The following is a 57671-nucleotide window of genomic DNA, read 5'->3' as shown; positions in this document are numbered from 1 at the left end:
TGGTTGTTCCTGCTGCCCGGACTGGCCGTCGTCATCACGTTCAGCCTCGTGCCGTTCGTGAACATGCTCGTGCTGGCGTTCACCAACGCCACCGCGCTCGGCGGCGGCCGGTTCACCGGGTTCGCGAACTTCCAGCGGATGCTGGACGACCCGAAGTTCTGGGTGGCCCTGCGCAACAGCTCGCTGTACCTCGTGTGCATCGTGCCGCCGCTGGTCGTGCTGCCGCTGCTGATCGCGTTGCTGGTGCAGAAGAAGCTGCCCGGCATCACGTTCTTCCGCACCGCGTTCTTCACGCCGGTGATCGCGTCGGCGGTCGTGGTGGGGCTGATCTGGACGTGGCTGTTGGACAGCCAGGGCCTGGTCAACACCGTGCTGCGGGCGCTGGGGTGGGTCAGCAGGCCGGTGCCGTTCCTGACCGACGAGTGGCTGCTGCTGTTCAGCGCGATGCTCGTGACGGTGTGGAAGGGCCTCGGCTACTACATGATCATCTACCTGGCCGCGCTGGGGAACGTGCCTGCCGACCTGCACGAGGCCGCCCAGGTCGACGGCGCGGGGCCGATCCGGCGGTTCTTCGCCGTCACCGTGCCCGCGCTGCGGCCGACGATGGTGCTGGTCGCGGCGCTGTCGGCGGTCAACGGGTTCCGGGTGTTCTCCGAGATCTACCTGCTGTCCGGTGGATCGGGCGGGCCCGGTGGCGCGGACACGTCGCTGGTGATGCTGATCCAGCAGACGGGCACCGGCCTGACCGGCAACGTCGGCTACGCGTCCGCGCTGAGCCTCGTGCTGTTCGTGATCACGCTGGGGCTGCTGCTGATCACGTTGCGGCTCAACCGGCGGGAGGAGGCGCTGTGAAGCGGGTCGCGCGGTACGCGTTGCTGCTGCTCGTGCTGGCGATCACCATCGGGCCGTTCCTGTGGCAGCTCTCCACGTCGTTGAAGGGCGCGGGCGAGGACGTGTACGCGCCGGTGTTCGTGCCGTCGGACCCGACGCTCGCGAACTACGCGGGCGTGGCCGACGCCGTTCCGGTGTGGACGTTCGCGCTGAACTCCTTGCTGGTGGCCGTGGTGAACGTGGTCACCAACTGCGTCGGCGCGTCGATGGCCGGGTACGCGTTGGCGCGCCTGAGGTTCCGCGGCCGTCGGCTGGCCGCGCTGGTGTTCGCGTCGGGCATCCTGGTGCCGTTCGAGGTCATCCTGATCTCGCTGTTCCTGGTCATGCGGTCGTTCGACCTGACGAACACGCTCACCGCCGTGGTGCTGCCGGGAGCGATCGGCGCGTTGAACGTCCTGTTGATGCGCAACGCCTTCCTGGCGCTGCAACCGGAGGTCGAGGAGGCCGCGGTCATCGACGGGGCGAACGCGTGGCAGCGGTTCTGGCGCATCGCCGTGCCCTCCGCGCGCGGCACGATCCTGGTCGTCGCGCTGTTCTCGTTCATGTTCAGCTGGGACGACTTCCTGTGGCCGCTGGTGGTGCTCAGCGATCCCGACAAGTACACGCTGACCATCGGGCTCGCGTACCTCCAGGGCACGTTCTTCCAGAACCAGCGGCTCGTCGCGGCGGGGACGATCATCGCCGTCGCGCCGCTGATCGTGTTGTTCATCAGCCTCCAGAAGCACTTCTTCCGCGGGGTCGGAGAAGGTGCGATCAAGGGCTAGAAGGGAACGCCTTGCCGCGATTCGGTGTCAACTACACCCCGTCCTCAGGATGGTTCCACCACTGGCTGGACTTCGACCTGGACGCCGTCCGGGCCGACCTCTCCTCGATCGCCGAACTCGGGCTCGACCACGTGCGGGTGTTCCCGCTGTGGCCGGTGTTCCAGCCCAACCGGGGGCTCGTGCGGCCCCAGGCCGTGGACCAGCTCGTGTCGATGGTCGACGCCGCCGCGGAGTTCGGCCTCGACGTGCAGGTCGACGCGTTGCAGGGCCACCTGTCGAGCTTCGACTTCTACCCGTCGTGGGTGCAGACGTGGCACCGCCGCAACATCTTCACCGACCCGGACGTGGTGTCCGGCCAGGCGTTCTACCTCCGCACGCTGCTGGAGGCCTTGCGGGACCGGCCGAACTTCCTCGGCCTGACGCTGGGCAACGAGACCAACCTGCTCACCGAGTCGAACCCGCTGACGCCGCAGGAGGCTTCGCACTGGCTGGAGTCGCTGCTGGCCGTGTGCGACGAGACCGCGCCGGGCCTGCCGCACGTGCACTCGGAGTACGACGCCGTCTGGTACGAGGACGGGCACCCATTCCTACCGTCACACGCGGCGGGGCTCGGCGCCATGACGACCGTGCACTCGTGGGTGTTCAACGGGACCGCGCAGCGCTACGGCCCGTTGAGCGTGGAGAGCGTGCACCACGCCGAGTACCTGGTGGAACTGGCCAAGGCGTGGGGCGCACCGAACCGGCCCGTGTGGTTGCAGGAGATCGGGGCGGCGCAGCCGGAGATCAGCGCCGCGGAGGCGCCGGAGTTCGCCGAGCGGACGCTGGAGAACGTGCTGACCTGCTCGAACCTGTGGGGCGTCACGTGGTGGTGCTCGCACGACGTGGACCGGTCGCTGGTCGACTTCCCCGAGCGCGAGTACGAGCTGGGGCTGCTCACGACCGAGCGCAAGACGAAGCCGTTGGGCGAGACCGTGGCGCGGATCGTGGCCCTTGCCCGCTCCTCTCCCCCCGCCGCGGTGGCGCGGACGACGTCGCTGGAATTGACTGGGGAGCGGTCGGCGTGGGGGCCCGGTGGCGCCTTCTTCGACGAGTGGATGGGCCTCGCGCGCGACGGCGTGCGAGCGGCGATCGAAGTGGAGCGATAGGTGCACGACGAACGCGCGCTACTGGAAGAACGGCTGAAGCGGACCCTGCGCGAACGGATCCGGCCCGCGCTCTACAGCGGTTCCACGCCGGTCGAGCTGTCGGTGTGGCACGCGCCCGGCGAGCCGGTGCCCGTCGCCGAGGCGCTGGCCGCGCCGTACGAACCGGCCCGCGTCGGCAGCGCGTGGGGAGCGCCGTGGAGCACCAGTTGGTTCCGGATCTCCGCGCAGGTGCCGCCGGAGTGGGCCGCGCTGCGGGTCGAGGTCGTGGTCGACCTCGGGTTCACCCACCCCGGCCCCGGTTTCCAGGCGGAGGGCCTGGCGTACAGCGCTTCCGGTGAGCCGGTGAAGGGCATCGAGCCGCGCAACACGTACCTGCCGGTCACCGGGTCGGAGGTGCTGTACTACCTGGAGGCGGCGGGCAACCCGACGATCCTGGACTTCGAGCCGTTCGTGCCGACCCCGTTGGGGGACAAGGAGACCGCCGGGACCGAGCCGCTGTACCGGATCCAGCGAGCCGACCTGGCGGTGTTCAACCCCGAGGTGTGGCACCTGATCACGGACCTCCAGGCGTTGCAGGGGTTGATGGACGAGTTGCCCGCCCACGAGCCGCGGCGGCACCGGATCCTGCACGCCGTCGACCGGTCGTTGGACCTGTTGGACTTCCAGGACGTTCCGGGCAGCGCCGCTCGTTCCCGGTCGGCGTTGGAGGAGGTGCTGTCGAGGCCCGCCAACGCGAGCGCGCACCGGGTGTCGGCGGTCGGGCACGCGCACATCGACTCGGCGTGGCTGTGGCCGCTGCGGGAGACCGTGCGCAAGTGCGCCAGAACGTTCAGCAACGTCACCGCGCTGATGGAGGAGTACCCCGAGTTCGTGTTCGCCTGCTCGCAGGCGCAGCAGTACGCGTGGATGAAGGAGCACCACCCTGCGGTGTACCGGCGGATCACCGAGCGGGTGGCTTCCGGGCAGTTCGTCCCCGTCGGCGGCATGTGGGTGGAGTCGGACACGAACATGCCCGGCGGCGAGGCGATGGCCCGCCAACTGGTGCACGGCAAGCGGTTCTTCCTCGACGAGTTCGGCGTGGAGACGGAGGAGGTGTGGCTGCCCGACTCGTTCGGCTACAGCGCCGCGCTCCCCCAGTTGATCAAGCTGTCGGGATCCCGCTGGTTCCTGACGCAGAAGCTGTCGTGGAACCAGATCAACAAGTTCCCGCACTCCACGTTCTGGTGGGAGGGCATCGACGGCAGCCGGGTGTTCACCCACTTCCCGCCCGTAGACACGTACAACTCGTCGCTGTCCGGCGAGGAACTGGCCCGCGCCAGCAGGCAGTTCGCCGAGCACGCCGTGGCGACGCGGTCGCTGGTGCCGTTCGGCTACGGCGACGGCGGTGGCGGGCCGACGCGGGAGATGCTGGAGACGGCGAAGCGCGTGGCGAACCTCGAAGGCTCGCCGACCGTGACGATCGAGACGCCAGCGGCGTTCTTCCAGGGGGCGCAGGACGAGTACCCGAACGCGCCCGTGTGGACCGGTGAGCTGTACCTGGAGAAGCACCGCGCCACGTACACGACGCAGGCGCGGACCAAGCAGGGCAACCGGCGCAGCGAGCACCTGCTGCGCGAAGCCGAGCTGTGGGCGACGGCGGCCGCGCTGCGCGTCGGTTCGGCGTACCCGTACGACGAGCTGGACCGGCTGTGGAAGACCGTTCTGCTGCACCAGTTCCACGACATCCTGCCCGGCAGCTCGATCGCGTGGGTGCACCGCGAGGCCGAGGCGACCTACGCCCGCGTGGCGGCGGAACTGGGCGGGATCATCGACGGCTCGGTGGCCGCGCTGGCCGGTGAAGGGTCGACGCCGCTGGTGTTCGACGCCTTCTCCACCGGAGCGACCTCGGTGCCCGTGGCGCCTCCCGTCGCACCGGTCGACGGCGTGCTGGACAACGGCCTGCTGCGGATCACCGTGTCCCCCAACGGTTTGCTGACCTCGGTGTACGACCTGGTGGCGTCGCGCGAGGTCCTGCCGCCCGGCGCGGTCGGCAACCTGCCGCAGGTGCACGCGGACACGCCGAACCAGTGGGACGCCTGGGACATCGACCCGTTCTACCGCAACAGCCGCGTCGACCTGACCGACGGCGAGGTGACGCCGTTGGCCGACGGGCTGCTGGTGCGGCGGCAGTTCGGCAAGTCGACGATCACGCAGACGTTGCGGCTGCTGGAAGGCGCGCGGCAGGTGGACATCGACACCGAGGTGGAGTGGCAGGAGGTCGAGAAGCTGCTGAAACTGGCGTTCCCGCTGGACGTGCGAGCCGAGGTGTCGACGGCCGAGACCCAGTTCGGCCACCTGCACCGACCGATCCACGTCAACACCTCGTGGGAGGCCGCCAAGTTCGAGATCTGCGCGCACCGCTGGCTGCACGTCGGCGAACCCGGCTTCGGCGTCGCGCTGGCCAACGACTCGACCTACGGCCACGACGTCACCCGCACCACCCGTGACGACGGCGGCACGACGACAACGGTCCGCCTCTCCCTGCTCCGCGCGCCCCGTTTCCCCGACCCGTTGACCGACCAGGGCACGCACCGCTTCCGCCACGCGCTAGTCGTCGGCGCGGGCATTCTCGACGCCGTCGCGGCCGGGTACCGGATCAACCTGCCCCAACGCGTCGTCCGGGGTGCGCGGGAGGTGGCGCCACTCGTGTCCGTCGACAACCCGGCCGTCGTGATCGAGGCGGTCAAGCTGGCCGACGACCGCTCGGGCGACGTGGTCGTCCGACTCTACGAATCCCTGGGCGGCCGAGCCCGCACGACACTGCACACCTCGTTCCCGGTGCACCGCGTAGTGGAAACCGACCTGCTCGAACGCCCCCTGTCCGACACGACGGTCGACTTGGAGTTGCGCCCCTTCCAGGTACTCACCCTGCGACTCGCACACGAGGCCTGAGCCCCGCTGCGGATCCCTCACACCTCCGCGTAAGGGATCCGCAGCCGGTTCCACGTGATCTTCCGATGCCCGACTCACCCCCTCAGCACGACTCTTCGGTCAACACACGAACCGGAGGAGATGGGTCAGATGGAGTGGACGCCCGAAGCGCTCAAGGCGGAGGCCGAGTACCGGCAGTGCGCACGACGCACAGCCGCCCACCACACCCGGCTAGCCCGCAAGACCAGCCGCGGCTGGTGGCACCGCCTGACCAACCGCCACTAGGGGCAGAAAAACGCCCCTGACCACCATAATGGCTGGTCAGGGGCAACCGTCGGGGCGACAGGATTTGAACCTGCGACCCCCCGCTCCCAAAGCGGGTGCGCTACCAAGCTGCGCCACGCCCCGGTCCCCCGTAGCTTAGCGCGACACGCTAAGCTATTTCCGCGCCCTCCCCCAGAGGGCCACGCGGGTGTAGCTCAATGGTAGAGCCCCAGCCTTCCAAGCTGGTCATGCCGGTTCGATCCCGGTCACCCGCTCCACCACGTTCTTGCTGGTAGAACCCTTGAAGACCGTCCCCAGTGGACGGTCTTCTTGCGTTAGATGATCTTCCGTGCCCCCCGCGTGCCCCATCTCCTCAGAAACCACCTCCGAAACGCCCTCAACGACCACGGTCTTATCGCCGCCGTTTGTGATCTGAGACACCATCACCTCGATCCCCGCCGCGATGCTCTTACCGCGTTCCTCCCGAGCGTGGAGGTAGATCATCGCGGCGCGCGTCGAGCTGTGGCCCATCCGATCCATCAGCTCCCGCAGCGTCGCCCCCGTCTCAGCCGCGAGCGTGTTCCCCGTGTGCCGAAGATCGTGCAAGTGCACCTCCGGCATCCCCGCCGCCTTCCTAGCCACGTTCCAGATGTTCCAGAAGTTGTTCCGCTTCGGCCGCCCACCCTTCGGCCCGACAAACACCCACGCATCCGGCTCCGACCCCACGAACGCGTTCAAGTGCGCCTCGATCTCCGCGACCAGGAACGGCGGCAACGTCACCGGCCGCTTCCCCTTCGCCTTCGGGTCGTCATCGAACAACTCCCCCGAGTCGGGCTGGACGGTCTGCCGGTCGACGCGCACCACGCAGAACCGGTGTTCCCCGTCGTCGAGCATCGAGAAGTCCCGCCGCCGCAGCCCCACCATCTCCGCGAACCGCAGACTGCCGAACGTCGCCAGGAGCACCACCAGTCGGTAGCGATCCTGAATCTCCTCAGCCGCCTTGAACACCTGTTGCAGCGTCGCCGTAGGCCGCTCCGGGTTCTCCTCTTTGCCGCCGCCCTTGATCGTGCACGGGTTGAACTTGAGCAACCGCCCCTCTGGTGCCGACGCCGTGTTGAGCACCGCTCGCACGAACCGGTAGGCCTTCGTCACCGTCACCGTCATCCTGAAGTTCCTTGCGCCGCCTACCAATCCGCGCCGGAGTCAGGTCCGACAACACCACATGTCCCAGCTTCGGTCCCACGTGGTTCCGCAGCAGCCCGGTGTACAACTCGACCGAGCTTCGAGCATTTCCGGATGTCCGGACTACTTTTGCTGACTTGGTTACGAGTGTACGGAAAACTTAACCGGTACCGTTGCGCCGGAATTGAGGCATATTAATAACGTCACCGACGCTCGTAAGGCTTTAAGCCTGGGCGGGCTGGTCAGATGCTGGGAGTTCGGGAGTGCATTTGGCTTGATGTCAAAGAAGGGCCATACAGGCTTGACGACGCCTCTAGCGCCGCGGAACTCCTGAAAGATGTAGCCGCATTTGCCAATTCCGAAGACGGCCTGATTGCCGTTGGATACAAAACTCGGGCCAACGGTGAAGTTGAGGTAGTTGACAAAATTCGTGCCGCTCCAAAGAATTTGGTCGACATGGATCGCTATCGAAAAGTTCATTCGAAAGAATCTGGCTACACATGTTCGCGGGTTGAAGATATCGTGGCATAAAATCGGGGAGGATAGGGGGATTTTGGAAATTGACATCCCGATTCAGGCCGAGTACGACAAGCAATTCGTTGTTCCTGGGCCCGACGACCCGAAGGGCTTTCCTGCGGCGGGAGTGCCTATTCGAGACGCTGATGCCACACATTGGCTCGCGAGGTCTGAGCTGCAGAGACTTCTAAGCGGTGGCTGGAACTCCGGGCGCAGCTACGTGACTAGTGAGCTAGATGAACCTGAGTAGTTCAAGATCCGTCATCTGGCTCGACACCGAGCCATTAAGCTGTTGCTGAATTCGGCTTTATTGGATCAAGGCACGCCGCCTGCGGCGGCGCGCTCTGGGCCAGCCACCTTCCAGCGTGGGCACCCATCCATCCCGACCTAGCCGACCTCCGCTTCGCTACGTACTGGCCGGGAGGCGCGGCCCCAAAGCGTGCGGCGGCGCACCACCGCAGGCGACACACCGCTAGAAGCCTGTTTGCAGGTGAGCTCAAGTCGGACGATCGCGCACATGGTCGACCTGATCGAGCTGGGCACGGCGATCGGCTGCCGAGACGGCTTCGCCCTCTTGCCAACGAACGTCAATAAATTTCCCTATTAAGTACTTGCTCAATAGCTACGGAAGCGAGACCGTACGTTAGAGTCTTACCCGTGCCCGCCCATGTCTGGGCATTCCTACAGACGACCAGTATCCCTGAATTCAGGAGTTGCTCAACCTGATCTTCCCTTGGAGCAAATCCCAAAACCACAACAGGAGTGACGCCACTACGAGACATCTTACCTTCACGCTCGGCCAGATCGAAAAGGCTGAGAATACTCCCCATAAACTCAGCCATTCTAATGCTATCGTATTTCTCGAATACAAACCGAAATAGCCTACCGACAGGGGACGCCATATCAAATCCCCACCTCTGAGGATAACCATCAAAAAGATAGAATCCCCTGCCCTGCAGGAACGAAAAATAATCATCCCACAAAGAACCCTGCTCCAGAACGCCGATTGCAGAAAACTCCGGACCACTTTGTGAAACCTTGTCAACATTGTCGATCGAGAGAAGAGACTCTACTTCCACAGGCACATCCAGGAGCTGATTTGCATACTTAAGGAAATCTCCAGGCTGGAGAATAAAGACTCGCACGCCTGCAAATTCCAAAATTTCTTCACAAAGCTCGTTCCGTGGCGCTTTCGGATTCCCTCTACCATCGAAGCGCCACCAGTCCTCCTTGGTATCAGCTGTAATAATTAGGACATCCACACTTCTCTTCCTCGCCTCAAGAAGCGTCTGTCTCCAAACTAGATAATCTCCCCGAACTTTAGCGTCGCCCTTTTTTCTATCCATAAAACCCGGAGGCACTTTACTCGAGATTCTTCGTTCCGCCTCTTTTTCAGCATCGGTTCGCTCTTTCGAATCGAGCTTCTCTCCAACTCGGCCATCAAGGAGAGAAGCGATACTTGCAAGAATGGAATCCTTTTCAGTATCACGTTCCGGCGCAGACTCCTCGTGCGTGAGCTGATTTATATGCTCAATTACTGCATCAATTCCGGATCGCAAAGAAGCTTCAACTTCGCCCAACTGCTCTTCAGATATAGAAATTCTTTTGGCCCAGTGTCGAATATGACCCTGCAGTGTGCCATAGGATCCCTCCGCCTGCTCAATCAGATCTTTACCACTATCTTCCCTTCCCTTAAGAACCCCTTCCCTGTTGCGCCAAAATTCCACCATGACCTGGTGAGGTATCCACAATCGAGGACCGATAAGGGTTAACGCATCCATGAAATCGCGCCTAGCAGCGGTCGTATAACGATAGAGATTCAATAGGACATTGGTGTCTAGAACTACAAAACCATCGCTAAATATGGATCTATAGTCTTCTTCCTGAGGCGTTCGATAGCTATCAAACCGATCAAAAATGCCGAACTTGACAGTTTCATCGATACCATCCTCAGTAGCCACAGATTCAACAGCAGCTCCGCTAGGCTCAACCTCTGGACTCTCATCTTTACTCAATTAGCCTATCCACCTTTCACGCCCGAATAAGTCAGATATATTACCTGAAATTTCTCACATCGACAGTCCAGCAGACTGAATCCGCCCGGTGTACGTACCTCCGGGCCGCAGCACCGCATGCTCGACGTCTCGCCGCATGCCCTGCAATCCTTCCAGTTCGTGCGATTAGCACCGGCCAACAGGGGGCCAACTGCAGACAACCGAGACTGCCCCTGCACCAAATGGACAGTGCTAACCAGGGCTTGCCACCACTCTTCAAAGCTGGTTGAGCCCGGTTCGCACTCGTCCGCTCGGCCCAGGACGGGTACGCGGTCGTGCCCCCTCGCGTGCCCCATCTCAGGGTCAGAGGCGGTAAATCAGGGGTACTGGCGGTTAGTGCGGGTGGCTACGCCGCAGGTCAGAGAGTTGGCTGGTCAGGGGCATGATCGTTGCTTGACCTTCCGAGTTGGTCATGCCGGTTCGATCCCGGTCACCCGCTCCACACCGGAAGTCCAGGTCACGCAGCGTCTGCTGTGGACCTGGGCTTTTGTTTTGGGCGAGCCTGTGACCCGCGGTGCCAGATTCGTGCCGCATCAGTCCGCCGAGTCCTCGCCAGCAGCCTCATCGCCCACAAGATCGCGTCCGCGTGCATCGACCAGTTGCTAGGCTCGATGGGTGTCCGAGCGCCGCCCCCTTCCGCTGTGGGCGGGGCGTGTGGTGGCGCTGTTGGGGATCTTGCTCGTTGCGTTCACCCTGCGGCAGGCGGTTGCGGCGGTATCGCCGATCCTTGGTGACATCCGGGTGGACATCCCGATTTCAAACATCGGTGTCGGGCTGCTCGGCACGTTGCCGCCGATCCTGCTCGCGGTGTCCGGGTTCATCGCGCCGCGCGTTGCCCGCGGCATCGGGCTCGACGGCGGCATCGTGCTGGCGCTGCTGCTCATGACCATCGGGCATCTCGTGCGTGCGTTTGCGCCTGGCTTCGCGGTGTTGCTCGGGGGCAGTGTTGTCGCGCTTGCCGGTACGGGGATCGGCAACGTGTTGTTGCCTCCGATCGTTCGGCGCTACTTCCCCGATCGGGTGGCGTTGTTGACCGCCGTTTACGTTTGCGTCGTGGGGTTGAGCACGGCTCTTCCCGCCGCGCTCGCGGCTCCGGTCGCCGAGCGGATCGGTTGGCGGTTCTCGCTCGGCATCTGGGCGGTGACCTCGGCGGTCGCGCTGGTTCCGTGGCTCGTCATCATCGTGCGGGAGCGTCGTCGGCGGATCTCGGATGATGTCGAATCCTCGGCTCCCGCCCACGTCAAGCGGCTGTGGCGGTCGCGCGTGGCCCTGTCGATCACTGTCGCGTTCTCTACCAGCACGATCTGCACGTACGCGGCTTTCGCGTGGCTGCCCGAGATCCTCATCGACATCGCAGGCTCGACGCCGACCGAGGCCGGTGTGCTGCTCGCCGTCACCGGCCTCATCAGTGTGCCCGGCGCGCTCGTCGCGCCCCTGCTCGTCGCGCGGCTGCGCAACGTCGGCTGGCTGATCGCCGCCGGCATCGCGAGCTTCGTGCTCGGCTACCTCGGTCTGCTGCTCGCGCCCGCGACGCTCACGCTGCTCTGGGTTCTGCTCATCGGCTCGGGGTCGATCCTGTTTCCGATCAACCTCGTGCTCATCAACGATCGCACCCGGACCCAGGGCGGCACCGTCGCGTTGAGCGGTTTCGCCCAAGGGGTCGCGTACGGGCTCGGGGCGCTCGGGCCGCTGCTGGTCGGGCTACTGCACGACGTGAGCGGCGGGTGGACGCTGCCGCTGCTGTTCCTGCTCGCCGTCATCCTCGTGACGGTCATTCCGGCGATCACGCTTGCCAAGCCCGCGTTCGTGGAGGACGAGCTCGCACGGGCTGTTCCGGCCGGGGTGGCTTGACTCGTCGGGCCGCTTGAGGTTGACGCTTCCAGGAGAAGGGGGCGTTGGGCGGGATCAGGTGGTTTTGGGGTGGCGCCACAGTTCCACGGCCAGCCAGGCGCAGCCGGCGGCGATGAGGGCGCCGTGGGCGATGCGGAACGGGGCCGTGGTGAAGAACTGGGGGATGAAGAGGGTGAAGCCCGCGGCTAGTGGGATGGCGCTCCACCTGGGCTGGGCTGAGCGCCAGATATGCGCGGCGGTGGTGATGGTGCCTGCGGCGATCAGGAGTAGGCCGGTGGCGAACATCGTTGCGGCGTAAGGGTTGTAGCGGATGGTGTCGACCATGCTCAGCAGACTTGTGGTGCCGTCGGCCACCGAGCGGTCGCCGATGGCGTGCAGGCCGAAGATCTCGGCGCCGTAGTACGGGAGTGTGAGTCCTACGCCGAACCAGGTGAGCAGGAACGCGGTTCTGCTCGCCCGCAGGGCCTGCAAACCCAGTGGTAGCAGGATGAAGCCGAGCACTGCCGCCAGGTGGGCGGTGATCCACGCGGTCGTGGTGAACGAGCGCAGGCCGTCGAAGGTGGTCTCGTCCTCGTAGGGGCGGAACACCGGGTAGGCGAGGAAGAGCAGGCCGGTGGTGGCGAAGACGGCCGCGCCCTGGCGGGTGGAGATCACGGTGCAACTCCTGGAGTCGATGGTCACTTTAGTGAGCAGTGCTCTCAAGGCCAGTGTCACGGGAGCGGGGTGGGCAAGTCAAGAGCACCGCTCTCTTCAGTCTCATGCGCTCTAAGATGAGCCCCATGACTCCACGACAGCGCGCCCGCGAACAGGCGATGATCGACATCAAGCGGATCGCGCGGGAGCAGCTCGCGGTGCAAGGGGGTGCGGCGCTGTCGTTGCGGGCCATCGCGCGGGAGTTGGGGATCGTGTCGTCGGCGATGTACCGGTACGTGCCCAGTCGGGACGAACTGCTGACGATGCTGATCGAGGACGCCTACAACTCGCTCGGGGACGCGGCGGCGGCCGCTGATGAGACGTGCGAGCGGGCCGATCTGGTGGGGCGGTGGAAGGCGGTCGGGACGGCGGTTCGGGACTGGGCGGTGGCATCGCCGTCGGAGTACGCGCTCCTCTACGGCAGTCCGGTGCCCGGTTACGCCGCTCCCCCGGAGCGCACCGTGGCGCCCGGCAGTCGGGTCACGCTGCTGCTGGTCGGTCTGGTCGACGCCGCCGAATCCGCTTACGACGGACCGAACCCGCCGGTTCCGCCGACCGTGCGCGCTGACCTGGACGGGATTCGCGAAGGGCTCGGCGTGCGGGCGGACGACGACCTGCTGGCGCGCGCGATCCTGGCGTGGACGGCGTTGTTCGGGCTCGTCAGCTTCGAGCTCTTCGGGCAGTTCGCCGGCGGGGTGCACGACCACGCGGCGCACTTCGACCACCAACTGGACCGGCTGGCGCTGCTGATCGGGCTGTCCGGCCCGGCGAACATGTCGGTTTGACGTCCGGCGGCTGAACGGCGGCCTCGCACGGCGGCCGGTTGGCCGAGTGCTTTCGTTGCCGCACAACGGAGTTCCCGAACCACCTCGACCTGTGCAAGCCCCCTACCTGCGGTGGCCCGCCAGTTCTGCCGGTCGTTCTGCCTGGCATTCCTCCGTCACGTTGGGTGCAGTGGGGGTCACTGTCGATCGGAGGGCTCCAGGGTGCAGCAGGTTCTTGTCGATTTCCGCACCGAGGCACCCTCGGGTGGTGGGAACGCCGCACTGCTCACGGCGTCGTCCGGCGCGCTGTTCCGCGGCGACCACTGGGTGATCCGCGCGGGCGGTGAGGCGGTGATCGGCTTCTGCTGCTCGGCGGGCACCCAACTGGGTCGGGTCACGCTGGTCGGCTCGCCGCGGGCCAAGGCGCGGCGGCCGGTGGAGATCCGGATGGAGGCCAACGGCACCCTCGTGTGGACGCGGGAGGGGCTGCCGGGCACCAGGACGCGGGAGCTGGAGCGGTTCGACATCCCGGCGGCGGTGCTGCGTCCCGGCCAGAACGCGCTGACGGTGCGGAACTGCGGCTCCGAGGGTTCGGTCTACCGGCTGTACAAGGTGTTCTTCGAACCGCTGTCCTAGTGTTCCCGCATGCGCGCACGCCTCCAGCAGATCGTCGTGGACAGCCGGGACCCCGCACAGCTCGTCCGCTTCTGGGCCGCGCTGCTCGGCGGTGAGCCGGTCGACCGGGCGCTCGGCTGGTCGCACGTCGAGCCGCCCGAGTCGCCCCGCATGTCGTTCCAGCCCGTGCCGGAGCGCGAAGCGGGGAAGAACCGGCTGCACCTGGACGTCGACGTCGACGACATCGAGGCCGCCGCCGTCCGCTGCGAGGAACTGGGCGCGACCAGGGTCGGTGGTCTCGTGGTGGACGAGTCCGGCTCGTTCCAGGTGCTGACCGACCCGGAGGGCAACGAGTTCTGCCTCGTCCGCCCGGCGGGGTGACCGAGCGGGAAACCCCTGCGCGCCAACGGGATCCGCGGCCGTGGAGGCTCAGCGCTCCAGCACCCGCCACAGCTCCTCGCCGAGCCTGATCGCCAGCAGCACCAGCAGCAGGCCGAACGTGAACGTCACCAGGCACCGCAGGATCACTCGCCAAGCACGGCCCTTCATGGGGATCTCCTCTACCCGGTCGCGCGGCGCGGGGTCGGCGGCGTCGGCGCGGATCGCACCGGCCGGTACGTGGGGGTCCATCGGGGAAGTTTCGCCGAGCGATCTCCCGCTGACCAGACCCGGCGGCGGAAAATCCGTCGCGGAGGCGAGCGGACGGGCGTATGACTTCGGGCATGGGCCTGACGATCCGCACGCTCCGCGAAGCCGACTACCAGGCGTTCGGCGACATGATCGCGGCGGCGTTCCTGGCCGACCCCTCCCCTTCGGACGCCGCGCTGGAACGCCCGCTCTACGACCTCGACCGGGTGCACGGGGTCTTCGAGGGTGCTGAACTGATCGGCAGCGCGGGCGCGTTCGTCAGGACCATGGCCGTGCCGGGCGCCGCCCCCCAGCCGACCGCCGCGGTCACGTCGGTCGGCGTGAAACCCGGCCACCGCAGGCGGGGTGTGCTGACCAGCCTCATGCGCGCCCAGTTGCACGGCCTGCACGACGACGGCCTGGAGGCGGTGGCGGCGCTGTGGGCGTCGGAAGGGGCCATCTACGGCCGGTACGGCTACGGGCTCGGCGCGCAGTTCACCGACCTGCGCCTGCCGAGGGGCGCGGCGTTCCACCCCGGTGTCGACGTCGGCGCCGACCGGGTGCGCGAGGCGCCCCGCGAGGAGGCCCTGCCCTTGGCACGGGCGCTCTACGACCGGGTCGCGGCGAACCGGCCGGGCTACCTGAACCGCGGCGCGGCCGAGTGGGAGTACCACCTCGCCGATGACGAGTCGCACCGCGACGGCCTGAGCGCGTACCGGTTCGTCCTGCACCCCAGGGGTTACGCGGTGTACCGGGTCAAGAACGAGTGGGACGACCGAGGTCCGCGGCACGAGCTGAACGTCCGCGAGCTGACGGCCGAGGACGACCAGGCGTACGCGGCGCTGTACCGGTACCTGCTCGACGTGGACCTGACGGCGGAGCTGCGGTACTTCACCGGCTCGGACGACCCGGTGTTCCACCTGCTGCGCAACCCCAGGCTGGCCAGGCGTTCCAACCGGGACTCGCCGTGGGTCAGGCTGGTCGACCTCGACCGGGCGCTGACGGGCCGCGGCTACCTGTCCGATGTGGACGTCGTGCTCGACGTGACCGACGACTTCTGCCCGTGGAACGCGGACCGCTGGCGGCTCACGGTGAAGGAGGGCGAGGCGGCCGTGCGGCGGGTCACCGACGAGCCGGATGTGACGCTCGACATCAGCGCGCTCGGGGCGGCCTTCCTCGGCGGCACCCGGCTGACGACGCTCGCCAGGGCCCAGTTCGTGCGGGAGCGCAGGCCCGGCGCGGTGCGGGCCCTGTCGCACGCGTTCCTCGGTGAGACCGCCCCCCATTGCCCTGAGGTGTTCTGACGTCACCGCCAGTGATCTTGATCATCCCAGCGCACTGCCCCGAGCTGTTCTGAGGGAACCGACGGCGGCGGGTCCTCGTTGAGCGGATATCTACCTCAGGAGGCACCGGTGGGCACAGTCGTGTTGCTCGCGATCGTCCTCGTGATCCTCGGTGGTGTCCTCTACCTGGTGAAATCCAGTGCGGACACCAAACGCCGGGAGCTCGAGGACGCCAAGTCCGAAGCCCGCCGCTGGGTCGAACGGCTCGGCGGGCAGGTGATGAACCTGTCCGGCACCGACACCGCGTCCCAGCAGGCCATGGCGGACGCGTCCGAGCGCTTCACCGCCGCGGGCTCGCAGATGGAACAGGCGCAGACGAAGGAACAGGCGCGGCAGGTCACGCAGACCGCCATGGAGGGCCTGTACTACGTGCGGGCCGCGCGCGTCGCCATGGACATGGACCCCGGTCCGGAACTGCCGGACCTCACCGGTCAGAGCCGCGCGGGCCAGGTGTCGGAGGACCGCGACGTGACCGTCGAGGGCCACGAGTACGCGGCTTCGCCGAAGCCCGGTTCCCGCACGCCGCACTACTACCCCGGTGGTGTCGTCGCGGGTCGCCCGGTGCCGCAGGGCTGGTACAGCGAGCCGTGGTGGAAGCCCGCGCTCGTGGCGGGCGCGTGGGGCGTCGGCTCGTTCCTGCTGTTCGACGCGATGTTCTCCGGCATGGCCGGGTACTCGGGCGGCGACATGGAAGCCGCCTACGCGGACGGGTTCCAGGACGGCGCCGCCGACGGCGGTGACGTGGGAGGCGACTCCGGCGGGTTCGACGCGGGCAGCGACGGGTTCGACGCCGGCGGGTTCGACGGCGGCTTCGACTTCTAGTCCGTCCCGGTCACCTCGGCGGAGGGTTCCGCCGAGGTGACCGGCTCTCACCCGGGCTGGCAGGTGGGGCACCAGTAGTTGTTGCGCCCCGCCAGGTCGCCCATCGCGACCGGTGTCCCGCAGAGCAGGCAGGGCATCCCGGTGCGGCGGTACACGTACACCTCACCGCCGTGCCGGTCCTTGCGCGGCGCCCGCCCGGTCACCTCGGGCAGGTGCTCGGGCCGGACCGTGTCGATCCGGCCGACCTTCACGCCGTCGCGCATCAGCAGCACCAGGTCCGTCCACAGCACGTCCCACAGCGCCCGGTCGATCCCCCGACCGGGTGTCAACGGGTGCACGCCGTGGCGGAACAGGACTTCCGCCCGGTAGACGTTGCCGACGCCGGACAGGACCTTCTGGTCCAGCAGCAGCACCGCGATCGGCGTGCGGGACTTGGAGATCCTGGCGAAGCAGAGGTCCGGGTCGGCGTCGCGGCGCAGCGGGTCCGGGCCGAGGCGGGCGTGCACGGCCGCCACCTCGACGTCCGTCAGCACCTCGCACGCCGTCGGCCCGCGCAGGTCCGCCCAGTGCGTGCCCCCGACGACCCGCATCCGCACCTGCCCCACCGGGGTGGTCGCGGGCAGCGGGTGCTCGTCGAACGTCCCGTACAACCCCAGGTGCACGTGGACCGTGGCGTCGGGGCCGTAGACGTGGAACAGGTGCTTGCCGTGCGCCTCGGCGCGCTTGAGCACCCGACCGTCCACAAGGGACGCCGAGGACGCGAAGCGCCCTTGCGGACTGGACACCTCGACCGGCTTGCCCGCGAACCTGCGCTGGTGCAGCCTCGCGAGCCGGTGCAGGGTATGACCTTCCGGCATTACGGCAGCGGCGGGACGACGTGGGTGGCCTCGTACTCCGAGACGATCCCGATGCGGCGGGCGTGCCGCACCTCGCCGGAGAACTTGGTCGTGAGGAACGCCTCCACGATCGCGGTCGCCTCCTCGGTGGAGTGCATCCGCGCGCCGACGCCCGCCAACTGGGCGTTGTTGTGCTCGCGGGACAGCGTCGCGGTCTCGACGCTCCACGCCAGCGCGCAGCGGGCGCCGGGCACCTTGTTGGCGGCGATCTGCTCGCCGTTGCCGGAACCGCCGATCACGATGCCGAGGCTGCCCTCGTCGGCGACGACGCTGGTCGCCGCGGCGACGCAAAAAGCCGGGTAGTCGTCCTCGGCGTCGTAGACCGCCGGGCCGATGTCGACGACCTCGTAGCCGGTGGCCGTGAGGTGCTGGACGAGGTGGGACTTCAGCTCGAAGCCCGCGTGGTCGGATCCAAGGTAAACGCGCACGTCCGGGGAGTCTGCCATCCCGTGCCGGCATGCTTGCAGGATGTTCGGTCAAGAGGGGTTCGGGCTGCGGCTCGAATGGGGTGGGGAAGGCGTCGCGGCCCTGGGCGAACTGTGCGCGGTGCTGGTCGTGGTGGACGTGCTGTCCTTCACCACGTCGGTCGACGTGGCCGTCGGCCGGGGCGCCGCCGTGAAGCCCGTGCGCTGGACGGACCGGGCCTCCGCCGTCCCGACCGCCAACCCGGCGTGGACGCTGCGCCCCTCGTCCCTGGCCACCGTTCCCGCCGGTGAGCTGCTGGAACTCCCCTCCCCCAACGGCGCGACCCTGTGCGACCTGGCGAGCGGCACCGGCGCCGCCGTGCTCGCGGGCTGCCTCCGCAACGCCGACGCCGTGGCGCTCGCCGCGCTGGAGATCGCCGACGGCAGGCCCATCGGCGTGATCCCGGCGGGCGAGCGGTGGGGCATCGACATCAACACGACCAAGGCGGAGCAGGTCTTCGGCCCACTCCGGCCGTGCGTCGAGGACTTCCTCGGGGCGGGCGCGATCCTGTCCGCGCTGGTGGAGCGCACGTCCGCGCGGGCGTCGGTGGAGGCGCGGGTGGCGGCCGACGCGTACCGGGGCGCGGCCGAGCGGCTGGACGAGGTGGTCGCCGGGTGCGTGTCCGGACGTGAGCTGGTCGAGGCCGGTCACGCGGGGGACGTGGAGGTGGCGACGCGGGTGAACGTCAGCAAGGCGGCTCCCCGGCTCGTGGACGGGGTGCTGCGGGGCTGACCCGCGGCGCTCGCGCCGGTGCGAACGCCGCGGGCCGTGCGGTCAGCCGTTCGGCGTGGTGATCACCGCGAACGTCGAGCCCTGCCCGGCGACGCGTTCGTTGAGCTCGGTGATGATGGTCTCGATCGGCACGTAGTTGTTCAGCTCACCGAGCTGGCACGGGCCGGAGCGGGCCTGCTGGCTGCCCTCCAGGATGCCCAGCGCGGTGTGGTCGACCTGGCTGAACAGCGGTCCGCCGCTGTCGCCCGCGCGGGCGCAGATGTCGGTGTTGATGCCGACGTCGGTGGACAGCACCCGGCCGCACCGGGTGCCGACCAGGTAGTCCTGGCCCGCGCCGCTGTCGACGGAGTCCGGGTAGTTGATCGCGCTGGACCCCGACCCGGTCGCGCAGACGATCCAGCCCGCCTTGATCTCGGCCAGCGTGTGCGTGCCGGTGATGTACTCGTCCACCGAGGTCGCCTGCTGCCCGCAGGGGGTGTCGGGGTTGCTGTCCAGCCCGCCGTTGCGGCAGTACTTCAGCACCCGGTTGCGGCCGGTCTGGCCGTCCAGCCAGGTCGTGGCCGCGGCGGCGTTCACGTAGGGCAGGGCCGCGTAGTCGTACGGGTAGGCGTTCTTCTCGATGCCGTGCTGCTGCACGACGTCGTTGCCGTTGTGCTGGGTCGGCGTGCCGTTGGTCTTGGTGGCCATGCAGTGGCCCGCCGTCAGCACCCACGCCTTGCCGGGGAACCCGCCTCCGGTCGACCGGAGGTTGAAGGCGCTGGTGCAGCCGCCCCAGGTGCCGTTGTCCCGCTTCATGTCGAGGCGCAGACCACCGCGCATCGGGCCGTAACCCGTGCAGTACAGCGGGTGGCAGAAGCCCAGGTCCACGTTCGGCGTCGCCATCGGCTGCGGCTTCGCCAGCGGGCGGACCACCGCGAGGCCGGGCTCGGCGTCGACCGCGCGCTTCGCCGTGTCCGAGGCCGCCGACAGGCTCGCGGCCTGCGGCGCCCACGCGCGTTCCCACACCACCACGCGGTTCTCGACCTCGCTGACCGCGGGCAGGTACACGGCGTCCGGCCCCGCCCCGACCCTGGCGGCGATCCTCCCGCGCGCCTCGGTCAACTCGGCCAGCGAGTGCTCGACGGTCCGCGTCCGCACGTGCGAGCGGTCCGGCAGCTTCGCCAGGTGCAGTTCGGCCGCGGCGGTGTCGGTCATCGCGACGACCAGCTCACCGCCCGCCGCGTGGTCGATCCACATGCCGCCGTACTCGGCGCTCGCGTCCTTGCGCAACGCCCCGTCCAACTCGTCCGCCTGCTTCTGGAGGTCCAGCCTGCGCAACGCCTCGCGTTCCGGGACGCCGTACGCCTCCACCAGGTAGCGCACGGATTCCCCCACCGACGCCCGGTCGACCGACGGCGCCGCGGCCGCCCCTCCCGACGGGCTCAGTCCCATCGTCGTAGCGGCGACCACCGAGGCCACCACCACCCCCATACGCACGACCTTGACCACGAATCCCCCTGTCGTCAACGGAAACAGGAGTCACTCCAACAGTCCGGGGCCGATCGGGTGGGGCGAACCGTCGAGGTTGGATCAGTTGCCGCAGCGGGTTGGGACGTTCAGCGCTGGATGGACTTGACCTCGCAGAACTCGTCCAGCCCGAACCGGCCGAACTCGCGGCCGTTGCCGGACTGCCGGTAGCCGCCGAACGGCGCGCTGGTGTTGAACATCCCGCCGTTGACGTCGACCTGGCCCGCGCGCAGCCGCTTCGCGACGGCCAGGGCGCGGTCCGGGTCGGCGGAGAACACTGCACCCGCTAGGCCGTAAATGGTGGCATTCGCGATCCGCACGGCGTCGTCCTCGTCGGTGTACGGCATGACCGACAGCACCGGGCCGAAGATCTCCTCCCGCGCGATGGTCATGTCCGTCGTGACGCCGCCGAACACCGTGGGAGCGACGTAGCTGCCCTGGTCGAGAGGGGCGTCCGGGCCGCCGAGCGCCAGGGTCGCCCCCTCCTCCACGCCCGTGCGGATGTAGCCGACGACGCGGTCGCGCTGAGCGGCGGACACGGCGGGGCCGATGCGGGTCGTGGGGTCGGACGGGTCGGCGGGGCGGTACTTGGCCGCCGCCGCGACGGCCAGTCCCAGCGCCTCGTCGTGGCGGTCGGCGGGGACGAGGAGCCTGGTCCAGGCGCTGCACGCCTGGCCGTTGTTCATGAACGCGTTGGCCACGCCGATCTTCACGGCCCGGCCGAGGTCGGCGTCGTCGAGGACGACGCAGGCGGACTTGCCGCCCAGTTCCAGCGCCACGCGCTTCACGGTCTCGGCGGCCAGCGCGGACACCCGGCGGCCCGCCTTCGTGGAGCCGGTGAACGACACCATGTCCACGTCCGGGTGGCTGACGAGTGCTTCGCCGACGACCGGGCCGGTGCCGTGGACCAGGCTGAACACGCCTTCCGGAACGCCGGAGGCGGTGACGATCGAGGCCAGCAGGTCCGCGGTCAGCGGGGCCAGCTCGCTGGGCTTGAGGACGACGGTGTTGCCCGCCGCCAGCGCGGGGACGATCTTGGCCACCATCTGCTGGAGCGGGAAGTTCCACGGCGTGATGGCGGCCACGACGCCGATCGGCTCGCGCAGCACCAGCGAGTTGCCGATCTCCTCGCCGTCGAAGTAGCCCTGCTCCAGCACGTCGGCGACGCCGTTCGCGATGCCGACGGGGTTCGGGACCTGCACCTTCGTCGCGAACGTGAGGGGCGTGCCCATCTCGGCGGTCATGGTCGCGGCGAGTTCGGCGGTGCGCTCGACCAGGCCTTCGGCGATCCGCCGGACGACCCCCACCCGCTCGTCGACGGACGTGGCGGACCAGGCGGGGAACGCCGCGACGGCGGCGGCGACCGCGGTGTCGACGTCGGCGGGGGTACCCGCGACGACCGTGCCGATCACCGCTCCGGTGGCGGGGTTGACGACCTCGATGTCCATGCACCCACTCCTTGTGACACCTGAAACGCGGAACGCCCCCAGAGTGTCACATCCGGGGGCGTTCCGCGTCAGGGGGCTCAGGAGAAGTCGAGACCACCCGTCCGGGTGCGCTTCAGCTCGAAGAAGTACGGGAAGCTCGCCAGCGCGCGAGCGCCGTCGAAGATCTTGCCCGCGTCCTCGCCCCTCGGGATCTTGCTCAGCACGGGCCCGAAGAACGCGACGCCGTCGATGTGGATCGTCGGCGTGCCGACGTCCATGCCCACCGGGTCCATGCCGCGGTGGTGGCTCGCCTTGAGCTCCTCGTCGTACTCGGTCGACGTGGCCGCCTCGGCCAGCTCGACGGGCAGGCCTGCCTCCTCGAGAGCGGCCTTGATCGCGCCCTCGTAGTCCTTCTCGCCGTTGTTGTGGAACCGCGTGCCCAACGCGGTGTACAGCGGCAGCAGCACCTTGTTGCCGTGCGCCTTCTCGGCCGCGATGGCCACGCGCACCGGCCCCCAGGCCTTGTCCAGCAGCTCGCGGTACTCGGTGGGCAGGTCGCGGCCTTCGTTGAGGACGGCGAGGCTCATCACGTGGAAGCTCAGGTCGATCTCCCGGACCTTCTCCACCTCGAGGATCCAGCGGGACGAGATCCACGCGAACGGACACACGGGGTCGAAGTAGAAGTCGACCTTCGCCTTGGCCTCTGACGACATGCGGTGAGCCCCATTCCTGTTCACGTTGTGTGCGGGCGCCGGGTACGGGGCGCCCCGAACAGAGCAACAACGCCCGGTCGGCAGGTCTTCCCGATCCTGGAGTCCACTTCCGGCCGTGTCACGTGATTGGATGCGGATGTCTCGTGTCACGGACATGACGACTTCCCATTCCGACGACGTCGGTGTCGAGCACGGGGGCGCCGGCAGACGAGGTGACCAGTGGCGGCACCCAACCTCACTCGCGACCAGGCCCAGCAGCGCGCGGCGCTGCTGGAAGTCGACTCCTACCGGATCGAGCTGGACCTGACGGACGGCGGCGGCAAGCCGGGTTCGGACACCTTCCGCTCGACGTCCACGGTTGCGTTCCGCAGCCTGAACGCGGAGGCGTCCACCTGGATCGACATCGTGGCCGCCACCGTGCACCGGGCCGTGCTCAACGGCGTGGAGCTGGACGTCTCCGGCTACCGCGAGGAGGACGGCATCCCGCTGACGGGCCTCGCGGACGTCAACGAGCTGACCGTCGAGGCCGACTGCCGGTACATGAACACCGGCGAAGGCCTGCACCGGTTCGTCGACCCGGTCGACGGCGGCGTCTACCTCTACTCGCAGTTCGAGACGGCCGACGCCAAGCGGATGTTCGCCTGCTTCGACCAGCCCGACCTGAAGTCCGTCTACGACATCACCGTGACGGCGCCGACGGACTGGAAGGTCATCTCCAACTCGGCGATCGAGTCCACTGAGGACGCTCCCGGCGGTGCGGACAAGCACCACTTCGGGGTCACGAAGCCGATGTCGACGTACCTGGTCGCGCTGGTGGCGGGCCCGTACGCCGAGTGGCGCGACGAGTTCACCGACGGTGACTTCACCATCCCGCTCGGCCTGTACTGCCGCGCGTCGCTCGCGCCGCACATGGACCACGAGCGGCTGTTCACCGAGACCAAGCAGGGTTTCGGCTTCTACCACGAGGCCTTCGGCGTCAAGTACCCGTTCGGCAAGTACGACCAGTGCTTCGTGCCGGAGTTCAACGCGGGCGCGATGGAGAACGCGGGCTGCGTGACGTTCCTGGAGGACTACGTCTTCCGGAGCCGGGTCACGCGCTACCTGTACGAGCGCCGGTCCGAGACCGTGCTGCACGAGATGGCGCACATGTGGTTCGGCGACCTCGTCACCATGCGCTGGTGGGACGACCTGTGGCTGAACGAGTCCTTCGCGACCTGGGCGTCGGTGCTCGCGCAGGCCGAGGCCACCGAGTACAAGCACGCGTGGACCACGTTCGCGAAGATCGAGAAGTCCTGGGCGTACCGGCAGGACCAGCTCCCGTCGACGCACCCCGTCGCGGCGGACATCCCGGACCTCCAGGCCGTCGAGGTCAACTTCGACGGCATCACCTACGCCAAGGGCGCCTCGGTGCTCAAGCAGCTCGTGGCGTACGTGGGGCTGGAGAACTTCCTGGCGGGCCTGCGGGTGTACTTCGCCAAGCACGCGTGGGGCAACGCCACCCTGGCCGACCTGCTCGGCGCGCTGGAGGAGGCGTCGAGCCGCGACCTGTCGTGGTGGAGCGCGCAGTGGCTGGAGACGACGGGCCTGAACCCGTTGCGCCCCAAGTTCTCCGTCGACACCAACGGCAACTTCGCCGACTTCGCCGTGCTCCAGAGCGGCGCCCGGCCGGGTGCGGGCGAGCTGCGCACGCACCGGATCGCGGTCGGCGTGTACGACGACGACGGCAGCGGCAAGCTCGTCCGCACGCAGCGGGTCGAGCTGGACATCACCGGTGAGCGCACCGAGGTGCCCGAGCTGGTCGGCCTGTCGCGCGGCAAGCTCGTGCTGGTCAACGACGACGACCTCACCTACTGCACGATGCGCCTCGACCCCGACTCGCTCACCACGCTGGTCGACCGAATCGCCGACATCGCCGAACCGCTGGCCCGCACGCTGTGCTGGTCCGCGGTGTGGGAGATGACCCGCGAGGCCGAGCTGAAGGCCCGCGACTTCGTGAACCTGGTCCTCGGCGGCCTGCACGCCGAGACCGAGGTCGGCGTCGTCCAGCGCCTGCTCCTCCAGGCCCAGACCGCGCTGTCGTCCTACGCCGACGCCTCGTGGCGCGACGAGGGCTGGCGCCGCTTCACCACCAAGACGCTCGAACTGGTGCGCGCGGCCGAGCCGGGTTCCGACCACCAGCTCGCCTTCGCCAACGCACTGGCCGGTTCGGTGCTGGACGACGAGTCGCTGGCCGTGATCCGCGGCTGGTACGACGGCACCGACGTGCTCGACGGCCTGGAGGTCGACACCGACCTGCGCTGGCGCCTGCTCCAGGCGCTCGCCGCGCACGGCGCCGCGGACCTCCCGGAGATCCAGGCGGAGGAGGAGCGCGACCCCACCGCCACCGGCCACCGCCGCGCGGAGTCCACGCGGGCCCTCCGCCCCACCACCGAGGCCAAGGACGAGGCCTGGGACCGCGCGGTCAACGACGACGACATCCCCAACGCCGTCAGCGAGGCCATCATCGGCGGCATCCCGCACCCGTCGCAGAAGGCCCTGCTGGCCCCGTACGTCGAGCGGTACTTCGCCGACGTGAGCGGCGTCTGGGAGCGCCGCTCCAGCGAACGCGCCCAGTCGATGGTCGTCGGCCTGTTCCCGGCCTGGTCCATCACCCCGGAAACGGTGAAGGCGTCCGACGAGTGGCTGGCGTCGGCGGAACACCCGCCCGCACTGCGCCGCCTCGTGTCGGAGGGCCGGGCGGGCATCGTCCGAGCACTGGCGGCCCAGGAGTTCGACCGCTCCTGAGCCCGAATTTTCACCAGATTTCCGACTACCCGCAGTACCGAAACACCCGCACACACGACGAAGGCCGCGCCCACAGGACGCGGCCTTCGTCATGCACAGCGCTCCACAAGCACCACAAAACCGATGCCCAGACCAGCAACAGCAACCACCACGAAACCGGCACCCAGAAGCACCGCAAAACCGGCGCCCAGAACCACCCGACCACCTACAACCCGCCACGCCGCCTACGCAACCGTGGCCGATTTTACTTGGGGGATTTGCCCCTTAAACTCGCGTCGGACGGCAGCTTCACCTCTGCCCTTTATTGTCCGACGAAGGGGCAAATCTAGGGGCCCCAAGTCAAATCGGCCACCCCACCACCAAGATCCGGCCCCCAACACGACCCACACGAAAAAGACCGCACCCCCCAACGGAGCACGGCCTCAATCGCACGATCGAATCAAACCTTCGGCGCGGACCCCGCCTGGTCGGTGAGCATCCGCAGGCCGCCCACCAGGCCACCCGCGATGTCGCCTTCCTTGAACGAGGCCACCATGCTCATCACGGCCAGCTTCGCGCCGCGGTCGTTGACCCGCCGGTGGGACTCCTCACCGGTCACGATCTCCACCACCCGCTGCCCCGGCGACACCGCGACCAGCACCGCGTGCGAGGCGCGCGCGCCGATCGACGCGTGCATGGCCTCGGCCGCCGCGCGCGTGTCGCCCTCCAACGGTCCGAGGTAGACGCTGAAGTCCAGCCCGGTCTCCCGGCTGGACAGCGTCAGCGCCTCGTCCAGGCTGGCCAGTTGGTTCGGCGTGAACGGCAGGGCCGGGGCGTGCGGCGTGTACATCCGCGCGACGGACAACCGGCCGCTGTTGGTGATCACCTCGCCGACGGCGAGGTCGGACGGATCGACTAGCGGGCGCTGGGCGACTTCACCAGTTGCCACGGGCACCTCCCCTGGCGGTGCGCGCGGGCACGGCGCCGCCGGCCTCGACGGCGTCGGGCGTCTGGTGGGTCGAGCTGACCCCGGCCGGGTTCCCGCTCCACCACACCGGTGCGTAGCCCCACTCCTGCCCAGGGCGGTACCGGGTGATGCGGGTGGCCTTAGGCCTCAGCGTCAGTAGCGTGATCACGCCGTAGATGGCCAGCGGGATCAGCGCGAAGACGAGCACGGTCTCCACGATGGTCACGGCGGTTACGGTAACCGATCGCCCACGTGGGGGCGCTTTCAGGTGCGCATGAGCGGGCGCGCCAACACCAGCGCGGTCGTCGCGGTGACCGCGCCCGCCACCAGGTAGACCACGCCGAGCGACGTCGTGGCGGCCAGCGGGCCCGCGACGGCGGCCCCGACGGGGGACAGGCCCCAGGCCAGGACGCGGTAGGCGCTGGTGACGCGCCCCATCAGCGGAGTCGGGGTCAGGCGCTGCCTGCGGGTGGCCGACAGGACGTTCCAGCCCGCCGCGGCGGCCCCGAACAGGAGCACGGCGACCAGGGCCGCGCCCAGCAGCGGCACGGCGCCGTACAGGGCGAACGCGCCGCCCAGCAGCACCAGCGCGCCGACCATGACCCGGCCGACGCCGAGCCTGGCGGCCAGCAGGGGGCTGATCCGGGCTCCCGCCAGCGCGCCGAGCGAGATCACCACCACCAGCCACGGGACGGTCGACGGCGGCAGGTCCAGTTCGGTGATCGCGTACAGGGCGAACATCGCGTTCACGGCCGACGCGCAGACCGCCGTCACGGCCACCGCGATCACCAGCACGCGCAGCTCGGACGACCGGAACAGGAAGCCCACGCCTTCGGCGAGCTGGGTGCGCAGCCGGGCGCGCGGAGGCCGGTCGGGCCGCACGACGGGCAGCCGGAACACGAAGTACGCCGCGACGACGAACGTGAGCGCGTCCAGCGCGAAGCACGCGGCGGGCTGCCACCAGAACAGCGCGCTCGCGGCGAGCGGGCCGACCAGGTCCATGCCGACCGTCTCGACGGTCACGAACCGCCCGTTGGCCCGCTCCAGGTCCTCCGGGCCCGCCAGCTCCACCAGCAGCACCTGGGAGGCCGTGTCGGCGAACGTCTCGGCGCCGGTCAGCAGGAACGCGAACGCGCACAGCAGCGCCACGCCCGCCCGGTCGGCGAACACGGCCGCGGCGAGCAGCGCCGTCACGACCGCGCGGAACACGTGCGCGACGGCGACGACACGCCGGGGCGGCCAGCGGTCGACCAGCACCCCAGCGGGCAGCGCCACCAGCAACCACGGCAGGGCCGTCGCGACGGCCACGGCGGACGCCGCCAGCGGGCTGCGGGTGCTGATGGCGGTGTAGAGCGGCAGCGCGACGGTGCGGACGCCGTCGCCGACCAACGACGTCGCCCAGGCACCGGTCAGCCGCCGGAATCCGGGTGTCCGGACCCCCTGGGCGTGAGGCGCGTGAACCACCCGGCACGACCTCGCTTCAACCGTCGACGACGAGGGAACCCCGGTGACGTTACGCACCGTGTCCAGACGGTGACAATCGAACCAACGAAGGGTGTTCCCGCGGGTCAACGGCTACGTCCGGACGGTCTCGGACCGGACGGCGGCGGACGGCGGCCGGTTTGGCGTCTTGTCTCCGAGCCACTCGGCTTCTAGCTTTTCACCTATACGGGTCTTGCATTTCCTCTATCGAGGTCAATCCGAGCCTCAACGAGTCCAGGAGGACACAACATGTACATGATCCCCGCTGTCCAGACCGCTGCCGTCACCCTTTCGAAGTACGGCCAGGTAGCGCAGAGCGTTACCACTGTTCAGCGGCGCGATCTGCCGCTCACGTCCGTTCGGCCCACCATGGACGACTCCGTTCGGATCACCGCACTGGACTCCGTTCGGATCACGGCGACCGACGACTCGGTCCGGATCACCGCGGAGGCCGATTCCGTGCGCATCACGGCCCTCGACTCGGTCCGGATCACGGCCAAGACCGACTCCGTGCGCATCACCGCGCGCGACTCCGTTCGGATCACCGCCGCGGACTCGGTGCGCATCACCGCGCGTGACTCCGTGCGCATCACGGCACTGGACTCGGTCCGGATCACGGCTCACGACGACTCCGTCCGCATCACGGCGCACGACGACTCCGTCCGGATCACGGCGCACGACGACTCCGTCCGGATCACGGCGCACGACGACTCCGTCCGGATCACCGCGCACGACGACTCCGTCCGGATCACCGCGCACGAGGACTCCGTGCGCATCACCGCGCGCGACTCCGTGCGCATCACGGCACGCCAAGGCGAACTCGCGCTGGCGGCGTAGGGGAACCACCAGCAGCGAGCCCGTCGGCAGGTCAAGCGGCGGGTTCCCCGAGGTAAGGCAACCAGAGCGGGTCGGCCTCGGTGACGCCTGCCAGCAGCCGCCAGTGCGGCCCCCTCGGCGCGTTCGGCACCACGCGGAGCCGCCACCCCAGCTCGGACAGCAGCTTGTCCGCCTTGCGGTGGTTGCACTTCGCGCAGCACGCGACGCAGTTCTGCCAGGTGTGGGGTCCACCCCGGCTGCGCGGGACGACGTGGTCGATCGTCTCGGCCCGGCCACCGCAGTACGCGCACCGGAAGCGGTCCCGGTGCATCAACCCGGCTCGGGTCAACGGAACGCGCCCCCGGTAGGGGACGCGTACGTAGGTGCTGAGCCGGATCACGGATGGCACTATGACCTCGGCCGAAGAGGAGTGGACCATGGAACCCGCCGGGTCCCCGTGGACGACTTCGGCCTTGCCGCAGACGACGAGCACGACCGCGCGTCGCAGGGACAGCGCGGTCAGGGGCTCGAACGTGGCGTTGAGCAGGAGCACTTTTCTTCTACCCCAGGGGAACACGACCGGCGCGTGACCGGTACCCTCCCCATTGCGGTCCCCGTCCGTCACGGAGCGGACAATGGCCTGTTTTTGGCCAGCAGGGACCGTCGGCGCTACCCCGGCCGTGGCCAGGGCGCCGATCGGGGTCGGTTGTCGGTCTGGCACGCGACCACCTCCACCGGTACAGCCATAGCAGACCACAGATCACCCCCAAAAGGCACGTGTGCAAGCCCACCCGAGATCGAAATGTGGGTGAACACCGCCCTATCGGTGATGGTTGTCAAACCCACGCTACGCTCGTGCGGGTGACTGAGGTTCCCCCCGCAGCTCTGCCTGCGACGATGACCTATCCCTCGACCGAACGGCTGGACCTCGTCGAGGACCTGCACGGCCACCCGGTGGCGGATCCCTACCGCTGGCTGGAGGACTCCTCCGACCCCCGCACAGCAGAGTGGTCTGGATCACAGGACCTACTCGCGCGGGCGTGGCTCGACGGCCTGCCGGGCCGCGAGGCGCTCGCCGACCGGCTGCGGGACCTCATGCGGACCGGCTCGGTGTCGACCCCGGTGTGGCGCGCGGGACGATCCTTCTTCACCCGTCGCGACCCCGGTCAGGACCACCCCGTCGTGCACCTGCGGGAGGCCGACGGCACCGAGCGCGTGCTGCTCGACGTGAACGGGCTGGACCCGTCGGGCGCGACGACGTTGGACGCGTGGTCGCCGAGCGACGAGGGCACGCTGCTCGCCTACCAGGTCTCGGTCGGCGGCGACGAGCGGTCGGTGCTGTTCGTGGTCGACGTCGACTCCGGCGAGCGGGTCGAGGGCCCGATCGACCGCTGCCGCTACTCCCCCGTCGGCTGGCTGCCCGGCGGCGAGGAGTTCTACTACGTGCGGCAGCTCGACCCGGCGACCCTGCCGGAGGACGAGCGGCTGTTCCACCGGCGGGTGTGGCGGCACCGGGTCGGCGCCGACCCGGCGACGGACCTCCTCGTGCACGGCGACGGGCTGGACCACACCTACTTCTACGGGCTGAAGGTCTCCCCCGGCGGCCGCTGGCTGGTCGTCAACGGCGCTCCGGGCTCGGTCCGGCGCGATTCGCTGTGGATCGCGGACCTGCACGGCGACCAGGAGCTGCGGCAGGTCGTGGACGTCGAGGCGGGCGCGCAGTGCACCGCGTGGGTGGCCCGCGACGGCAGGCTGTACCTGCACACCTCGCTCGACGCGCCCCGGTTCCGGCTGTGCGCGACCGACCCCGCGACGCCGACGCCCGAGCACTGGGTGGACGTCGTGCCCGAGCAGGACGACTCCGTGCTCGACGGTGCGAAGTGGCTGGACGACGCGCTGGTCGTGCTGCGCACCCGGCACGCGGTGTCCGAGCTGCACCTGCACGACCCGGTGACCGGCGAGCACCGCGGCGAGATCCCGTTGCCGAGCACCGGCTCCGTGCACGGCATGTCCACTGTGGACGACGAGCGCGGCGACGACGTGTGGTTCGGGTACTCGGACTTCGTCACCCCGCTGTCGGTGTTCCGCTACTCGCTGTCGCGGGGCGTGACCGAACTGCACGCGGCGGCACCGGGAGCCGTCGACCTGCCGGAGGTGACGACGCAGCAACTGGAGTACGCGTCCGCCGACGGCACGACCGTTCGGATGTTCGTGGTGTCCGCCGAACGGACGCCGGACTACCCCCGTCCGACGCTGCTGTCCGGGTACGGCGGTTTCGCGGTCGGCCGCGGCCCCGGCTACGCCGCCACGACGCTGGCGTGGGTCGAGGCGGGCGGCGTGTGGGTGCACGCGTCGCTGCGCGGCGGCGACGAGGAGGGCGAGCAGTGGCACCGTGCCGGGATGCGCGAGCACAAGCAGAACGTGTTCGACGACTTCCACTCCGCGGCCGAGGCGCTGATCCGCGACGGGTGGACCACGCCGCAGCAGTTGGCGATCATGGGGGGCTCCAACGGCGGGCTGCTCGTCGGGGCCGCGCTGACCCAGCGACCGGAGCTGTACGCGGCCGTGGTGTGCTCGGCCCCACTGCTGGACATGCTGCGGTACGAGAACTTCCTGCTCGGGCGGCTGTGGGCGGAGGAGTACGGTACGGCCGCGGAGGCGGAAGAGTTCAAGTGGCTCTTGTCCTACTCCCCGTACCACCGGGTGCGCCCCGGTGTTGAGTACCCTTCGGTGCTGTTCACGGTGTTCGAGTCGGACAGTCGAGTAGACCCCAACCACGCCCGCAAGATGTGTGCCGCACTCCAGCACGCGACCGCGTCCGACCCGGCGAAGCACCCGGTGCTGATCCGCCGCGAGACCGAAGTCGGTCACGCGGGCCGCTCGGTGAGCCGCGCGGCGGGGCTGGCCGTGGACCAGTTGACCTTCCTCGCCCACGCGACGGGCCTGAACATGTAGGAGGAAAGCGTTCGTGCAGGGACTGGATGACGCCAAGCAGGCGCTCGCCATCGACTGGTGGGTGGAGAACGGACCGAAGCTCGCCCAGGCGGGACTGCGCATCGCGCTGATCGTGCTGATGGCGATCGTGGTCCGCTGGCTGCTGCGCAGGCTGATCGACCGGTTGACCAGGGGTGGCAACGCGGACCGCAAGCCGTCGCTGCTCCGTCCACTGCGCGAACGGGCGCCGCAGGCCTTGGGAGCGCTGGTCTCGGAACGCCGGGACCAGCGGGCCAAGACGATCGGCTCGGTGCTCAAGTCCGTCACGACCATCGGCGTCTTCGGGATCGCGTTCATCCAGGTGCTCACCGAACTGGGCATGAACGTGGCGCCGATCCTGACGTCCGCGGGCATCCTCGGCGTGGCGATCGGCTTCGGCGCGCAGAACCTGGTCAAGGACTTCCTGTCCGGCATGTTCATGATGCTGGAGGACCAGTACGGCGTCGGCGACGTCGTGGACCTCGGCCCCGCGACCGGGACGGTGGAGGCGGTCGGCCTGCGGATCACCACGATCCGCGACGGGAACGGCACCGTCTGGTACGTCCGCAACGGCGAGATCCTGCGCGTCGGCAACTCCAGCCAGGGTTTCGCGGTCGCGGTCGTCGACCTGCCCCTGGCCTACGGCGCGAACCTGGCCGAGGCCAGCGAGGTGCTGGAGAAGGTGTCGCTGGAGGCCACCGAGGCGGAACCGCTCTCCAAGGACGTCATCGACAAGCCGCAGGTGCTCGGCGTCGAGAAGGTCACCGCGGAGGGCATCACCATGCGCGTCACCGTGAAGGTGCGCCCCGGCCGCCAGTGGTCGGTGCAGCGGGCGCTGCGCGCGAAGCTCATGCCCGCGCTGGAGAGGTCCGGTGTGACGACCGTCAAGGACGACTCGGGTGTGACCACCGCCAAGTCCTGATCCGGCCACGACATCCGCCCCCCAACGCGCGCGGGGGCGGGTGCGTGAGTCAGGATGGACGGGTGGCCACTCCGGAGAACTTCTACGAAGCGGTGGGCGGGTACGACACCTTCCACCGGATCGTCGCGCGCTTCTACCAGGAAGTGGCCACCGACGAAGTGCTCCGGCCGCTCTACCCCGAAGAGGACCTCGGTCCCGCGGAGGAGCGCTTCCGCCTGTTCCTCATGCAGTACTGGGGCGGGCCGCACACGTACTCGGACACCCGAGGCCACCCGCGGCTGCGGATGCGGCACCAGCCGTTCACCATCGGCCCGATCGAACGCGACGCCTGGCTGCGCTGCATGAAGATCGCGGTCGACGAGGAGAACCTGTCGCCGGAGCACCGGGCGCAGCTCTGGGCCTACCTGGAGATGGCCGCCAACAGCCTCATGAACGCCTGGGTCTGATCCCCCGGCACTCCCCCGCTCGGCCCCTTGACCGGGACGAACCACGCCACCCCGAATGGCAGGATGAACACTCGTGCGACGATCCTCCGACCTCCAACCAGAGATCGCCGACGAGGCCGCCTGGTGGCGTGACGCGGTCTTCTACCAGGTGTACGTGCGCTCGTTCGCCGACTCGAACAACGACGGCATCGGCGATCTCGACGGCATCCGGTCGCGCCTCGGCTACCTGGAGCTGCTCGGGGTCGACGCCCTGTGGCTCACCCCGTTCTACCGCTCCCCGATGGCGGACCACGGCTACGACGTGGCGGACCCCAGGGACGTCGACCCGATGTTCGGTGACCTGGCCGCGTTCGACGCGCTGGTCGCGGACGCGCACGCGCACAACATGCGGATCACCGTCGACCTGGTGCCGAACCACACCAGCGACCGCCACCCGTGGTTCCAGGCCGCGCTCAACTCGCCGCCCGGCAGCCGTGAGCGCGCCCGGTACGTGTTCCGCGACGGCGGCGGCTACGACGGCTCGCAGCCGCCGAACAACTGGACCAGCCTCTTCGGCGGCCCGGCGTGGACCAGGGTCCGCGACGGCCAGTGGTTCCTGCACCTGTTCGCGCCGGAGCAGCCCGACCTGAACTGGGACAACCCGGAGGTCTCCGCCGACCTGGAGCAGACGCTGCGGTTCTGGCTGGACCGAGGTGTCGACGGCTTCCGGATCGACGTGGCGCACGGCATGGCGAAGCCGTACGACCTGCCGAACATGGACCCGCGGGTGCTGGGCACGTCGGGCGTGCTGCACGACGACGTGCGCGACCCGCGGTTCGACGACGACGGCGTGCACGAGATCCACCGGATGATCCGCAAGACGCTGGACGCGTACCCCGGCACGATGGCCGTCGGCGAGGTCTGGGTGACCGACGACGAGCGCTTCGCCCGGTACGTGCGGCCCGACGAACTGCACCTGGCGTTCAACTTCCGCTTGGTGGAAGCCGGTTTCGACGCCGACCAGGTCCGCTCCGCGATCGACCACTCCATCGGCGCGGTCGCCCCGTCCGGCACCCCGCCGACGTGGACGCTGTCCAACCACGACGTGGTCCGGCACGTGAGCCGCTACGGCGGCGGTGACCTGGGCCTCAAGCGGGCGCGGGCGATGATCCTGGTCGAGCTGGCGCTGCCCGGCGTCGTGTACCTCTACAACGGCGAGGAACTGGGCCTGCCCAACGTCGAACTGCCCGAGTGGGCGTTGCAGGACCCGACGTGGGAGCGCTCCGGCCACACCGAGCGGGGCCGCGACGGCTGCCGCGTGCCGATCCCGTGGGAGGGCGGCGTCCCGCCGTTCGGCTTCTCGGAGAACGCGCACACCTGGCTGCCGGTCCCCAACGAGTGGCACGACCTGACCGCCGAGGTCCAGCTCGAGGACCCCGGTTCCATGCTGTCGCTGTACCGGCACGCCCTGGAGCTGCGGAAGTCGCAACCGGGCGTCGCGGGTGACGAGCTGGAGTGGTACGGCGCCCCTCCCGGCTGCTTCGCGTTCCGCCGCAAGGGCGGTGGGCTCATCTGCGCGCTCAACACGTCCGGCGCCTCGGTGCCGCTGCCGCCCGGTGAGATCCTGATCTCCAGCGGGCCCATGGACGGCGCGCAGCTCCCGCCGGACACCGCGGTGTGGCTGGTCTGACCGCACGGCGCTTCGGCTCCCCGAACCCGCGGGCGTGACGCACACTGACCGGTGTGAACGGTGGGCTCGTCGGGCGACGGCGGGAGCTGGACCTGCTGCTCCGGCTGCGTGAGGACGCGCGGGGCGGCCGGGGTTCCACCGTGCTCGTGCTCGGTGAGGCGGGGATCGGGAAGTCCCGGCTGGTCGAGGCTCTGGACGGGCCGGTGCTGGTGGGCCGGGCGGTGGCGGACGAGGGCGCGCCCGCGTTCTGGCCGTGGACGCGGCTGCTGGGCGGGCCGCACGCGCGGGCGCTGGGGCTGGCGCCGGACCTGCTGTGCGTGGACCCGGCTCCTGCGGCGCGGTTCCAGGCCATCGCGCGGTGCGCCGACGCGGTGCTCGCGGCCCGGCCGGAAGCGCTGGTGCTGGAGGACTTCCACTGGGCGGACGACGCGTCGCTGCGGCTGCTGCGGTACCTGTGCGCGGAGGCCGGGCTCCTGGTCGTGGTGACCAGCCGGACGCCGCTCGACGGGCTGTCCGGCGCGCACGAGGTGCGGCTCGGTCCGTTCGGCCGCGACGAGGTGGCGGAGTACCTGGGAGCCGACGCCGACCCGGAACGGGTGTCGGCGGTGCTGCGCGGCAGCGGCGGAATCCCCTTGTACGTCAGGGAGATCGCCCGCGCGGCCGATCCGGGCGCGCCGGTCGACCTGGCGCGGCGCCGGTTCGCCGGGCTGAGCGCGGGGTGCGGTCGCCTGCTGGACGCCGCCGCGGTGCTCGGCGACGAGGTGGACCTGGCGGTGCTGCGGGCCGACCGGACGGCGGTGGCGGAGGCCGTGCGGGCGGGCGTGCTCGTCGACGACCCCGGCGCGCCGGGCACCGTGCGCTGGTCGCACGCGCTGGTCCGGGAAGCCCGGTACGACGGGCTGTCGCGGGACGACCGGATCGAGTGGCACCGCGGGCTCGCCGAGGTGGTCACGACGGCGTCGGAGCGGGCCCGGCACCGGCTGCGCGCGGTCGTGGACCCGGCCAGCCGGGCCGCCGCGATCGGCGCCTGCCGCGAAGCGGCCGCGGAAGCCGTGGAGCGGCAGGCGTTCGACGACGCCGCGGGCTGGTACGGACGCGTGCTCCCGTTGCTGGACAACGACGTCGAGCGCCTCGACTGCCTGCTGTCGACGGCGGGGGCGTCGCACCGGGCGGGGTTGGTGACCGAGGCGGTCGAGCACTGCCGGGCCGCCGCGGACCTGGCGGACCGGACCGGCGACGAGGATGCGCTGGCGCGAGCGGCGGTCGTGGTGCGGGACGTGCAGGGGCCGCCGAGCCGACCGGTCGCCCAGCTCTGCGCGCGGGCGCGGGCCGTGCTCGGCGACGAGGACAGCCCCCGGCACGCCCGCGTCCTCGCCCAGCACGCGGCCGCACTGGTGGACCTGGACGACTTCGGCCGGGCGGGACCGCTGAGCGCTCGCGCGCTGGAGATGGCCGAGCGGCACGGCGACACCGATGCCCTGCACCGCGCGCTCAGCGCCCGCCACGTGCTCGCGGGCAGGCCGACGGACGTCCCCGAGCAGTTGCGGCTCGGCGGCCGGATGCTCGCCCTCGGCGTGCCGGAAGCCTCGCTGTGGGGCCACATCTGGCGGATCGACGCCGCCATGCAGCTCGGGTCGATGGCCGAGGTCGACTCCCAGCTCATCGACCTGGAGGCCATGGTCGACCGGCTCGGCTGGCCGCTCGCCCGGTGGCACCTGTTGCGCGCCAAGGCTTGCCGCGCTCTGCTGGTGGGCCGGTTCGCCGAGGCCGACCGGCTGGCACGGGCGTTCGACGAGGTGTCCGCGCGCACCGAGGACATCTCCGCGCAGGGGTTCTACCTCGCCTTCCGGTGGCAGCTCAGCCGCTGGACCGGGCAGCCCGAGGCCGTGGACCCACCTGGGCTGGCGGCGGGTGAGGACATCCCGATCATCATGGCCATCCACGGCTCGCACCTGCTCCTGAGCGGGCACCGGGACCGCGCGCTGCTGCGGTTGAGGCAGCTCGCGCCGCTGCTCGCGGACCTGCCCGTCGACGGGCGGTGGCTGGGCACGGTAACGTACTCCGGCAGGCTCGCGGCGGCGCTCGGCGACCGGGCGACGGTCGCACTGGCGCACGACCTGATCGCCCCGCTCGGGGCGTACTACGGGAACGCGAGCACGGGGGTCGACGGGTCGATCAGCCGTCACCTCGGGGAGTTCGCGACGGTGCTCGGCAGGCACGACGAGGCGGTGGCGCACCTGCGGGACGCCATCACGATGGAGCGGCGGATCGGCGCGCTCCCCTGCCTGGCCGTCGCCCACCTCACCATGGCCAGGGCGCTGGTCGCCGCGTCGGCGCCCGGCGCGGTCGAGCACCTGGACGACTGCCTGCACCTGAGTCGGCAACTGGGCATGGCGCCCGCGACGGCCGAGGCGACGGCGCTGGTGGAGGAGCTGACGGGCGTGCGCGGCGGGGTGGCGACGTTGACCGCCCGTGAACGCGAGATCGCCGGGCTGGTCGGGGAAGGGCTGCCCAACCGGGCCATCGCCGAACGGCTGGTGCTGTCCGAGCGGACCGTCGAGACGCACGTGCGGAACGTGCTGGGCAAGCTCGGGCTGACCAACCGGACGCAGGTCGCGGGTTGGGTGGCCCGCACCGGGTTGCGTGGCTGACCTACGTGGTCGCACTGAGGCGCGGACAGCGCCTCCAGGACGAGCATTCCGGTCGACAGCCACTACCCCGGAGGTGACCGGATGTTCGCCAAGATCGAGCACACCGACCAGATCCCGAGCGGCGCCGCCGTCGCGCACCTGATGACCGAGATCGGCACCGGCAGGCAGGTGGTGCTGTCGCTGCACGACGACGGCGGCGAGTTCACCGTGCTGGACCGCTGGAGCGGAGCCGCGGGCGACCAGGAGCCCGCCGCGGTCTCGCTGGTCCACTTCGACGGGCCGATGAGCGAGGCGCGGAAAGCCGCGGGCGAGCGCGGGTTCGAGGAGCGGATCAAGCCCGCGCTGCGGGAGGTGCCCGGTTACGTCGGGGGCATCGTGCTGAGCGGGCCCGGCGACTCGGTGGTGGTCGTCGGGATGGCGACCTCGCTGGAGGCGCTGGAAGCGGGCGGGGTCGCGGTCAACTCGACCGATCTGCTGCCCGACGAGGACCCCGCGCTGCTCACCGGGCCGGACCGGTTCGTCGCGCACCGGGTCGACCGGACCGTCACGCGGGGTTGAGGACGCTCTGCGGGCGTGGTTCCCGCGCTTCCCGGCTGCCGTGCCGCTCGAAGATCGACAGCGCCTCGGTCCACGCCAGGTCGGCCGCTGGCCGGTCGCCGAGAGCGGTCAGCACGGACACCAGGTCGCGCAGCGTGCGGGCCCGCCACACCGGCAGGCCCAGCGCGGTCCACCACTCCAGGGAGCGCTCCAGGTAGCGGTGGGCCACCTCCGGGCGGCCCGCCGCCGACTCCAGCTCGCCCAGCGTGCGCAGCAGCAGCGCCTGGCCGAAGCCGTCCTGCATGTCGTTGCACGTGGCCAGGCACTCCAGCAGGTCGCTGCGCACGGCGTCGCCGCGGCCCTGGCGGATGCGGACCTTCGCCAGGGCCTGCACGGCGTAGGCCGACATCAGCCGGTCGCCGAGCCCGCGCATGATGTCGACGGCCGCCTCGCAGCGCTGGGCGGCCTCGTCCAGCCTGCCTGCCGCGCGGAGCACTATGCCGACCGACCGGAGCGCGATGGCCGTGCCCCGCCGGTCGTCGAACGACCGGTAGGCGGCGAGGGTCCGCTCGCACGTCTCCAGCGCGTCGTCCAGGTCGCCCTGCTCGGTGAGCACCCGGCCCAGCTCGTGCTCGGTCTGGGCGACGGCGTGCGGCTCGTCCAGTTCGCGCAGCTCCACCAGCGCGAGCTCCAGCGACTCGTGCGCCTTGGTCAGCTCGCCGCGCTCGCGGCGCACGGTGCTCGACGCCAACCGGGTCAGGGCCTGGCCGCGGGCGTCGGCGGTGTGCGCGTACGCCTCCAGCGCCTGCTCGAAGTAGCCGGAGGCCTCGTCGAAGCGGTCCTGCTCGTAGCGCAGCCAGCCGAGGCCGGACAGCAGCCGCGCCTCGCCGGTGCGGTCGCCGACCCGGCGGGCGGCGGCCAGCGCGGCCGAGTGGGTGCGCCACCACTGGCCGAACAGGTTGCGGACGGAGAACCGCGACGAGCACAGCGCGGCGGCCAGCCTGGTCGCGATGTCGGTGAGGTCCAGTTCGCTGATCCGCTCGACCACACCGACCAGGTCCGACTGCTCGGCGTCGAACCAGGCCTCGGGGTCGGCGAGCAGCTCCGCGGCCACACCGTCGTCGAGGTAGGGCGACGGGGTCGGGGTCGCGCGGTCGCCGAACTGGGCGTGCGGCATCCGCTCCCCCGCGGTCTCCACGAGCGTCAGCCACGTCTCGGCGGCACGGGTGCAGGCCGCGCGGATCTCGGCCTCCGACTCCTCAGCGTCTCCCCGTTCCCGCGCGAACGCTCGGGTCAGGTCGTGCACCTGGTAGCGCAGCAGACCGCTGTCGTCGCTGGTCACGACGTCGAGGAGCTGGGCGTCCACCAGCCGCTCGACGACCTCCTCGCCCTCGTCCGGCGGGCAGTCGATCAGCGGGGCGACCAGCCAGCCGCCGAACGTCGACACGTCGAGCAGGCCGAGGCGGCGCAGCGCGGCGCGTTCGCGGGCGGCCAGGCCGTCGTAGCTCAGCGCCAGGCTGCCGCGCACCTCCAGGTCGCCCAGCGTCAACTCCTGGAGCACCCGGCGCTGCACCCGCAGCCGGTCGGCCAGGCGTCCGAGCTTCCACTGCGGGCGGGCGGCGAGGCGGGCGCCCGCGATGCGCACGGCCAGCGGCAGCCGTCCGCACAACCGCACGATGTCCTGCGCGGCCTCCGGTTCGGCCCGCGCGCGACCGTCGCCGATGACCCGGTCGAGCAGGTCGAACGCCTCCGCCTCGTCCAGCACGTCCAGGCCGAACTGCGCGGCGCCGCCGAGCGCGCCGAGCCGTTCCCTGCTGGTCACGAGCACGGCGCAGGTGGGGCTGCCGGGGAGCAGGTCGCGGATCTGGCGTTCGTCGGCGGCGTCGTCCAGCACCACGAGCACCCGCTGGTCGGCCAGCAGGGTGCGGTAGAGCTGGGCGCGTTCGTCGAGGTCGGCGGGCAGCGCCGGGTCCGCGACGCCGAGCGCGCGCAGGAACCCCGCCAGCACCTCGGCCGGGTCCGCGCGCACGGCTTGGACACCGCGCAGGGTCGCGTAGAGCTGGCCGTCGGGGAACTGGTCGCGGACGGCGTGCGCGACGTGCATGGCCAGCGTCGACTTGCCCGCGCCCGGTTTGCCGGAGATCGCGCAGAGCCGCACCGCGGGGCCTGTCGAGGACAGGTGCTCCGAGAGCTGGGCGACCTCGCCCGCTCGGCCGGTGAAGTCGGCGATGTGGAACGGGAGCTGGCTGGGCCGCTGCGGCGCGACGACCACCTCCACGGCCTCCAGCCTCGACACGGGCGGCGCGGGTGGTTCGTCGTCGGAGCGCAGGATCCGGTCGTGCGTCGAGCGCAGCGCCTGCCCCGGCTCCAGGCCCAGCTCGTCCAGCAGGACCTGGCGGCCCTCCCGGTAGCAGGCCAGCGCGTCCGCCTGGCGGCCCGACTGGTGCAGCGCGAGCATGAGCTGGCTGCGCAGGCGTTCGCGCAGCGGGTGCGTGGCGACGGCGGCGCCCAGCTCCCCGACCAGCGCGGCCCCGCGCCCGATCGCCAGCTCGGCGTCGACGCGGTCCTCCAGCGCGGCGAGCCGCAACTCCTCCAGCCGGGACCGCTCGCCCTCGGCCCACCGGCCCTGCGCACCGCCCAGCGCCGGTCCGCGCCACACGGCCAGCGCGGCGGTGAAGCGCGCCGCGGCCTCTTCGAGGTCGCCGTCCGCGAGAGCCCTGCGCCCCGCGACGACCTCGGCGCTGAACACGTGCAGGTCGACCTGGTCGAGCCCGGCGGCGAGCAGGTAGCCGCCACCGGTGCGCGAGATCGCGTCCGCCTCGTCGGCGAACGCGCGCCGCAGCGTCGACACGTAGGTGTAGACGGCGGCACGGGTCTGCTCAGGGGGCTCCTCGCCCCACACGGCGTCCACCAACTGGTCCTGCGAGACGACCCGGCCCGCGTGCACGGCGAGCAGCGCCAGCATCGTGCGCGGCTTGGGCCCGCCGACGGGCACCGCGACGCCGTTCACGAACGCCTCGATCGGCCCCAGGACCCGGAATTCCACGCGCCTCCCCCACCCCGACGGACGCGACTAAAGCAGTACCGCCACCGTAGTCGAAATCCGATGTCGGCTCACACGAGCAGAGGCAGCATCGAGTGCCGTCGGCGGACGATCGCGCCGAACCGCGCGTCGATCCGCAGCCACGAGTCCGTCGCGGTCACGCGCACCTCGTCCTCCTCGGTCGTGCCGAGGAAGCCCATCCCGGACAGCGCGAACAGGCACCTCAGCGGCACCTTCACGTCCAGGCCGGACCCGCTGACCGTGATCACCGTCTGGTCCAGCAGCGACGCGGGCGGCGTGCCGTGCGGGCCCGCGTTCTCCCGCGCCACCGCCACGCCCTCGTCCGCGAGCCCGGACACGACGCTGCCGGGCAGCCGGTCCACCGGCAGCCAGCCCGCCGTCGGCGGCAGCGCCGAACGCCACATCAGGTCCTTCGCCGGACCGGGGTCGACCGTGGCGCTGCGCACGACGGCCAGCCCCATCAGCAGGTCGCTGCCCGACACCGTCACGTCCGACGGTTCGAGGTGCCCCGCGACCGTGCGCGTGGCCAGCGCGTCGAACGGCGTCGCCACCCACGCGTCCACCAGGCCGCTGTCACCGCGGTTGCGCAGCCGGACCACCGCCTGCGGCTCCAACCGGACGGCACGCGCCACGAACGCGCCGAGGTCGTCCCTCTCGGCGGGATCGGCCAGGACCAACTCAGGCACCGTTACCTCCGGCACGCCAGCCCGCGAGGAAGTCGCGCTCGGCTTCGTCGAGACGCCGCGGCCGTGCGGCCGTCACGTTGTAGGGCACCAGCAGCGTTTCCGCTTTCGTCACGACAACGCTGTCGTCACCGCGCTGGTTCCGCACGGTGTAGTCCAGCAGGAACGACGCCGTGCGCAGCTCGCGCACCGACATCTCCACGACGATCTCGTCACCCGTGAACACGATCGGCGCTATGTAGTCCACCACGAGCCGGGCCACCACGACGCCCTGCGTCATGTCCGTCACGCCGTGCCGCGCGGCCTCCGTGAACAGCAGGTCGATCCGCGCCTCCTCCAACAGCGTCACCGTGTTGGCGTGGTTGACGTGGCCGAACGCATCCATGTCCGACCACCGCGGCCGGACACCCGTGACGAACACACCCAACGGAACGCGCCTCCTGCAAGTCTGTGGAATTCCTCAGCCTAACGAGTGTCCTCGCCCGCCGACCGCCGGACTTCCCCACCCCGTCCGGGCGGGAACGGGCTGACCACCACCTCGTCGCCCTCCCGCTTCCAGGTACCCACCACCCGCCCGTCCACGACCACGTGCGGGGTGAGGAACCCGCCGCCCGTCTGGACCTCCGGGGCGTCGGCCGGGGACAGGGCCAGCGACCGGTCGCGGTAGCCGAGCAGGTAGGTGTCGAAGTGCCCGAGGAACCTGGTGGCCCCGGACGGCTCGGCGGGCACCGTGCCCTCCGGCACCAGCCCGAACCCCGTGTCCCACAGGCCTTCCAGCGGGATCCGCCGAACGTCCCCCAGCCTGAGCCCCGTCCAGGCGGCGAAGTCCTCGACCGTCGCGGGCCCGTAGGCCTCCAGGTAGCGGTGGAGCAGGTCGACGAGGCCGCGCGGGTCGTCGTCCCCTCCTTCGAGCAGGCCGTACCTGTCGTCCAGACCGCGCTGGACGACACCGGAGTTGGCCGCGAAGGCGAGGAGGTGCGCGGGCGCCTGGCTCCGCGGGTCCACCACGACCCCCACCTCCGCCAGCGCGCGAACGGTGTCGGCGCGGTCCTTCGGCTCCTGGAGGACCTCCCCGAACGCCGCCAGCGCACGGGCGCACAGCTCGTCGTCCAACCCGAGCTGAGCGCGCCGACGAGCACCGACGGCGATGAAGTGCGGGCCGAGCAGGCCGACGACCCACCGCGCGTCAGCCGGGTGGAGCAGGTGCAGCGTGCCCCGCATCGCCCAGGTCCGCACCCCCTCGACGGCCAGGCCGCGGTTGGCCGCGGCCACCTCGACGGCCCGCACGTCCTGCGCCTGCAAGGCGACGACGTCACGGAGGTCGGCAGCAGGAGCGACCAGGCGCTGAGCCCGCATCCGCGTGGCGAGCGCCTGCTCAGCGGTCATCGAGAGCCGCACGAACACCCCCCAAAACCGGCGGAAGGCCCCCGGAGCCGACCGGCTCCGGGGGCCTTCGCACCGCTCACGTCACAGCACCATGCTGCGGATCTGCCGCGCGGCGACGGACAGCGTGGCCAGGTCCAACCGGTTGGCCTGGTTGATCTCCTCCAGCGCCGCCCGAGCCCGGCCGAGCCGGGATGCGTTCATCTGCTCCCAGGTGGCGATCTTCTCCTCCGCGCTGTCGCCGGGGTCCGAGATCCGCAGCACGTCCAGCGTGATGGCCCGCAACGACGAGTAGAAGTCGTCCCGCAGGGCCAGCCGCGCCAACGCGTGCCAGCGGTTCCCGCGCTCCAGCGAACTCACCGAGCTCAGCATGTGGTCCATGCCGAGGTGCTCGGACAGCGCGTGGTACAGCTCGGCCGTCTCCAGGTGGGACCGCTCGGGCAGCAGCCCGGTGCCGTCCCCGGCCTCGCGCTCGGCCAGCTCCGCGATCTCCGTGATGTCCAGCAGGCTGTACGTGAAGAGCTGCGAGGCCACCCGGCACGCCAGGTCCTGCGACACGCCCGCGTTGACCAGCCGGGCGACGTGCAGCTCCAACGACGTGCGCTCGCGCCCCTGGAGCAGGTCCGGGATCTTGTCCGCCAGCTCGGACACCACACCCGCGAACCGGGAGATCGTGGACCCGACCTGGAGGGGCTGCGGGCGGTTCGACAGGAGCCACCGGGACGCGCGGTCGAGCAGCCGCCGGGACTCCAGCACCATCTCGTCCGCGACAGCCGTGTCGAGCAGGTTGTCGAGCCCCCGGATCTCGTCCCAGTGCGCCTTGAGGCCGAAGATCTCGGTCACCACGGCGAACGCGCGCACCGCGTCGGTCGGGGACGCGCTGATCTCCTCGGTCAACCGGAACGGGTACGAGATGCCCGCCCCGTCGATGACCTCGTTGACCAGCACCGTCGTCGTGATCTGCTTGCGCAGCGGGTGCGCCGGGATCACGTCGGTGAAGCGCTCGCGCAGCTCGCTGGGGAAGTACCCCGGCAGCTTGCGGGCGAACGTCTCCACCTCCGGCAGGTCGCTGGCGAGCACGTCCTCCTTGAGCGCGAGCTTCACGTGCGCGAGCAGCGAGCACAGCTCGGGCGACGTGAGGCCGCTGCCCGCCTTCTCCATGGCCCGGAACTCGGCGGCGCTGGGCAGCGCCTCCAGTTCGCGGTCCAGGACGCCGCGCTGCTCCAGGTCCGCGACCAGCCGCGCGTGCACCGACAGCATCGGCACGGCGTGCGCCCGGCTCACGCCCATGACGGCGTTCTGCGAGTAGTTGTCCGCCAGCACCAGCTCGCCGACCTCGTCGGTCATCTGGCCGAGCAGCTCGTCGCGCTGCGCCTGGTCGAACTTGCCCTCGCGGACGAGCTGGTCCAGCAGGATCTTGATGTTGACCTCGTGGTCGGAGCAGTCGACACCGGCGGAGTTGTCCAGCGCGTCGGTGTTGACCTTGCCGCCCTTGCGGGCGAACTCGATCCGGCCGCGCTGGGTCAGACCGAGGTTGCCGCCCTCGCCGACGACCTTGACCCGCAGGTCGGCGCCGTTGACGCGCAGGCCGTCGTTGGCCTTGTCGCCGACCTCGGTGTGCGTCTCGGCCGCGGCCTTGACGTACGTGCCGATGCCGCCGTTCCACAGCAGGTCGACCGGCGACAGCAGGATCGCCTTCATCAGGTCCTGCGGCGACAGCTTCTCGACGCCGTCGTCGATGCCGAGCGCCTCGCGCACCTCGGCGGTGAGCGGGATGGACTTGGCCGTGCGCGGCCAGACACCGCCGCCCGCGCTGATCAGCGACAGGTCGTAGTCCGCCCACGACGAGCGCGGCAACTCGAAGAGCCGCTTGCGCTCGGCGAACGACGGCGCGGCGACCGGGGTCGGGTCGATGAAGATGTGCCGGTGGTCGAACGCGGCCACCAGGCGGATGTGCTCGGACAGCAGCATCCCGTTGCCGAACACGTCGCCGGACATGTCGCCGACGCCGACGACGGTGAACTCCTCGGACTGGGTGTTCACGCCCAGCTCGCGGAAGTTGCGCTTCACGCTCTCCCACGCGCCCTTGGCGGTGATGCCCATGGCCTTGTGGTCGTAGCCGACCGAGCCGCCGGAGGCGAACGCGTCACCGAGCCAGAAGCCGTAGGAGACGGCGACCTCGTTGGCGATGTCGGAGAACTGGGCGGTGCCCTTGTCCGCCGCGACCACCAGGTACGTGTCGTCGCCGTCGTGCCGGACCACCTGCGGCGCGGGGATGACCTTGCCCGAGTCGAGGTTGTCCGTCAGGTCCAGCAGACCGGAGATGAACTGCCGGTAGCAGGCGATGCCCTCCGCCAGGAACGCCTCGCGGTCCAGCCCCGTGTCGCCTGTGGTGGTAGGCGGGCGCTTGACGACGAACCCGCCCTTGGCGCCGACCGGCACGATGACCGCGTTCTTCACGGCCTGCGCCTTGACCAGGCCCAGCACCTCGGTGCGGAAGTCCTCGCGCCGGTCCGACCAGCGCAGACCGCCGCGCGCGACTGCGCCGAAGCGCAGGTGCACGCCCTCGATGCGGGGCGAGTACACGAAGATCTCGAACCGCGGCCGGGGCTGCGGCAGCTCCGGGATGGCCTGCGGGTTCAGCTTCACGGCCAGGTACGGCCGGGCGTTGCCGCTCGCGTCGCGGAAGAAGTAGTTCGTCCGCAGCGTGGCCTGCACGAGCGTGAGCAGGCTGCGCAGGATGCGGTCCGCGTCCAGGCTCGTCACGTCGTCGATCAGCTTCACCAGGCCGTTGGTGATCGACTCCGTGCGCGCGGACCGGTTCGCGTCGTCCAGCGCCGGGTCGAACCGGGCCTCGAAGAGGTGCACGAGCTCGCTCGCGACCTCCGTGTGGCCGAGCACGACGTCCTCGATGTAGTCCTGGCTGTACGGAGTACCCGCCTGGCGCAGGTACTTCGCGTACGCGCGCAGCATCGCCGACTGCTGCCAGGTCAGACCGGCTTGCAGCACCAGCGTGTTGAAGCCGTCGACCTCCGCCTCACCGCGCCACGCGGCGGCGAACGCCTCCTGGAAGCGGGTCTGCACGGTGTCCAGGTCCGAGGTGTTCAGCCGGTCCAGGATCTTCGGCTCGATGCGCAGGCCGAAGTCGTAGATCCAGCACTTCACGCCGTCCTCGCGGACCAGGTCGTACGGGCGCTCGTCGACCACGACGACACCCATGCGCTGCAACATCGGCAGCACCTGCGACAGCGTGATCCGGTCGCCCGCCAGGAACAGCTTGAACCGCCGCTCCCCCGGCTCGGCGTCCTCCGGCACGTAGAACACCATGTCCAGGTCGCCCGGTCGGAGCGCTTCGATGCGGCGGAAGTCGGCGAGGCCGTCCGCGGCGGAGAAGTCCTCCTTGTAGGCCTCCGGGAACGCCACGGCGAACCGCTGGCCCTGCTCGTTGGCCGACTCGGTGCCCAGACCGCCGTTCTGCCCGCCGTCGGCCTGCTCGGCCAGCACGGCGTCGACCATCCGGTCGTCCCAGCTCCGCACGGCCTCGGCCAGGCGGTTCTGGAGGTCCGCGGTGTCGACCTCGACCGCGCCGCGAGCGGGATCGGTGTGCACCATGAAGTGCACGCGCGCGAGGGCCGATTCCCCTATCCGCGCGCTGTACTCCAGGTTCACGCCGCCGAGCGCGCCGATCAGCACCTCCTGCATGGCCAGCCGCGACGTCGTCGTGTAGCGGTCGCGCGGCAGGTACACCAGGCACGAGTAGAAGCGGCCGTACGGGTCCCGACGAAGGAACAGCCGCAGCCTGCGGCGCTCCGCGAGCGCGATGACCCCGGCGACGGTCGCGTAGAGCGTGTCGGCGTCGACCGAGAACAGCTCGGTGCGCGGGTAGTTCTGGACGACCTCCAGCATCCGCTGCCCCGAGTACGAGTGCAGCGGGAAACCCGCGCGGTGGATCACGTCGCGCACGCGGCGTTCGATCACCGGGATGTCCAACACGTCCTCGTGCAGCGCGGTCGTGCCGAACACGCCGAGGAACCGGTGCTCTCCGGTCACGTTGCCGTCGGCGTCGAACGTCTTCACGCCCACGTAGTACGGGTACACCGAGCGGTACACGCTCGACTGCGCGCTGGCCTGCGTCAGCACCAGCAGCTCCGGCGACAGCGCCTGCGCGCCCGCGTCCGGCCCGGCCGTCAGGCTGCGCGCGGCCAGGCTGTCCTGGCGCAGCACGCCGAGACCCGAGGCGAGCACGGCTCGCAGCGCCGGTTCGCCGTTGGTCGCGGGGTCGTCGCGGATCAGCTCGTACTGGCGGTAGCCGAGGAAGGTGAAGTGGTCGTCGGCGAGCCAGCGCAGCAGCTTCGCGCCGTCGCTCGTCTCGTCCTCCGACAGCCGCGGCGGGTCGCTCTCCAGGTGGTCGGCGAGCTGGTGGGCCGTCGTGGTCATCTTGTCGGTGTCCTCGACGACCTCGCGGACGTCGTTGAGCACCGCGTGCAGCCGGGTCTCCAGCTCACGGGCCCGGTCCGGGTCCGTGATCAGGTCGACCTCGATGTTCATCCACGACTCGGCGATGGCCTCGGCGGGCGGCGCCGACGGGTCCGCGAGCGGCAGGACCTCGTGCAGCGCGCCGGTCACCGGGTCGCGGCGGACCACGACGATCGGGTGCACCACGCGCTGGACCTGGACACCGCCGCGGGTCAGCTCGGAGGCGACGGAGTCGACCAGGTACGGCATGTCGTCGGTCACGACCTGCACGACCGTGACCGGGCACGCCCAGCCGTCGTGCGCGCGGGTCGGGTTCAGGATGCGCACGGCCGGACGGCCCGGCACCCGCGACTCGGCGAGTTGGTGGTTCGACCGCACCGCGCCCAGCAGGTCCACGGGGTCGTCGTCGTTGACTTCCTCGGCGGGCACGTGGCGGTAGTACAAACGGATGAGATCGGCGAGTTCCGGCGCGGCGGCGGCAGCCCGTTCGATCAATTCATCCCGAACCTGCTCGGGGCTGGCCGATCGGCTTTCGCCTGGCTCGGCGCGGCCGGCATCGAGCTCGGAACGGGACGGGGCTCCAGTCGAGGTCATGTTCAGGCGACTCTCCAAGCTATCCGGCACCTCTGTGTACCGGGTCCGTGGACCACAGTAGATGGCCGGTTCGAACGGGGTGGCAATGCCCTGGGTACTGAATCGAACAACCTGGACTACTTTCGGGAAAGCCGTTTAACGCGACTTTTCTCGTATTTCTCGTAGACCAGGGTGTGTTACTGGCCGGAAACCTTATTAAAACCTCAAATCATATTCTCATGATTCGGGAAGCGTCCATCTGTCGTAGGGCGGATCGGGCTCGCCGTCCGGACCGGACTCCCAGATGGGGGCGGTCGACTCGACGTCCCGCACCGGCGTCAAGTAGGTCGTCTTCTCGGAGTCGGTCGGCTGAGCCCTCGGCCGCGGCTCGGGTTCGGGCGCGGGCTCCGGGTGCGGCTCCGCCACGTGGTGCCCGGCCCGTTCCAGCCGATCCGGTGAGATCGGCGACACAGGCGTCTCAGCCGACGAGATCCAGTCCGCGATCTCCTCGCTCGCCGTCTGGTCCGCTTCCGGATCGGACCGGCGACCGGTCTCGTACGCCACCAGCGCCTCGGTCAGCAGCTCGGCCAGGCTCAGGTCGCTCTTGTGCCGCCGCGACGCCCGCGCCGCGCTGGGGACCTCGATTGTCCGGTCACCGACCACGACGGCCGTCACGAACGGGTCCGGTTCCGCGGGTGGTGTCTCGGCGGGCACGCGCCTGGGGAGTTCGGGCAGGTCGTCCTCGACGTCGGCAGACGTCAGGAACCGCGACCGCCCGAGGTCGAACCCGCTGCTGGTCGGCGGCATCGGGATGGGCGCAGGCTGCGGGATCGGATCGGGGTCCGGGATCGGCGGAATCTGGTCCGGCTCCGGGACCGCGGGGACCTGGTCCGGCTCGTGCTCCGGCGTCGGCGCCGTCGGGGGTTGGGGGACGGTGAGGGAGTCGGGCGCGGACGACAGGTGCGCGAAGTCGGCGCCGTACGAGAAGTCGGAGAAGTCCGCCCCGACACCGGACGTCCGGGCCCCGGAACCGGGGTAACCGCCGGAGTCCCGCGCGTCGCCGGGCGTGAAGCCGGGGTCACCCGCACCGGTCGATGGGAAGCCGGAGTCCCCCGCGCCGGTCGGCGTGAAGCCGGAGTCCCCTGCGCCGGCAGGTGTGTAGCCGGAGTCCGCTGTGCCGGTCGGTGTGAAACCGGAGTCCCCCACGCCGGTCGGCGTGAAGCTGGGGTCCCAGGTGGGACGCACGCCAGGGGCCCAGGTCGGCGAGTCGGACTCGACCCGAGCCGACTGGTCGGAACCCGAGCCTGCGGCCGACCGCGTCCCGGCATCCTGGTCCGACTGGCGCCCGGCGGTGAACTCGCGACCACTGTCGGACTGGCGCCCAGCGCCGAAGTCATGACCAGCGCCGGAATCGTGGCCCGCGGCGAACTCGCGACCAGCGCCGGACTCATGGCCTGCGGCGAACTCGCGACCGGCGTCGGTCTGACGTCCGGCGCCGAAGTCATGACCGGTGTCGGAATCGTGGCCTGCGGAGAATTCGTGGCCGGCGTTGGACTCCCGGCCCGCGTCGGAGGACCGGCTCGTCCCCTGACGTCCCGTGCCGTGGTCGGACTGGAAGCCATCGCCGAAGCCGTCGATGTCGACGGAGTAGCGCGGGTCGGCGCCGAAGCCCTGATCGGACCGGTGGCGCGACTCTGGATCGGGACTGCTGCCTGCCGCCTGCCGTGAACCGGCTACGAAGCCCTGGTCTGTCTGGGTGCGCGGGTCAGGGCCGAAGTCGTCTTGCCCTGGTCGGGTCTCGGGGGGTGCGGTCGGTGCTCGATCGGCCGTCGTGGCCCAGTCCGGTGCGTCGGCGAACCCCTGGCCAAGGCCGGGGTCCTGCTGGTGGTTCTGGGCGGGGCCGCCGTTCGGGTCCGTGGATCGGGGGCCGCCGTGGGCCGGGCCGGTTTCGGCTGGGCGTGGCACGCCGGACGTCCAGTCCGGCGCGTGCGAACCGGGACCGCCACCCGTGGCCCAACCGGGGGTCGAGCGACCCTCGTTCGCGGTGGTGTCGTTCGTCGTGGCCCAGTCGGTCGAGTGGGAAGCGGAGTCGGGTTGATGGCCGGTGGCCTGACCGGGTGTGCCGCCCGCGGCCCAGTTCGGTTCCGCGTCGCGCCCGTTGTCCTGGTGCTGCCCGGTTCGGGTTCCTGGTTCGGCGGGGTGGCTCGCGGCCTGCGCGGTGTCCGGTGCCCAGCCCGGCTGGTCCGCGCCCGAGCCGCCGTTGCGGTTCGACGCGGTGGTCGCCGACCAGTCCGGTGACCGCGACGTCGAACTGTGACCGGGCGCCGAGCCGGAGCCGCCGTCGTGGGCCCAGTCCGGGGTGCCGGAGGCAGTCGGCAGGTCGGGGGTGAGGGGCGCGTCGTGGCCCGTGGCGGCGGAGGGCCAGTCGTGCGGAGTGGTGGGGGTGGGGTCCGCCGGGGGGTTGGCGGTTCGGAAGCCGTCGCGGCCGAAGGAATCGGCGGACAGCCTGAAGTCCGGGTGGCCCGGTGTGGCCGCTTGAGGACGTGGGGAATCCGCGGCGCCCTCCGCCGGGAACGGCTGCTCCGCGGGCGGGCGGTTCGAGGCTGGGCGGAAACCGGAGCGGCCCAGGGAATCCGCGTCCAGGCGGAAGTCGGGGCCCACGTGGGGGGTGCCGGTGTTGTGGTCGGCCGCCGGGTTCGCGTCTGGCCGGCGCGGGGACTCGGGTGGGCGCGGGGGCTCCAGGGCCGAGGGGGTTTGGGGGGCGCGGGCGGTGGGGATCGCCGGGCCCTTGGCGAAGGCCGCGCCGAGACCGGTCGACGGGCGCTCCACCGGCAGGCCGTCCGCGCCGACGGCGGGGTGGACCGTGGTCGGGGCGTCGAAGAGGTCCGACGGCGGCGGTTTCGGCTGGTCGTCCTCGGAGCGGAGGCGCGGCGGGGGCTCCACGCGCCACTTCGGGGTTTCCGCCGCCTGCGGCTGAGCGGGCTCGGACGGCGGCTCCGGCTGAGGAGCGGCCGCGGACTCGGCGGGCTGTCGAGGCGGCTCCGCCTCGTTCCCGGAGTCGGGTGCCCGCCTGCGCCCGCCCGACCGGCGTTTGTTCAGCAGGCCCGCCGCTTCGAGGGAGTCGAGGACGTTCGCGACCTCGGGGCTCGTGTCGGAGGCGCTGTCCGGAACGGCTTCGGGAGCCGGTTCCGGCGCGGCCTCCTGCGCGGCCCAGGGAGCTGTGGGGGCCGACGGTTCCGCGGGCGAGGCCTGCGTGGGCGTGGTGTCGTCCTCAGCCGCTTCACGGGCGGCGCGGCGGCGACCGCTGCGCATCGCCCCGGCGGCGGCGATCAGGCCGGTGGCGGGGACGGCGGTCTCGTCGCCCTGCGCGGGGGTCGCCGGGACCTCGGTGGCCGCGGACTCGCGGTCCTCGGCCCGGCGCCTGCCGCCCGAGGGGGCGACGGGGTCGGCGGCGGAGTCCTGCGTGGTGTCCGGCGCGGTCGCGCCGAACGGCTGGACCATGCGCCAGCGGTCGGCCGCGTGGGCGCGGGCCGCGGAGATGCCCTCGACCGTCATGTCCTCGGCGGCGCGCAGGGACCGCTTGACCCGCACGCCCTCCTGCTTGGGGACCTGGGTGGGCCGCCACTGGCGGAGCTGCTGCTTCAGCTCGGGCGCCAGCACGGCGTCGGCGGGCGGCTGGCTGCCGCGCATCACGCCCTGCGCGGACGACGGCCGTCCGTCGCCGGGGCGCAGCAGGCTGCCGAGCTGCTCGTGCGGGCTCACCGGCTGGCGGTGCGCCCCGGAGAACTCCGCGGCCAACCGGGCGCGCACGGCGTAGACGGCACGGGCCCGACGGCGTTCGGCGGCGTGGGCGGAACGCAGGTCGGTCAACGCTTCCGCCAGGTCGCCGGACACCTCGTGGACGTGGGCCAGCGCCAGCAGGCTCTCCGCGAGGAGGGTGTCCAACTGGTGGCGCTGAGCGCTGTCCGCCGCGTCGCGCAGCAGACCGCGGGCCAGGTCGACCCGACCCGCGGGCAGGTGGACGCGGGTGGCGAGCGCCAGCCGCAGCCAGCCGACGTCCCCAGCGGACGGGGCGCGGACCGGGAGGTCCAGCAGCGGGGAACCGACCTCGGAGGCTTCGCCGAGGCGGTTGGAGTCCATCAGGGCGCAGACCAGTTCCAGGGTCAGCTTCGCCCTGACCTGGCCGCTGTCGACGGACGGGTCGCCCAGCCCGGCCAGCAGCTCCAAGCCCTTGCCCGCCGCGTCGGTCGCCGCCTGGAGGTCGCCCCACCGGCGGTGCTGCGCCGCAGCCGAGGCGTGCAGAAGACCGCGTTGCAGCAGGCGGGTGTCGGCGTCGAGCAGGGTGTCGGCCACGTAGAGCTGGTCGGCCTCGCTCAACGCCATGCCCAGTTGCGGACCGCGGCCGATGGTGACCAGGCAGTCGCTCGCCTGGACCAGCGCGGCGGCGCGGAGCGCGTGCGGCACGCCGTCCGCCGCCAGCACCGGGCGGACCGCGCCGAAGCCCGTCAACGGGGCTCCGACGGCGGTCGCGCACGCGGCCAGTTCGATCCGCAGGCGCCAGGAGGTCTCCTGCTCCTTCGCCTTGTCCGACGCGCGGAGCGCGTCGAGGGCGCGGTCGGCGATGCGGACCCCGCGCCCCATCCGGTTGCTGGCGAAGATCACCAAGGACTCCGCCCGCAACCGGTCGATCTCGTCACGGCGGGTCGAGGCGAGCGCGACGGCTCGCTCACCGAGCACCAGAGCGAGCTCCGGTGCCCGCCAACGCAGCCGCCAGGCGGGCACGACCAGCGTGCTCACCTCGACGTCCGCCTGCGCTTCGCCTCTCGCCGCCATGCGTCCCGGCTCAGTCCCGAGTCAGCTTGCGGTAGGTGACCCGGTGAGGCCTCGCGGCCTCGGCGCCGAGGCGGACGAGCTTGTTCTTCTCGTAGCCCTCGAAGTTGCCCTCGAACCAGTACCACTTGGCCGGGTCCTCGTCCGTGCCCTCCCAGGCCAGGATGTGGGTGGCCACGCGGTCCAGGAACCACCGGTCGTGCGAGATCACGACGGCGCAGCCGGGGAACTGCTCCAGCGCGTTCTCCATCGAGCCGAGCGTCTCGACGTCCAGGTCGTTCGTCGGTTCGTCCAGCAGGATCAGGTTCCCGCCCTGCTGGAGGGTCATGGCCAGGTTCAGCCGGTTGCGCTCACCACCGGAGAGCACCCCCGCGGGCTTCTGCTGGTCCGGACCCTTGAACCCGAACGCGCTGACGTACGCCCGCGACGGCATCTCGACGTTGCCGACGTGGATGTAGTCCAGGCCGCCGGAAACGGTCTCCCACACGGTCTTCTTGGGGTCGATGCCCGAGCGGTTCTGGTCGACGTAGGACAGCTTGACCGTCTCGCCGACCTTGACCTTGCCCTCGTCCGGGTCCTCGAGCCCGACGATGGTCTTGAACAGCGTCGTCTTGCCGACGCCGTTCGGCCCGATCACGCCGACGATGCCGTTGCGCGGCAGGTCGAACGTCAGGCCGTCGATCAGGACCCGGTCGCCGAAGCCCTTCTTCAGGTCGTTGACCTCGACCACGACGCTGCCCAGGCGCGGGCCCGGCGGGATCTGGATCTCCTCGAAGTCGAGCTTGCGGGTCTTCTCCGCTTCGGCCGCCATCTCCTCGTAGCGGTCGAGGCGGGCCTTGGACTTGGCCTGGCGGGCCTTGGCACCCGACCGGACCCAGTCCAGCTCGTCCTTCAACCGCTTCTGGAGCTTCTGGTCCTTCTTGCCGGAGATGGCCAGCCGCTCGGCCTTCTTCTCCAGGTACGTCGAGTAGTTGCCCTCGTACGGGTGGGTCTTGCCGCGGTCGATCTCCAGGATCCACTCGGCGAGGTTGTCCAGGAAGTACCGGTCGTGCGTGACGGCGAGGACGGCGCCCGCGTACCCGGCGAGGTGCTGCTCCAGCCACAGGACGCTCTCCGCGTCCAGGTGGTTGGTGGGCTCGTCGAGCAGCAGCAGGTCGGGCTTGCTGAGCAGCAGCTTGCACAGCGCGACCCGGCGGCGCTCACCACCGGACAGCTTGGTCACGTCCGCGTCCGGCGGCGGGCACCGGAGCGCGTCCATCGCCTGGTCGAGCTGGGAGTCGATGTCCCACGCGTTCGCGTGGTCGAGGTCCTCCTGGAGGGCCCCCATCTCCTCCATCAGCTCGTCCGAGTAGTCGGTGGCCATCTTCTCGGCGATCTCGTTGTAGCGGTCGAGCTTCACCTTGATCTCGCCGAGGCCCTCCTCGACGTTGCCGAGGACCGTCTTCTCCTCGTTCAGCGGGGGCTCCTGCTGGAGGATGCCCACCGTGTAGCCGGGAGCCAGGTACGCCTCACCGTTTCCCGGGGTGTCCAGACCGGCCATGATTTTGAGGACGCTCGACTTGCCCGCCCCGTTGGGGCCGACGACGCCGATCTTGGCACCGGGGTAGAACATGATCGTGACGTCATCAAGGATGACCTTGTCCCCGTGCGCCTTGCGCACCTTCTTCATGGTGTAAATGAACTCGGCCATGGCCGCGATCGTAGAGCGGTGCCGATCGGGCAAGAACCGCGGTTGCCAGCAGCGCGTCTTTCGACACTGAAGAGTTAACTCCGCCGAGGGTCACCCACACCTGCAACACACCCCCTTCGGGGTACGTGATCAGTGGTTGCGCAGCGCGTTGACCAGCTCATCCTTGGACATGCCCGACCGGCCGTCGATGTCAAGTTCCGACGCCCGCTTCCGCAGGTCCTTCACGGTCCACTCCTCGTAACTGGCGGCGCGGCCACCCCTGGCGCCGATCTCCGACCTTCCCTCCTTCGCACTCGCGTTGGCGATGCGCGCGGCCTTCTCCTGGGAGGCGCCCTCGTCGCGCAGCTTCCGGTACATCTTCTCGTCCTTGATGCTCGGATTGGGCATCTTCTCCACCTCCGGCCGAGGGTTACCCCGACCGGACGCGCACCCAACCCCCAACCGTCAGAACGGCACGGCGACCACCTCCGGCACTCCTTCACCCTCCTTGCGGGGCGCGACGACGTCCGGCAGGCCCGGTATGGGCACGTCAGCCGTGCCGGTCCGGCTGTGCTCGACCACCACCCGCCCCCACTGGAGGTTCGCGCCGACGGCCACCGCCTCGATCTCCGAGACCTTCCGGCGCTCGCCGTCCAGCTCGTAGTCGCGGTTGCGGAGCTTCCCCGTGACGATCACCGAGTCGCCCTTCGCCAGCGCCTTGCCCACCTCGTCGGCCAGCCGCCGCCAGCACGTCACGTTCAGGAACAGCTTGTCCCCGTCCACGAAGTCCTTCTTCTCCGCGTCGTACCGCCGCTCCACGGACAGGACCCGGAACGTGGCACGGCTGTAGCCCAGGGCCAGTTCCCGGTGCGTGACCTCGCTCGCCACCACGCCGACAACCGTGATCGCCGTTGTGTTCCACCCCATCGCCGTACCTCCCGCTTCTCTGCCGCCCGTTCCGTCCCCACAAGCTTCCGACCTGCGCCGGGAGCGGGGAAGCGCGAGTTCCGAAACTGTGGACAACCACCCCGCCTGTGGACAGGTAGCGATCTTGGAACGGGAATCGTCGGACCCCCGTGGTATGGGCGAGCTAGACTGAGTGAGCACTCACTCCTTGACATGAGTGAGTGCTCACTCATACAGTGGCGACATGCCCGACGAAGCCACCCCCCGCCGCCGCCGAGCCCCGGCGATGAGCCTGGAAGACCGCCGCGAAGCGCTCGTCCAGGCCACGATCCCGCTGCTGCTCGTGCACGGCGCGAACGTCACCACCAACCAGATCGCCAAGGCCGCCGAGGTCGCGGAGGGCACGGTCTTCCGGGCTTTCAAGGACAAGCAGGAACTGCTGACGTGCGCGCTGCGCAGCGCCATGGAGCCGAACACCGAGATCGAGTTGATCGACCGCATCGAGGTGACCGCCCCGATCGAGGAGCGGCTGACCGGCGCGGTCAAGGCCGTCACGGGCTACCTCGACCGCCTCTGGTCGCTCATGAGCGCCTTGCGCGACACGGGGTTCGAGCCGCACAAGGAGGGCGGCGAGCGCAAGGGCCCGCCCGAGGAGATGCAGCGGGTCATGCGGCGCGTCGCCGAGCTGTTCGAGCCCGACGCCGACCGGCTGCGGGTCGAACCGCTGCTGGCGGCCCGGCTGCTCATGGGCTTCGTGTTCACGAACCGCATGCAGCACCAGGGGTTCGGCGAGGGCGCGGCGGAATCGGAGCAGCTCGTCGAGCTGTTCCTGCACGGCACCATCCGGACAGGGGGAGAGCAATGACCGACCTGATGATCGAGGCGCGGGACGTCGTCAAGGCGTTCGGCGACGTGAAGGCGCTCGACGGGGTGAGCATCGCGGTACCGAGGGGCACCGTGCTCGGCCTGCTGGGCCACAACGGCGCGGGCAAGACGACCCTCGTCAACGTCCTGACCACGTTGCTGCCGCCCGATTCCGGCACCGCGCGGGTCGGCGGGTTCGACGTGGTCGGGCAGGCGCACGACGTGCGCAGCCGGATCGGCCTGACGGGCCAGTTCGCCGCCGTGGACGAGCAGTTGTCCGGCACCGACAACCTGGTGCTGATCGCCAGGCTGCTCGGCGCGAGCCCACGGGAGGCGCGGCAGCGCGCCGCTGAACTGCTGGAGCTGTTCGACCTCGCGGACGCGGCGAAGCGCCCGTCGCGCACCTACTCGGGTGGCATGCGCAGGCGCCTCGACCTGGCGGCGGGCCTCGTCGGCCGCCCGGACGTGATCTTCCTGGACGAGCCGACGACCGGGCTCGACCCGTCGAGCAGGCTGAGCATGTGGGAGATCGTGGAGAAGCTGGTCTCCGACGGCACGACCGTGCTGCTGACCACGCAGTACCTGGACGAGGCCGACCGGTTGGCCGACTCGATCACCGTCCTGTCCGAGGGCCGCGTCGTCGCCTCCGGCACCAGTTCCGAGCTCAAGGCCCAGGTCGGCCAGCGCTCGGTCACCGTGACCCTCGCCTCCGCGACGGACCTGCCGAAGGCCGTGGAGTCGCTGGTGCGGGCGGGCCTGCACCCCGTGCTCGACGTCGAGCACAACACCCTCACCGCGCCCGTGACCGCGTCCCGCGAGCTGGCCGTGGTGGTCCGCGCGCTCGACGAGGTCGGCCTGGAGGCCACCGAACTGGCCCTCGGCGAACCGACGCTCGACGACGTGTACCTCACCCTCGCCGCCAACAAGGCCGCCTGAACAGGAGATGGGCATGACCTCCACACTCGCTCCGGCGCCCACCGCGGCGACCCCCACCGCGTGGCGCGGCAGCGGTTTCGCCACCCAGGTCCTCGTGCTGACGCAGAGATCCCTCCGCGCGGTCGTCAGCGATCCGCGCATGGTGGTCTTCAGCGTCCTGCAACCGCTGATCATGCTGACGCTGTTCAGCCAGATCTTCAGCAGCATCGCGAACACGCCGGGCTTCCCGCAGGGCGTGGCCTACATCGACTTCCTGATGCCCGCGATCCTGGTCAACACCGCGATGCAGTCCGCGCTCCAGGCCGGTGTCGGCCTGGTGACCGACATGAAGAACGGCGTGCTGGCGCGGTTCCGGTCGCTGCCGATCCGGCTCAGCTCGGTGCTGATCGCGCGCAGCCTGTCGGACCTGGTGCGCAACGCGATGCAGCTCCTGGTCATGATCGCCTTCGCGGTCACGATCTTCGGCTTCTCCCCCGCCGGTGGGTTCTTCGGCGTCCTCGGGGCGCTCGCGCTCTCGCTGGTCGTCGGCTGGGGCCTCGGCTGGGTGTTCCTGGCCATCGCCGCGTGGCTGCGCAACGCCGAGCTGATGCAGACCGTCGGCTTCCTGGCGATCTTCCCGCTGATGTTCGCCTCCAGCGCGTACGTGCCGATCAGCGGTCTGCCGGGGTGGTTGCAGGCCATCGCGAACGTCAACCCGCTCACCCACGCAGTCGACGCGGCACGGGGTCTCGCACTGGCCCAGCCCGTCACCGGCGCGGTGGCGGCGATCGTGACGAGCCTGGTGATCGCCGCCGTCGGCGGGGCGTTCGCGGTGAAGGGCTTCCGCAAGCCGCTCTAGTCCCCCGACATCTTCTTCAGCATCGCGTTGTACGCGGCCAGGT

Annotated in this window: 46 protein-coding genes and 2 tRNA genes (2 of these 48 cut by a window edge); 24 read left to right on the top strand and 24 right to left on the bottom strand. The window is 70.2% G+C overall.

Going from position 1 to position 57671, the window contains the following annotated elements; all coding sequences use genetic code 11:
- From NZH93_RS05105 to NZH93_RS05085, 5 genes are all read left to right on the top strand, one after another.
- Positions 1 to 852: the 3' portion of a carbohydrate ABC transporter permease gene (locus tag NZH93_RS05105; RefSeq protein ID WP_259621731.1), read on the top strand. 33 nt of this gene lie to the left of the window's left edge; only the last 852 of its 885 coding nucleotides appear in the window; its start codon lies beyond the left edge, outside the window; its stop codon occupies positions 850 to 852.
- On the top strand, positions 849 to 1655 hold the full coding sequence (locus NZH93_RS05100; protein ID WP_259621730.1) for a carbohydrate ABC transporter permease: 807 nt from the start codon (positions 849 to 851) through the stop codon (positions 1653 to 1655). Before NZH93_RS05105 ends, NZH93_RS05100 begins: the two co-directional genes overlap by 4 nt.
- A gap of 11 nt (positions 1656 to 1666) precedes the next feature.
- On the top strand, positions 1667 to 2800 hold the full coding sequence (locus NZH93_RS05095) for a glycoside hydrolase 5 family protein (RefSeq protein WP_259621729.1): 1134 nt from the start codon (positions 1667 to 1669) through the stop codon (positions 2798 to 2800).
- Positions 2801 to 5731, top strand: coding sequence for an alpha-mannosidase (locus NZH93_RS05090; RefSeq protein ID WP_259621728.1), 2931 nt, complete (start codon positions 2801 to 2803; stop codon positions 5729 to 5731). It abuts the gene before it with no gap.
- A 129-nt stretch (positions 5732 to 5860) separates the two neighbouring features.
- The gene (locus NZH93_RS05085) at positions 5861 to 5995 is read left to right on the top strand and encodes a hypothetical protein (protein ID WP_259621727.1); all 135 of its coding nucleotides are present in this window, start codon (positions 5861 to 5863) and stop codon (positions 5993 to 5995) included.
- A 49-nt stretch (positions 5996 to 6044) separates the two neighbouring features.
- On the opposite strand, the gene NZH93_RS05080 is transcribed toward NZH93_RS05085, so the two are convergent.
- Positions 6045 to 6118: transfer RNA gene (locus NZH93_RS05080), tRNA-Pro, on the bottom strand.
- A gap of 60 nt (positions 6119 to 6178) precedes the next feature.
- On the opposite strand from NZH93_RS05080, the gene NZH93_RS05075 reads away from it, so the two are divergent.
- A tRNA-Gly gene (locus NZH93_RS05075) sits at positions 6179 to 6252 on the top strand.
- On the opposite strand, the gene NZH93_RS05070 is transcribed toward NZH93_RS05075, so the two are convergent.
- Positions 6221 to 7138 carry a tyrosine-type recombinase/integrase gene (locus tag NZH93_RS05070; protein ID WP_259621726.1) on the bottom strand — a complete coding sequence of 306 codons (918 nt, stop codon included), beginning with the start codon at positions 7136 to 7138 and terminating at the stop codon, positions 6221 to 6223. The genes NZH93_RS05075 and NZH93_RS05070 overlap by 32 nt on opposite strands.
- Before the next feature lie 1121 nt (positions 7139 to 8259).
- Positions 8260 to 9687: a PIN-like domain-containing protein gene (locus NZH93_RS05065; protein ID WP_259621725.1), complete on the bottom strand. Its 1428-nt coding sequence runs from the start codon at positions 9685 to 9687 to the stop codon at positions 8260 to 8262.
- A 654-nt stretch (positions 9688 to 10341) separates the two neighbouring features.
- Between NZH93_RS05065 and NZH93_RS05060 the strand changes: the two genes are divergently transcribed.
- On the top strand, positions 10342 to 11577 hold the full coding sequence (locus NZH93_RS05060; protein WP_259621724.1) for an MFS transporter: 1236 nt from the start codon (positions 10342 to 10344) through the stop codon (positions 11575 to 11577).
- Between the two features lie 54 nt (positions 11578 to 11631).
- On the opposite strand, the gene NZH93_RS05055 is transcribed toward NZH93_RS05060, so the two are convergent.
- Positions 11632 to 12231 carry a hypothetical protein gene (locus NZH93_RS05055; RefSeq protein WP_259621723.1) on the bottom strand — a complete coding sequence of 200 codons (600 nt, stop codon included), beginning with the start codon at positions 12229 to 12231 and terminating at the stop codon, positions 11632 to 11634.
- A gap of 125 nt (positions 12232 to 12356) precedes the next feature.
- Between NZH93_RS05055 and NZH93_RS05050 the strand changes: the two genes are divergently transcribed.
- The 3 genes from NZH93_RS05050 to NZH93_RS05040 all read left to right on the top strand — a co-directional run bounded on the left by NZH93_RS05050 (position 12357) and on the right by NZH93_RS05040 (position 14030).
- Positions 12357 to 13055, top strand: a complete 699-nt coding sequence (locus tag NZH93_RS05050) for a TetR/AcrR family transcriptional regulator (protein ID WP_259621722.1) — start codon at positions 12357 to 12359, stop codon at positions 13053 to 13055.
- A gap of 201 nt (positions 13056 to 13256) precedes the next feature.
- Positions 13257 to 13670, top strand: coding sequence for a hypothetical protein (locus NZH93_RS05045; RefSeq protein WP_259621721.1), 414 nt, complete (start codon positions 13257 to 13259; stop codon positions 13668 to 13670).
- Positions 13671 to 13679: 9 nt separating this feature from the next.
- Complete coding sequence (locus tag NZH93_RS05040) at positions 13680 to 14030, top strand: VOC family protein (protein WP_259621720.1); 351 nt, start codon at positions 13680 to 13682, stop codon at positions 14028 to 14030.
- Positions 14031 to 14078: 48 nt separating this feature from the next.
- On the opposite strand, the gene NZH93_RS05035 is transcribed toward NZH93_RS05040, so the two are convergent.
- A complete protein-coding gene (locus tag NZH93_RS05035) occupies positions 14079 to 14279 on the bottom strand; it encodes a hypothetical protein (RefSeq protein WP_259621719.1) in 201 nt (66 codons plus the stop codon).
- Positions 14280 to 14371: 92 nt separating this feature from the next.
- Here NZH93_RS05035 and NZH93_RS05030 point away from each other — a divergent pair, with 92 nt between their 5' ends.
- Together NZH93_RS05030 and NZH93_RS05025 are read left to right on the top strand one after the other, a co-directional pair.
- Positions 14372 to 15580, top strand: a complete 1209-nt coding sequence (locus tag NZH93_RS05030; protein ID WP_259621718.1) for a GNAT family N-acetyltransferase — start codon at positions 14372 to 14374, stop codon at positions 15578 to 15580.
- Positions 15581 to 15688: 108 nt separating this feature from the next.
- On the top strand, positions 15689 to 16441 hold the full coding sequence (locus NZH93_RS05025; RefSeq protein WP_259621717.1) for a hypothetical protein: 753 nt from the start codon (positions 15689 to 15691) through the stop codon (positions 16439 to 16441).
- Between the two features lie 47 nt (positions 16442 to 16488).
- On the opposite strand, the gene NZH93_RS05020 is transcribed toward NZH93_RS05025, so the two are convergent.
- Together NZH93_RS05020 and NZH93_RS05015 are read right to left on the bottom strand one after the other, a co-directional pair.
- Positions 16489 to 17298: an Fpg/Nei family DNA glycosylase gene (locus NZH93_RS05020; RefSeq protein WP_259621716.1), complete on the bottom strand. Its 810-nt coding sequence runs from the start codon at positions 17296 to 17298 to the stop codon at positions 16489 to 16491.
- Complete coding sequence (locus tag NZH93_RS05015; protein ID WP_259621715.1) at positions 17298 to 17765, bottom strand: ribose-5-phosphate isomerase; 468 nt, start codon at positions 17763 to 17765, stop codon at positions 17298 to 17300. Before NZH93_RS05015 ends, NZH93_RS05020 begins: the two co-directional genes overlap by 1 nt.
- A gap of 40 nt (positions 17766 to 17805) precedes the next feature.
- Between NZH93_RS05015 and NZH93_RS05010 the strand changes: the two genes are divergently transcribed.
- On the top strand, positions 17806 to 18534 hold the full coding sequence (locus tag NZH93_RS05010) for a 2-phosphosulfolactate phosphatase (protein WP_259621714.1): 729 nt from the start codon (positions 17806 to 17808) through the stop codon (positions 18532 to 18534).
- Positions 18535 to 18576: 42 nt separating this feature from the next.
- On the opposite strand, the gene NZH93_RS05005 is transcribed toward NZH93_RS05010, so the two are convergent.
- The 3 genes from NZH93_RS05005 to NZH93_RS04995 form a co-directional block, all read right to left on the bottom strand.
- Complete coding sequence (locus NZH93_RS05005) at positions 18577 to 20004, bottom strand: chymotrypsin family serine protease (protein WP_259621713.1); 1428 nt, start codon at positions 20002 to 20004, stop codon at positions 18577 to 18579.
- Between the two features lie 125 nt (positions 20005 to 20129).
- Positions 20130 to 21488 (bottom strand): aldehyde dehydrogenase family protein, encoded by a 1359-nt coding sequence (locus tag NZH93_RS05000; RefSeq protein WP_259621712.1) that lies wholly within the window; start codon positions 21486 to 21488, stop codon positions 20130 to 20132.
- 77 nt (positions 21489 to 21565) lie between these two features.
- On the bottom strand, positions 21566 to 22180 hold the full coding sequence (locus NZH93_RS04995) for a mycothiol-dependent nitroreductase Rv2466c family protein (RefSeq protein ID WP_259621711.1): 615 nt from the start codon (positions 22178 to 22180) through the stop codon (positions 21566 to 21568).
- 219 nt (positions 22181 to 22399) lie between these two features.
- On the opposite strand from NZH93_RS04995, the gene pepN reads away from it, so the two are divergent.
- A complete protein-coding gene (pepN, locus tag NZH93_RS04990; RefSeq protein WP_259621710.1) occupies positions 22400 to 24964 on the top strand; it encodes an aminopeptidase N in 2565 nt (854 codons plus the stop codon).
- A 439-nt stretch (positions 24965 to 25403) separates the two neighbouring features.
- Here the strand turns inward: pepN and NZH93_RS04985 are convergent, their stop codons facing one another.
- From NZH93_RS04985 to NZH93_RS04975, 3 genes are read right to left on the bottom strand one after another with little or no spacing between them, the layout of a single operon-like run.
- A complete protein-coding gene (locus NZH93_RS04985; RefSeq protein ID WP_259621709.1) occupies positions 25404 to 25892 on the bottom strand; it encodes a DUF5130 family protein in 489 nt (162 codons plus the stop codon).
- Positions 25879 to 26136 carry an aa3-type cytochrome oxidase subunit CtaJ gene (gene ctaJ, locus NZH93_RS04980; protein WP_259621708.1) on the bottom strand — a complete coding sequence of 86 codons (258 nt, stop codon included), beginning with the start codon at positions 26134 to 26136 and terminating at the stop codon, positions 25879 to 25881. The genes NZH93_RS04985 and ctaJ overlap by 14 nt, the downstream gene beginning before the upstream one ends.
- 38 nt (positions 26137 to 26174) lie before the next feature.
- A complete protein-coding gene (locus NZH93_RS04975; protein WP_259621707.1) occupies positions 26175 to 27374 on the bottom strand; it encodes an MFS transporter in 1200 nt (399 codons plus the stop codon).
- A 387-nt stretch (positions 27375 to 27761) separates the two neighbouring features.
- Here NZH93_RS04975 and NZH93_RS04970 point away from each other — a divergent pair, with 387 nt between their 5' ends.
- Positions 27762 to 28229 (top strand): DUF2345 domain-containing protein, encoded by a 468-nt coding sequence (locus NZH93_RS04970; protein ID WP_259621706.1) that lies wholly within the window; start codon positions 27762 to 27764, stop codon positions 28227 to 28229.
- Between the two features lie 31 nt (positions 28230 to 28260).
- Here the strand turns inward: NZH93_RS04970 and NZH93_RS04965 are convergent, their stop codons facing one another.
- The gene (locus tag NZH93_RS04965) at positions 28261 to 28929 is read right to left on the bottom strand and encodes an HNH endonuclease (protein ID WP_259621705.1); all 669 of its coding nucleotides are present in this window, start codon (positions 28927 to 28929) and stop codon (positions 28261 to 28263) included.
- A gap of 140 nt (positions 28930 to 29069) precedes the next feature.
- Here NZH93_RS04965 and NZH93_RS04960 point away from each other — a divergent pair, with 140 nt between their 5' ends.
- From NZH93_RS04960 to NZH93_RS04935, 6 genes are all read left to right on the top strand, one after another.
- The gene (locus tag NZH93_RS04960) at positions 29070 to 31163 is read left to right on the top strand and encodes a prolyl oligopeptidase family serine peptidase (protein ID WP_308214165.1); all 2094 of its coding nucleotides are present in this window, start codon (positions 29070 to 29072) and stop codon (positions 31161 to 31163) included.
- Between the two features lie 13 nt (positions 31164 to 31176).
- On the top strand, positions 31177 to 32103 hold the full coding sequence (locus NZH93_RS04955; RefSeq protein WP_372506564.1) for a mechanosensitive ion channel family protein: 927 nt from the start codon (positions 31177 to 31179) through the stop codon (positions 32101 to 32103).
- Positions 32104 to 32165: 62 nt separating this feature from the next.
- Positions 32166 to 32549 carry a globin gene (locus NZH93_RS04950; RefSeq protein ID WP_259621704.1) on the top strand — a complete coding sequence of 128 codons (384 nt, stop codon included), beginning with the start codon at positions 32166 to 32168 and terminating at the stop codon, positions 32547 to 32549.
- A gap of 73 nt (positions 32550 to 32622) precedes the next feature.
- The gene (locus NZH93_RS04945) at positions 32623 to 34218 is read left to right on the top strand and encodes a glycoside hydrolase family 13 protein (RefSeq protein ID WP_259621703.1); all 1596 of its coding nucleotides are present in this window, start codon (positions 32623 to 32625) and stop codon (positions 34216 to 34218) included.
- A 53-nt stretch (positions 34219 to 34271) separates the two neighbouring features.
- Positions 34272 to 36869, top strand: a complete 2598-nt coding sequence (locus NZH93_RS04940) for an ATP-binding protein (protein WP_259621702.1) — start codon at positions 34272 to 34274, stop codon at positions 36867 to 36869.
- Positions 36870 to 36950: 81 nt separating this feature from the next.
- Positions 36951 to 37427, top strand: coding sequence for a hypothetical protein (locus NZH93_RS04935; protein WP_259621701.1), 477 nt, complete (start codon positions 36951 to 36953; stop codon positions 37425 to 37427).
- Here the strand turns inward: NZH93_RS04935 and NZH93_RS04930 are convergent.
- The 9 genes from NZH93_RS04930 to NZH93_RS04890 form a co-directional block, all read right to left on the bottom strand.
- Positions 37414 to 40452, bottom strand: a complete 3039-nt coding sequence (locus tag NZH93_RS04930; protein ID WP_259621700.1) for an AfsR/SARP family transcriptional regulator — start codon at positions 40450 to 40452, stop codon at positions 37414 to 37416. The genes NZH93_RS04935 and NZH93_RS04930 overlap by 14 nt on opposite strands.
- Positions 40453 to 40520: 68 nt before the next feature.
- Complete coding sequence (locus NZH93_RS04925) at positions 40521 to 41156, bottom strand: DUF8010 domain-containing protein (RefSeq protein ID WP_259621699.1); 636 nt, start codon at positions 41154 to 41156, stop codon at positions 40521 to 40523.
- Positions 41149 to 41580, bottom strand: a complete 432-nt coding sequence (locus tag NZH93_RS04920; RefSeq protein ID WP_259621698.1) for an acyl-CoA thioesterase — start codon at positions 41578 to 41580, stop codon at positions 41149 to 41151. The genes NZH93_RS04925 and NZH93_RS04920 overlap by 8 nt, the downstream gene beginning before the upstream one ends.
- A gap of 38 nt (positions 41581 to 41618) precedes the next feature.
- Positions 41619 to 42539: a DNA glycosylase AlkZ-like family protein gene (locus tag NZH93_RS04915; protein WP_259621697.1), complete on the bottom strand. Its 921-nt coding sequence runs from the start codon at positions 42537 to 42539 to the stop codon at positions 41619 to 41621.
- 81 nt (positions 42540 to 42620) lie between these two features.
- Positions 42621 to 47606, bottom strand: a complete 4986-nt coding sequence (locus NZH93_RS04910; protein WP_259621696.1) for an NAD-glutamate dehydrogenase — start codon at positions 47604 to 47606, stop codon at positions 42621 to 42623.
- A 216-nt stretch (positions 47607 to 47822) separates the two neighbouring features.
- A complete protein-coding gene (locus NZH93_RS04905; protein WP_259621695.1) occupies positions 47823 to 52418 on the bottom strand; it encodes a hypothetical protein in 4596 nt (1531 codons plus the stop codon).
- A 10-nt stretch (positions 52419 to 52428) separates the two neighbouring features.
- Positions 52429 to 54105, bottom strand: coding sequence for an energy-dependent translational throttle protein EttA (gene ettA / locus NZH93_RS04900; protein WP_259621694.1), 1677 nt, complete (start codon positions 54103 to 54105; stop codon positions 52429 to 52431).
- A gap of 129 nt (positions 54106 to 54234) precedes the next feature.
- The gene (locus NZH93_RS04895) at positions 54235 to 54492 is read right to left on the bottom strand and encodes a DUF7218 family protein (RefSeq protein ID WP_259621693.1); all 258 of its coding nucleotides are present in this window, start codon (positions 54490 to 54492) and stop codon (positions 54235 to 54237) included.
- A gap of 57 nt (positions 54493 to 54549) precedes the next feature.
- Positions 54550 to 55011, bottom strand: a complete 462-nt coding sequence (locus NZH93_RS04890) for a single-stranded DNA-binding protein (RefSeq protein WP_259621692.1) — start codon at positions 55009 to 55011, stop codon at positions 54550 to 54552.
- A gap of 223 nt (positions 55012 to 55234) precedes the next feature.
- Between NZH93_RS04890 and NZH93_RS04885 the strand changes: the two genes are divergently transcribed.
- From NZH93_RS04885 to NZH93_RS04875, 3 genes are read left to right on the top strand one after another with little or no spacing between them, the layout of a single operon-like run.
- Entirely contained in the window at positions 55235 to 55855 is a 621-nt protein-coding gene (locus NZH93_RS04885; protein ID WP_259621691.1) for a TetR/AcrR family transcriptional regulator, read from the top strand.
- A complete protein-coding gene (locus NZH93_RS04880; RefSeq protein WP_259621690.1) occupies positions 55852 to 56790 on the top strand; it encodes an ATP-binding cassette domain-containing protein in 939 nt (312 codons plus the stop codon). Before NZH93_RS04885 ends, NZH93_RS04880 begins: the two co-directional genes overlap by 4 nt.
- A 13-nt stretch (positions 56791 to 56803) precedes the next feature.
- Positions 56804 to 57628 (top strand): ABC transporter permease, encoded by an 825-nt coding sequence (locus NZH93_RS04875; RefSeq protein ID WP_259621689.1) that lies wholly within the window; start codon positions 56804 to 56806, stop codon positions 57626 to 57628.
- On the opposite strand, the gene NZH93_RS04870 is transcribed toward NZH93_RS04875, so the two are convergent.
- Positions 57625 to 57671, bottom strand: partial view of a bifunctional copper resistance protein CopD/cytochrome c oxidase assembly protein gene (locus NZH93_RS04870; RefSeq protein WP_259621688.1) — the end only. 1927 nt of this gene lie beyond the right edge of the window; only the last 47 of its 1974 coding nucleotides appear in the window; its start codon lies off the right edge, out of view — the gene reads right to left on this strand; the stop codon is at positions 57625 to 57627. The two genes, NZH93_RS04875 and NZH93_RS04870, sit on opposite strands and share 4 nt — an antisense overlap.

Origin of the sequence: Umezawaea endophytica, assembly GCF_025061645.1 — a bacterium.
In the GTDB taxonomy this organism is placed as follows: Bacteria; Actinomycetota; Actinomycetes; order Mycobacteriales; family Pseudonocardiaceae; genus Umezawaea; species Umezawaea endophytica.
The sequence above is the reverse complement of the archived record's forward strand: the minus strand, read 5'-3'. Positions and strand labels throughout refer to the sequence as shown.

Coding starts and splice junctions, on each gene's coding strand:
- NZH93_RS05085 (WP_259621727.1), top strand. CDS start 5,861: ATGGAGTGGACGCCCGAAGCGCTCAAGGCGGAGGCCGAGTACCGGCAG.
- NZH93_RS05070 (WP_259621726.1), bottom strand. CDS start 7,138: ATGACGGTGACGGTGACGAAGGCCTACCGGTTCGTGCGAGCGGTGCTC.
- NZH93_RS05050 (WP_259621722.1), top strand. CDS start 12,357: ATGACTCCACGACAGCGCGCCCGCGAACAGGCGATGATCGACATCAAG.
- NZH93_RS05040 (WP_259621720.1), top strand. CDS start 13,680: ATGCGCGCACGCCTCCAGCAGATCGTCGTGGACAGCCGGGACCCCGCA.
- NZH93_RS05035 (WP_259621719.1), bottom strand. CDS start 14,279: ATGGACCCCCACGTACCGGCCGGTGCGATCCGCGCCGACGCCGCCGAC.
- NZH93_RS05030 (WP_259621718.1), top strand. CDS start 14,372: ATGGGCCTGACGATCCGCACGCTCCGCGAAGCCGACTACCAGGCGTTC.
- NZH93_RS05020 (WP_259621716.1), bottom strand. CDS start 17,298: ATGCCGGAAGGTCATACCCTGCACCGGCTCGCGAGGCTGCACCAGCGC.
- NZH93_RS05010 (WP_259621714.1), top strand. CDS start 17,806: ATGTTCGGTCAAGAGGGGTTCGGGCTGCGGCTCGAATGGGGTGGGGAA.
- NZH93_RS05005 (WP_259621713.1), bottom strand. CDS start 20,004: ATGGGGGTGGTGGTGGCCTCGGTGGTCGCCGCTACGACGATGGGACTG.
- NZH93_RS05000 (WP_259621712.1), bottom strand. CDS start 21,488: ATGGACATCGAGGTCGTCAACCCCGCCACCGGAGCGGTGATCGGCACG.
- NZH93_RS04995 (WP_259621711.1), bottom strand. CDS start 22,180: ATGTCGTCAGAGGCCAAGGCGAAGGTCGACTTCTACTTCGACCCCGTG.
- NZH93_RS04970 (WP_259621706.1), top strand. CDS start 27,762: ATGGACGACTCCGTTCGGATCACCGCACTGGACTCCGTTCGGATCACG.
- NZH93_RS04935 (WP_259621701.1), top strand. CDS start 36,951: ATGTTCGCCAAGATCGAGCACACCGACCAGATCCCGAGCGGCGCCGCC.
- NZH93_RS04915 (WP_259621697.1), bottom strand. CDS start 42,539: ATGACCGCTGAGCAGGCGCTCGCCACGCGGATGCGGGCTCAGCGCCTG.
- NZH93_RS04910 (WP_259621696.1), bottom strand. CDS start 47,606: ATGACCTCGACTGGAGCCCCGTCCCGTTCCGAGCTCGATGCCGGCCGC.
- NZH93_RS04905 (WP_259621695.1), bottom strand. CDS start 52,418: ATGGCGGCGAGAGGCGAAGCGCAGGCGGACGTCGAGGTGAGCACGCTG.
- ettA (WP_259621694.1), bottom strand. CDS start 54,105: ATGGCCGAGTTCATTTACACCATGAAGAAGGTGCGCAAGGCGCACGGG.
- NZH93_RS04895 (WP_259621693.1), bottom strand. CDS start 54,492: ATGCCCAATCCGAGCATCAAGGACGAGAAGATGTACCGGAAGCTGCGC.
- NZH93_RS04890 (WP_259621692.1), bottom strand. CDS start 55,011: ATGGGGTGGAACACAACGGCGATCACGGTTGTCGGCGTGGTGGCGAGC.
- NZH93_RS04885 (WP_259621691.1), top strand. CDS start 55,235: ATGCCCGACGAAGCCACCCCCCGCCGCCGCCGAGCCCCGGCGATGAGC.
- NZH93_RS04880 (WP_259621690.1), top strand. CDS start 55,852: ATGACCGACCTGATGATCGAGGCGCGGGACGTCGTCAAGGCGTTCGGC.
- NZH93_RS04875 (WP_259621689.1), top strand. CDS start 56,804: ATGACCTCCACACTCGCTCCGGCGCCCACCGCGGCGACCCCCACCGCG.